This window comes from Nocardia violaceofusca NBRC 14427 (assembly GCF_963869435.1).
In the GTDB taxonomy this organism is placed as follows: Bacteria; Actinomycetota; Actinomycetes; order Mycobacteriales; family Mycobacteriaceae; genus Nocardia; species Nocardia aobensis.
Map to the genome: position 1 here is coordinate 1 of NZ_CAWMPM010000047.1, position 57,671 is coordinate 57,671.

General features: G+C 69.0%; 49 protein-coding genes. 16 read left to right on the forward strand and 33 right to left on the reverse strand.

From position 1 onward, the window contains the following. Positions 1 to 299: 299 nt before the first annotated feature. Genes AC5592_RS32000 through AC5592_RS32030 form a run of 7 tightly spaced genes read right to left on the reverse strand, consistent with a single transcriptional unit; the run spans position 300 to position 10,576 of the window. Positions 300 to 1,358 (reverse strand): UbiA prenyltransferase family protein, encoded by a 1,059-nt coding sequence (locus tag AC5592_RS32000; RefSeq protein WP_157122358.1) that lies wholly within the window; start codon positions 1,356 to 1,358, stop codon positions 300 to 302. After that, positions 1,352 to 2,311 (reverse strand): ScbA/BarX family gamma-butyrolactone biosynthesis protein, encoded by a 960-nt coding sequence (locus tag AC5592_RS32005; RefSeq protein WP_063066334.1) that lies wholly within the window; start codon positions 2,309 to 2,311, stop codon positions 1,352 to 1,354. Before AC5592_RS32005 ends, AC5592_RS32000 begins: the two co-directional genes overlap by 7 nt. Continuing rightward, positions 2,308 to 3,210, reverse strand: coding sequence for a nucleoside-diphosphate kinase (locus tag AC5592_RS32010; protein ID WP_063066335.1), 903 nt, complete (start codon positions 3,208 to 3,210; stop codon positions 2,308 to 2,310). Before AC5592_RS32010 ends, AC5592_RS32005 begins: the two co-directional genes overlap by 4 nt. Further along, positions 3,207 to 4,301, reverse strand: coding sequence for an SDR family oxidoreductase (locus AC5592_RS32015; protein ID WP_063066336.1), 1,095 nt, complete (start codon positions 4,299 to 4,301; stop codon positions 3,207 to 3,209). The genes AC5592_RS32010 and AC5592_RS32015 overlap by 4 nt, the downstream gene beginning before the upstream one ends. Beyond that, a complete protein-coding gene (locus AC5592_RS32020) occupies positions 4,298 to 4,549 on the reverse strand; it encodes an acyl carrier protein (protein ID WP_063066337.1) in 252 nt (83 codons plus the stop codon). The genes AC5592_RS32015 and AC5592_RS32020 overlap by 4 nt, the downstream gene beginning before the upstream one ends. After that, positions 4,549 to 7,905 (reverse strand): AMP-binding protein, encoded by a 3,357-nt coding sequence (locus AC5592_RS32025; RefSeq protein WP_063066338.1) that lies wholly within the window; start codon positions 7,903 to 7,905, stop codon positions 4,549 to 4,551. The genes AC5592_RS32020 and AC5592_RS32025 overlap by 1 nt, the downstream gene beginning before the upstream one ends. Beyond that, positions 7,895 to 10,576 (reverse strand): phosphoenolpyruvate synthase, encoded by a 2,682-nt coding sequence (locus AC5592_RS32030; RefSeq protein WP_232329649.1) that lies wholly within the window; start codon positions 10,574 to 10,576, stop codon positions 7,895 to 7,897. The genes AC5592_RS32025 and AC5592_RS32030 overlap by 11 nt, the downstream gene beginning before the upstream one ends. A 270-nt stretch (positions 10,577 to 10,846) precedes the next feature. On the opposite strand from AC5592_RS32030, the gene AC5592_RS32035 reads away from it, so the two are divergent. The 3 genes from AC5592_RS32035 (at position 10,847) to AC5592_RS32045 (ending at position 13,517) form a co-directional block, all read left to right on the forward strand. Further along, positions 10,847 to 11,551, forward strand: a complete 705-nt coding sequence (locus AC5592_RS32035; protein ID WP_063066339.1) for an ESX secretion-associated protein EspG — start codon at positions 10,847 to 10,849, stop codon at positions 11,549 to 11,551. Positions 11,552 to 11,769: 218 nt separating this feature from the next. Further along, positions 11,770 to 12,144, forward strand: coding sequence for a soluble NSF attachment family protein (locus AC5592_RS32040; protein WP_036508059.1), 375 nt, complete (start codon positions 11,770 to 11,772; stop codon positions 12,142 to 12,144). Next, the gene (locus AC5592_RS32045) at positions 12,141 to 13,517 is read left to right on the forward strand and encodes a superantigen-like protein SSL4 (RefSeq protein WP_063066340.1); all 1,377 of its coding nucleotides are present in this window, start codon (positions 12,141 to 12,143) and stop codon (positions 13,515 to 13,517) included. The genes AC5592_RS32040 and AC5592_RS32045 overlap by 4 nt, the downstream gene beginning before the upstream one ends. Positions 13,518 to 13,577: 60 nt before the next feature. On the opposite strand, the gene proB is transcribed toward AC5592_RS32045, so the two are convergent. The 12 genes from proB to AC5592_RS32105 form a co-directional block, all read right to left on the reverse strand. Then, complete coding sequence (gene proB / locus AC5592_RS32050; RefSeq protein ID WP_036499487.1) at positions 13,578 to 14,696, reverse strand: glutamate 5-kinase; 1,119 nt, start codon at positions 14,694 to 14,696, stop codon at positions 13,578 to 13,580. Positions 14,697 to 14,803: 107 nt separating this feature from the next. Further along, entirely contained in the window at positions 14,804 to 16,264 is a 1,461-nt protein-coding gene (gene obgE, locus AC5592_RS32055) for a GTPase ObgE (RefSeq protein ID WP_036499485.1), read from the reverse strand. 126 nt (positions 16,265 to 16,390) lie between these two features. After that, positions 16,391 to 16,657, reverse strand: a complete 267-nt coding sequence (gene rpmA / locus AC5592_RS32060; protein WP_025352062.1) for a 50S ribosomal protein L27 — start codon at positions 16,655 to 16,657, stop codon at positions 16,391 to 16,393. Between the two features lie 48 nt (positions 16,658 to 16,705). Continuing rightward, positions 16,706 to 17,017, reverse strand: a complete 312-nt coding sequence (gene rplU / locus AC5592_RS32065) for a 50S ribosomal protein L21 (protein ID WP_036499461.1) — start codon at positions 17,015 to 17,017, stop codon at positions 16,706 to 16,708. 339 nt (positions 17,018 to 17,356) lie between these two features. After that, the gene (locus tag AC5592_RS32070) at positions 17,357 to 20,785 is read right to left on the reverse strand and encodes a translation initiation factor IF-2 N-terminal domain-containing protein (RefSeq protein ID WP_084507511.1); all 3,429 of its coding nucleotides are present in this window, start codon (positions 20,783 to 20,785) and stop codon (positions 17,357 to 17,359) included. A gap of 127 nt (positions 20,786 to 20,912) precedes the next feature. Next, complete coding sequence (locus AC5592_RS32075; protein ID WP_157122360.1) at positions 20,913 to 21,110, reverse strand: hypothetical protein; 198 nt, start codon at positions 21,108 to 21,110, stop codon at positions 20,913 to 20,915. 253 nt (positions 21,111 to 21,363) lie between these two features. Beyond that, complete coding sequence (ndk, locus tag AC5592_RS32080; RefSeq protein ID WP_036499457.1) at positions 21,364 to 21,765, reverse strand: nucleoside-diphosphate kinase; 402 nt, start codon at positions 21,763 to 21,765, stop codon at positions 21,364 to 21,366. A 45-nt stretch (positions 21,766 to 21,810) separates the two neighbouring features. Then, entirely contained in the window at positions 21,811 to 22,152 is a 342-nt protein-coding gene (locus AC5592_RS32085) for a DUF4233 domain-containing protein (protein WP_084507516.1), read from the reverse strand. A gap of 165 nt (positions 22,153 to 22,317) precedes the next feature. After that, positions 22,318 to 23,742, reverse strand: a complete 1,425-nt coding sequence (gene folC, locus AC5592_RS32090; protein ID WP_036499520.1) for a bifunctional tetrahydrofolate synthase/dihydrofolate synthase — start codon at positions 23,740 to 23,742, stop codon at positions 22,318 to 22,320. A 50-nt stretch (positions 23,743 to 23,792) separates the two neighbouring features. Next, positions 23,793 to 26,495 carry a valine--tRNA ligase gene (locus AC5592_RS32095; protein ID WP_063066342.1) on the reverse strand — a complete coding sequence of 901 codons (2,703 nt, stop codon included), beginning with the start codon at positions 26,493 to 26,495 and terminating at the stop codon, positions 23,793 to 23,795. Positions 26,496 to 26,836: 341 nt separating this feature from the next. Beyond that, the gene (locus AC5592_RS32100; RefSeq protein ID WP_063066343.1) at positions 26,837 to 27,808 is read right to left on the reverse strand and encodes a diacylglycerol kinase family protein; all 972 of its coding nucleotides are present in this window, start codon (positions 27,806 to 27,808) and stop codon (positions 26,837 to 26,839) included. Then, entirely contained in the window at positions 27,805 to 29,382 is a 1,578-nt protein-coding gene (locus tag AC5592_RS32105; protein WP_036499516.1) for an FAD-binding oxidoreductase, read from the reverse strand. The genes AC5592_RS32100 and AC5592_RS32105 overlap by 4 nt, the downstream gene beginning before the upstream one ends. Before the next feature lie 158 nt (positions 29,383 to 29,540). On the opposite strand from AC5592_RS32105, the gene AC5592_RS32110 reads away from it, so the two are divergent. Next, on the forward strand, positions 29,541 to 30,146 hold the full coding sequence (locus tag AC5592_RS32110) for a TetR/AcrR family transcriptional regulator (protein WP_063066344.1): 606 nt from the start codon (positions 29,541 to 29,543) through the stop codon (positions 30,144 to 30,146). Positions 30,147 to 30,191: 45 nt separating this feature from the next. Then, positions 30,192 to 31,772, forward strand: coding sequence for a glycerol-3-phosphate dehydrogenase/oxidase (locus AC5592_RS32115; protein ID WP_051024431.1), 1,581 nt, complete (start codon positions 30,192 to 30,194; stop codon positions 31,770 to 31,772). Between the two features lie 6 nt (positions 31,773 to 31,778). Here the strand turns inward: AC5592_RS32115 and AC5592_RS32120 are convergent, their stop codons facing one another. Together AC5592_RS32120 and AC5592_RS32125 are read right to left on the reverse strand one after the other, a co-directional pair. After that, complete coding sequence (locus AC5592_RS32120; protein ID WP_063066345.1) at positions 31,779 to 32,621, reverse strand: patatin-like phospholipase family protein; 843 nt, start codon at positions 32,619 to 32,621, stop codon at positions 31,779 to 31,781. A gap of 98 nt (positions 32,622 to 32,719) precedes the next feature. Continuing rightward, positions 32,720 to 33,514 (reverse strand): VOC family protein, encoded by a 795-nt coding sequence (locus AC5592_RS32125; RefSeq protein ID WP_063066346.1) that lies wholly within the window; start codon positions 33,512 to 33,514, stop codon positions 32,720 to 32,722. 154 nt (positions 33,515 to 33,668) lie between these two features. Between AC5592_RS32125 and AC5592_RS32130 the strand changes: the two genes are divergently transcribed. Both AC5592_RS32130 and AC5592_RS32135 read left to right on the forward strand, forming a co-directional pair. Then, positions 33,669 to 35,912: a molybdopterin-dependent oxidoreductase gene (locus AC5592_RS32130; protein ID WP_063066347.1), complete on the forward strand. Its 2,244-nt coding sequence runs from the start codon at positions 33,669 to 33,671 to the stop codon at positions 35,910 to 35,912. Continuing rightward, positions 35,909 to 36,406 carry a winged helix-turn-helix transcriptional regulator gene (locus AC5592_RS32135; protein WP_036499445.1) on the forward strand — a complete coding sequence of 166 codons (498 nt, stop codon included), beginning with the start codon at positions 35,909 to 35,911 and terminating at the stop codon, positions 36,404 to 36,406. The genes AC5592_RS32130 and AC5592_RS32135 overlap by 4 nt, the downstream gene beginning before the upstream one ends. Positions 36,407 to 36,426: 20 nt before the next feature. Here the strand turns inward: AC5592_RS32135 and AC5592_RS32140 are convergent, their stop codons facing one another. After that, positions 36,427 to 36,864 (reverse strand): MarR family winged helix-turn-helix transcriptional regulator, encoded by a 438-nt coding sequence (locus tag AC5592_RS32140; protein WP_036499443.1) that lies wholly within the window; start codon positions 36,862 to 36,864, stop codon positions 36,427 to 36,429. A 99-nt stretch (positions 36,865 to 36,963) separates the two neighbouring features. On the opposite strand from AC5592_RS32140, the gene AC5592_RS32145 reads away from it, so the two are divergent. Then, positions 36,964 to 38,436, forward strand: a complete 1,473-nt coding sequence (locus AC5592_RS32145) for an MFS transporter (protein ID WP_232329650.1) — start codon at positions 36,964 to 36,966, stop codon at positions 38,434 to 38,436. A 22-nt stretch (positions 38,437 to 38,458) separates the two neighbouring features. Here AC5592_RS32145 and AC5592_RS32150 read toward each other — a convergent pair whose 3' ends face one another. Next, the gene (locus AC5592_RS32150; protein WP_269750229.1) at positions 38,459 to 38,590 is read right to left on the reverse strand and encodes a hypothetical protein; all 132 of its coding nucleotides are present in this window, start codon (positions 38,588 to 38,590) and stop codon (positions 38,459 to 38,461) included. Between the two features lie 147 nt (positions 38,591 to 38,737). Here AC5592_RS32150 and AC5592_RS32155 point away from each other — a divergent pair, with 147 nt between their 5' ends. After that, entirely contained in the window at positions 38,738 to 39,022 is a 285-nt protein-coding gene (locus tag AC5592_RS32155; RefSeq protein WP_051024429.1) for a winged helix DNA-binding protein, read from the forward strand. Between the two features lie 3 nt (positions 39,023 to 39,025). Here AC5592_RS32155 and AC5592_RS32160 read toward each other — a convergent pair whose 3' ends face one another. After that, positions 39,026 to 39,565 (reverse strand): hypothetical protein, encoded by a 540-nt coding sequence (locus AC5592_RS32160; RefSeq protein ID WP_157122362.1) that lies wholly within the window; start codon positions 39,563 to 39,565, stop codon positions 39,026 to 39,028. Between the two features lie 102 nt (positions 39,566 to 39,667). Between AC5592_RS32160 and AC5592_RS32165 the strand changes: the two genes are divergently transcribed. The 4 genes from AC5592_RS32165 to AC5592_RS32180 all read left to right on the forward strand — a co-directional run bounded on the left by AC5592_RS32165 (position 39,668) and on the right by AC5592_RS32180 (position 43,936). Then, complete coding sequence (locus tag AC5592_RS32165; RefSeq protein ID WP_063066349.1) at positions 39,668 to 41,971, forward strand: FdhF/YdeP family oxidoreductase; 2,304 nt, start codon at positions 39,668 to 39,670, stop codon at positions 41,969 to 41,971. Between the two features lie 45 nt (positions 41,972 to 42,016). Next, positions 42,017 to 42,853 carry a formate dehydrogenase accessory sulfurtransferase FdhD gene (gene fdhD / locus AC5592_RS32170; protein WP_063066350.1) on the forward strand — a complete coding sequence of 279 codons (837 nt, stop codon included), beginning with the start codon at positions 42,017 to 42,019 and terminating at the stop codon, positions 42,851 to 42,853. 77 nt (positions 42,854 to 42,930) lie between these two features. Then, positions 42,931 to 43,305 carry a nuclear transport factor 2 family protein gene (locus AC5592_RS32175; protein ID WP_030512726.1) on the forward strand — a complete coding sequence of 125 codons (375 nt, stop codon included), beginning with the start codon at positions 42,931 to 42,933 and terminating at the stop codon, positions 43,303 to 43,305. Positions 43,306 to 43,402: 97 nt separating this feature from the next. Further along, positions 43,403 to 43,936 carry a hypothetical protein gene (locus AC5592_RS32180; protein WP_051024428.1) on the forward strand — a complete coding sequence of 178 codons (534 nt, stop codon included), beginning with the start codon at positions 43,403 to 43,405 and terminating at the stop codon, positions 43,934 to 43,936. Between the two features lie 204 nt (positions 43,937 to 44,140). Here AC5592_RS32180 and AC5592_RS32185 read toward each other — a convergent pair whose 3' ends face one another. Then, positions 44,141 to 44,599: a MarR family winged helix-turn-helix transcriptional regulator gene (locus tag AC5592_RS32185; RefSeq protein ID WP_063066351.1), complete on the reverse strand. Its 459-nt coding sequence runs from the start codon at positions 44,597 to 44,599 to the stop codon at positions 44,141 to 44,143. A gap of 109 nt (positions 44,600 to 44,708) precedes the next feature. Continuing rightward, positions 44,709 to 45,308 carry a TIGR03086 family metal-binding protein gene (locus tag AC5592_RS32190; protein ID WP_063066352.1) on the reverse strand — a complete coding sequence of 200 codons (600 nt, stop codon included), beginning with the start codon at positions 45,306 to 45,308 and terminating at the stop codon, positions 44,709 to 44,711. 161 nt (positions 45,309 to 45,469) lie between these two features. On the opposite strand from AC5592_RS32190, the gene AC5592_RS32195 reads away from it, so the two are divergent. Continuing rightward, positions 45,470 to 46,045, forward strand: coding sequence for a carboxymuconolactone decarboxylase family protein (locus tag AC5592_RS32195; RefSeq protein WP_036499426.1), 576 nt, complete (start codon positions 45,470 to 45,472; stop codon positions 46,043 to 46,045). A gap of 88 nt (positions 46,046 to 46,133) precedes the next feature. Here the strand turns inward: AC5592_RS32195 and clpX are convergent, their stop codons facing one another. The 5 genes from clpX to AC5592_RS32220 all read right to left on the reverse strand — a co-directional run bounded on the left by clpX (position 46,134) and on the right by AC5592_RS32220 (position 51,530). Further along, positions 46,134 to 47,414, reverse strand: a complete 1,281-nt coding sequence (gene clpX, locus AC5592_RS32200; protein ID WP_036499502.1) for an ATP-dependent Clp protease ATP-binding subunit ClpX — start codon at positions 47,412 to 47,414, stop codon at positions 46,134 to 46,136. Between the two features lie 387 nt (positions 47,415 to 47,801). Next, positions 47,802 to 48,470 (reverse strand): ATP-dependent Clp protease proteolytic subunit, encoded by a 669-nt coding sequence (locus AC5592_RS32205; protein ID WP_036499423.1) that lies wholly within the window; start codon positions 48,468 to 48,470, stop codon positions 47,802 to 47,804. Positions 48,471 to 48,510: 40 nt separating this feature from the next. After that, complete coding sequence (locus tag AC5592_RS32210) at positions 48,511 to 49,098, reverse strand: ATP-dependent Clp protease proteolytic subunit (RefSeq protein ID WP_036499422.1); 588 nt, start codon at positions 49,096 to 49,098, stop codon at positions 48,511 to 48,513. A 264-nt stretch (positions 49,099 to 49,362) separates the two neighbouring features. Beyond that, positions 49,363 to 50,742 (reverse strand): trigger factor, encoded by a 1,380-nt coding sequence (tig, locus tag AC5592_RS32215; protein ID WP_036499500.1) that lies wholly within the window; start codon positions 50,740 to 50,742, stop codon positions 49,363 to 49,365. Positions 50,743 to 50,948: 206 nt separating this feature from the next. Beyond that, positions 50,949 to 51,530: an FKBP-type peptidyl-prolyl cis-trans isomerase gene (locus tag AC5592_RS32220; protein WP_036499499.1), complete on the reverse strand. Its 582-nt coding sequence runs from the start codon at positions 51,528 to 51,530 to the stop codon at positions 50,949 to 50,951. Positions 51,531 to 51,840: 310 nt separating this feature from the next. Between AC5592_RS32220 and AC5592_RS32225 the strand changes: the two genes are divergently transcribed. Continuing rightward, on the forward strand, positions 51,841 to 54,237 hold the full coding sequence (locus tag AC5592_RS32225) for a phosphoketolase family protein (protein ID WP_084507522.1): 2,397 nt from the start codon (positions 51,841 to 51,843) through the stop codon (positions 54,235 to 54,237). 100 nt (positions 54,238 to 54,337) lie between these two features. Then, positions 54,338 to 54,928 (forward strand): condensation domain-containing protein, encoded by a 591-nt coding sequence (locus AC5592_RS32230; RefSeq protein WP_063066353.1) that lies wholly within the window; start codon positions 54,338 to 54,340, stop codon positions 54,926 to 54,928. 3 nt (positions 54,929 to 54,931) lie between these two features. Here AC5592_RS32230 and AC5592_RS32235 read toward each other — a convergent pair whose 3' ends face one another. Both AC5592_RS32235 and AC5592_RS32240 read right to left on the reverse strand, forming a co-directional pair. After that, entirely contained in the window at positions 54,932 to 55,423 is a 492-nt protein-coding gene (locus AC5592_RS32235; protein WP_036499494.1) for an NUDIX hydrolase, read from the reverse strand. 63 nt (positions 55,424 to 55,486) lie between these two features. Then, positions 55,487 to 57,640 (reverse strand): ArnT family glycosyltransferase, encoded by a 2,154-nt coding sequence (locus AC5592_RS32240; RefSeq protein WP_063066354.1) that lies wholly within the window; start codon positions 57,638 to 57,640, stop codon positions 55,487 to 55,489. Positions 57,641 to 57,671 lie beyond the last annotated feature (31 nt).

Consider the following 57,671-nt stretch of genomic DNA (forward strand, 5'->3'; position numbering starts at 1 on the left):
GGCCGCGCAGCCCGCCCGGGCCGGTCCGCGCTGCGCGGCCGTACGGCTGCGAGGCGGCGGACATCGGATACCTCCGGAAGGGTCGTGGTTGCACCCGACGCCACGAACGGGACACCGGACCGCGAGCCCGACGCGGCAAGGGCAAACCGCGCCGGATCCGGTGTGCCGCACGATGCGAAGGGGGCAATCCTGCGGCGCCGGGTGCTACTTCCAAGCGTGCGCGCTCGCGGCGGCCCGGTCACTGCCCTTTCAGTGGCCTTCCGATGCCCCTGGGCGTGAGGCCCTGCCCGCCATGGGAACTATCGCCAGGTCACGGCGGTGGCGATGAGAATCAGATACAACACCAGTACGAATACCACAGCCGGAACGACGGGATACGCGCGGGTGGCCGAATCCGACTCGCCCGCGGCGGGCGACGCCGCTCCGTTTCGCGCGGACTCGGACGGGGGAACTGGTGGTCGCATCCGCTCCGGCGAGCGAGTCAGGAACGATCCGGCCACGAGGACCGGAAGTAGCAACAGTCCCACCGGAATCCACGCCAGTGTCGCCCACGGCAGCGGATGGTCCCACGGCCGGCTCAGCGCCACCTCCGCACCCACCGCGAGGGCCGCGCAGCCCACAATCGCGCCGACACTCCCCCGCACCCCCAGGACATTCGAGTAGTACCACTGCCCAGGGCGTGCGTCCGCCGCCGTCTTGCGCGCGAATTCGAAATGGAGGAAGGCGCCCGCGAAGATCAGCGCGACCCAGGCTGTCCGCCACCCGGATTCGACCTGACCGGTGTCGATCGCCGAACGCACGAGGTACGCGATGATCCACAACTGCACCGGGTAGGTCACGGCCAGATTCAGCAGCAGATCGCCGCGGATCCGCGCCGATACGCCCTCCAGCCCCCACAGCGCCAGGCCGTACCCCATCGCCGCGACGACGAGCACCGCCGACCACCACGACAGCAGCGACGACACCGCTGTCAGCAACACCGCGAGCGCCCCGATCGCACCCCACAATTCGCCGACGCTCACCGCTCCCGTGACCAGCGGCCGATCCGGGTTGTGTACCCGGTCGTAGTCGAGGTCCTTGATCTCGTCCACCATGCGCAGATACAGCAGCAGCACCGCGACGACGACGATCCGCACCGCCGTGGCCCCTCCCGGACGCCACGCGAGGTCCGGATGCGACACCACCGCCGCGGTGCCCTCCACCGCCAGGACGAACATGACGGCGTAGAGCAGATGATGTGTTTCGTACCGCGCGACGGTGAAGCGTGCGATTCGCGCGACGGCCGATCCGCCCAGGCGACGTCGCCCCGGAGTCGAAGCCTGCTCGGACCGGCCGGTGGGCGCGCGACCGCTCAGCATTCCGCCTCGTCGGTGTCGTAGCGCAGGCCGATGCGGGCGGCCACCGCTCCGCACTGGTGAATTTCGCAATCGACCTGTCCCGGAACGGCATCCGAGGGGCGGGTCACACATTCGGCGCGGTGGTCCAGCTCCACGAACTGCTCGAAGGAACTGGAGACCCCGATCAGCCGGCTCGGCTCGGACACCGACATCGCGGTGACCGTCTGCCGTGCCGCCTCGAGCAGCACACTGCCGGGCACGTGATCCACGGTGTGGTCGAACAGGATCGGGTGGCCGGTGTCGATCGCCAGCTCGGCGACCGCGGCCGCGCCGACTCGCCGCAACGGGCCGATCACCACATTGCGCCCGTTGGCCCGGCCCACCTCGACCGCCGCGGCCGGCTGCCCGGGCGGCAGCGCCGCGCCGATGTCGCCGAGGCCCAGCCCCGTGCGCAACCCGCCGCGCAGCGCCTCCCACCGCGACGGCGACACCCAGGTGAAGGATCCGTCCACGATCATCAGCGGCTCACCCCCGCATTCGATGTCGAGCACCATATCCACCCCCTGCAGCACCTCGCCGCGCCGATGCCGGCGCGAAATCTGCACCGACATCACCAGATCCGCGGGCGCGGACCCGATCACCCACCTGTCGCTCTCCGCGACCGCACCGTTGAAGGTGCGCACCACGAACCCGAAATCCTGTGGTACGCCGAAGTATTCGTGCGTGAGAGCGATCGCCGCCTGCCGGGCGGCCTCCATCACCAGCATGGGGTCGTAGGTGTCGTCCCACGGAGCCAGGTGGTCGCCGTAGAAGGCGTGCATGCGGGGTAGCTGGGCGCCGACCACGAACTCGTCGGACCGCGCGGCGTGCAGCGAGGTGACGAAGACCTCCGACACCGCACAGCGGTGGGCGAGATGGCGGGAGATGGTGTGCACGTGGCTCGCGGTCGGGATGGTCGCGGTGTCGATCGTCATGGTCGTGCCTCCAACCAGTCGTGTGCGGATACCGGGGGCAGGGTCTGGCGCCGCCCGCCGTTGCGCATGGGCAGTACATGGGAACCGAGGACGACGGCCGACCAGGGATCGATCGCGCGGCCGGTGGCCCAGGCGCGACGCAGCATCAGCGCACAGTCCTCGTCGCGATCCGGATCGAAGTCCGCCGGAACGTCACCGACGTCGGCGACCAGTCGCGCGGCGGCGGCCGAACGCCCGAAATCCCTTGCGGGCGTGCGGGAATACAGCTCCGCGGCGCAGGCGGCGGCTTCGACACCGCGGTCCCGCCCGGACTCGATCTCCCGCAGCACCCGCGCACGGGTGTCGCTGTCGAAGTAGATCGCGAACTCGCGCAGCACGTCGGCCGGATCGTCGGGCGAATGCACCAGATTCAGCAGGTAGCTGTATCTGCCCAGCAGATAACGCAATTCACCGGGCTGCCGCTTGACCGGATCGGTGGGGCCCTTGGCCGCCGTGAGCCGCACCGGGGTCGGCAGCGCGGTGGGTTCGCCGGAGACGACGAGGACCAGCGCGTCGGAGATCTCGGTCAGCAGATCGGCGAGCCGCCGCCGCTCCGGTGAGGCGATATTCCACGCGAAGTACCACAGCGCGCGCACCAGATGCCGGTCCACCGCGCAGGTGCGCGCCGCGACGATACGGAAATCGTTGTCCCGCAACCACTGCAGTGTCGGTTCGACGGCCCGGGCCACGATCGCATCCGGTTTCAGCAGCAGCAGCGAATATCGGCGAGAGAAGTCGGCCGCGTCGAGGCCGGCCGCACCGAGCTCGTCGACCGTCTCCTGAACGTAGGTGTCCTCGGCATAGGCGGCCGCCTTGGCCGGCAGCGGAGTCGACGCCGCCAGCAGTTGCGCCAGATTCATCGGCTGCCTCCCACGGTCGCGTCCGGGCCGAAGCGCGCCAGGATCTCGGTCACCGACGGCAGCGGATCGCCGAGGTAGCCGCTCTCCAGGCAGTGGTCGAGGAGCAGTCGCAGATACGGCTTGCCGCTCGGCGGGCAATCCCGCCCGAGCAGGGCATGTGTCGCGGTGGTGTCGAACAGCGGTCGGCGGGCGAAGTAGCTCGTGTAGAGCGCGCCGATGCGCAGGAAGTATTCACGCTCCAGCGGGTCCAGATCCTCCACCGCGAACGAGGCCTCGGGCACGAAGGTCGCGACCTGGAAGGAGGGATATTCGGCGAGGACGTCCGAGATGTCACGCAGCGAGAGGGGATCGGCGCCGACGGCGTGAAAGGTCTGTCCCGCAGCGGAATCGAAGTCGGTCGCGGCCTTGGCGATCACGTCGGCGACGAAGTCGACCGGTGCCGGCGCGATCGTGGCGTCGTAGCGGCCGGGCAGTGAGCGCAGCTTGCCCTCGACGATCAGCTTCACCACGGTGTAGAGGTTCTTGTAATCGCGGATCACGCCGGTGCCGGTGGCACCGGTGACGACACCGGGGCGAACGACCGCCCAGCGCAGCCCCGGCGTGCAGCGCACCTGGCGTTCGGCCCGGAACTTACTGTCCTCGTAGCCGTTTCCGAAGGCCTGCCCGACATCGAGTTCCGCCTCGGCGACCACACCCGCCCGCATCCCGCACACGTAGGCGGTACTCACGTACACCAGCGGCACGTTCCAGCACAGCGCCAGTTCGATCGCGTGCGCGGTGCCACGCACGTTCAGTTCCTCGTAGTCGCCGGCGGTGGCGTCGAAGGCCGTGGTCGCGGCCGAGTGCACGATCATGCCGACGCGGGAGCCCAGTTCGGCGGCGTCGTGCCCGGAGAGGCCGAAACCCAGCCGCCGGACGTCGCCGCGCACCGTCTCGATGCCGTCCATCTCGGAACCGTCGTTGCGGATGATCCGCGCAGTGCTGTGTACCAACCCGACCACGGGCCGGCCCGCCGCGCCGAGGCGCGCCACCACCTCCGCACCGATCAGGCCGCCCGCGCCGGTCACCAGGACGGCGTCGTGTCCGGTCACAATCGCACCTCCTCGATCAGGGTCACCACATCCCCGATACGGCGCACACCGGCCAGCTGTTCGGGCCGGTAACGCGGTAGTCCGAAGGCCTGTTCGAGCACGAGGGTCAACTCCATCAAACGAAGCGAGTCGAATCCCAGATCCTCGATCAGCCGCAACCGGTCGCCCGGGTCGGCGGGCGGAGCCGGCGCCATCGCGACGACGAGCCGGCGCACCCGTTCCGCCACTGGGCCGTCCACATTCGTCATCACTGTCCTCCGTCGCGCTGGTGGGGTTGCCGCCCGCCCGAGCCGAGCAGGTCGCGGGCCTCGTCGAGCGGCAGTTCGGTATCGAGATAGGCGGCCGGGCGCAGCCAGTCGTAGCTGATGTCGAGCGTGCGCCGCCATTGCTCCCGCGAATCGAACGACGCCGGAAACTGTGTGCCCCCGGCGATCTCACGCACGGCGGCCGCGAGTTCGTCCAGCACGGCCAGCTCGTCCAGGCCGCTCGCGCCCGATCCGAGGACCGCGGAGAAACGCGGGGCCGACGCGCGGTCGACCAGCTCGCGTAGCGGTCCGGCATCCGGCACCATCGCGGCCAGCGTCCGTCCGGGTGCGACATCCGGGGGTAGCGGGTGAATACCGTAGGTGGACAGCGCCATTCGCACGCACATCGCGATCACGCGATGCGCCGCGATATCGGCGACGGCACCCTGCCCCGCTTTCACCGCCCCCATCAGGTCCTCGCGGGCGTTCTCCAGCACCACGTTCGACCAGACCACCTCCATCGCGCAGGCGACGAATCGCTGGGCCGGAAGTGGTGACAGGGTCGCGATCTCGCGGTCCGCGCCGCCACCGGCGAGCCCGAGCGCGGGCATCCGCGTGGACGGAATCGGCGTGACCGGGCGTACCGGCTTGCACATGGCGAGCGCGGGACGCAATGTCTCGCCTCCGCGCAGGGACAATCCGATGAAGCCCAGGCGGACGAATTCGGCGAGTTCCGTGCCGATCGGCGCCCGGCGCAGTATGTCGGCGACCGACTTGCGCGTGACCACGCCCCGCCACGCCGCGGCGCCGCGGTCGGAGAGTGCGAAGACGTCCCGATCGTCGCGCAGCACATGGATCCGGTCGCCGATGGGCCACGTGGTCACGCCGTCGACCCGGGCCAGCAGAATCCGATCGGGATCGTCGGTGACGTCGTCGATGCCGAATCGCCGGGCCAGGGTGAGCGTCTCGTCGAGCGTCGCGCCGGGCGGGAGTGCACGGTAGGCGTCGACCCGCTCCGCGATACCGGGATCGGCCGCCACGAGCCGATCCAGCTGTCGCGGAACCCATTTCGTCTCGATATAGGTCTCCCCACGCGTCGCGGCCCACGATTTGACCGCCTGGAGCAGGCCGTCGCGAGCCCACCCGTCGGCTTCCGCGTCCGCGCCCATGGCGCGCAGCGCGACCGCGAACCACAGCGCGTGGCGGCTCCGCCGTGCCCACCAGCCGGACACGGTCTCGGCGAAGCCGTCGGCGGCCACCAGCGCCAGCAACCCGTCCAGATCCACGGCCGCGCTCGACCGCAGCACCGTCGCATTGCGGAACCGCTGGCAGCGGTTCAGCACATCCTCGTCGAGATCACCGCCCGCGCCGGTCACTCGCTCGAGTTGCGCGCGCAGTTGCGCCTCGGATCGGGTGCGGATCTCGATGCGGCGGCCGTCGGCGAACACCACGGTCGGTAGCGTCGGCATCTGCTCGTCACCGGGCGCCACGATCAGGAAGTCGATATCGGAACCCTCGTTACCGAATCCCTCCGCCAGCGACCCCTCGAACAGGGCGGCGGAATTCGGTGGGATCGAGACCGTTTCCAGTGCCGCGGCCAGCAACCGCTCGGCACGATCGAGCGACAGCGCCGGCGCGGTGGAGACACTCGTCGCCGTGGTGTCGGCGCCGGGATGTTCGGTGGCGCCCGCCAATCGGCCTTCGGTGTAGAGCTGCCACATGTGCCGGCGGCGCGGTTTGCCGCTCGAGGTGCGGCGGATGAAGCCGCGCGGTCCGGTGACGACGCCGGCGGTCCCCGCCGGGCCCAGTTCGCCGCGCACCACGGTCCGGGCCCGGGTGATCCACTCCCCCGGAGCGGTTTCGGCGAAGAGCACGATGCCGGGTGCGGCGCCGCCGGTCAGCGAGACCGCCGCGAGCTTTCCCTTGGTGATGCCGGTTTCGCGCGCCACCCGGGATTCGATGTCCTCCATGAACACCGACCGCCCCCGCACCTTCAGGCTCGTGCCCATCCGGCCCAGCACGAAAACCTCGTCGTGGTAACGGAATCCGGCGTCGCCGGTGTAGAGCCGGCCGTCGGTGATGCGGGTCGCGCCGCCGGCGCCGTCGGTATACCCGAGTGCGACCGAATCGCCGATCACCACCATTTCGCCGAGCACCCCGTCGGGCAGTTCGCGGCCGTCCTCGTCCACCACCACGACGGTGGATTCGGGAGTGGAGTAGCCGAGGCCGGTGATCCAGCCCGGGCCGCTCACCCACCGGTCGTCGGCGAGTACGACCTCCGCGACGATCCGCACCGGCTCACCGGGGCGCAGGGTCGCGGTATCGACCCGCAGGGCCGTGAGCGGCCGGTCGCGCGCCGAGGAGGTGACCATCAGCGTGGCCTCGGCCAGACCGTAGGCGAGGGTGTAGGCCCGAGCGGAGAAACCGCGCGCGCCGGTGAGTTCGGCGAAGGACCGCAGATCCTCGACTTCGACCGGTTCGGAGCCGACCGCCAGGGTCCGCCATCCCGACAGGTCCAGATCGGCGATGTCGTCCGGCGAAACCCGATGTGCCACATAACCGAGCGCGAACGACGGCGACGGCGAGTGCTGGGCGTGCGCCATCGCCCGCAGCCAGCGCGCCGGATCGCGCACGAACTGATCCGGCCGCATCAGATAGAGGTCACCCTGATTGGCGACGGTGGTGAGGAATGCGCCGACCAGGCCCATATCGTGGTAGAGCGGCAGCCACGAGACCATCGCCTCGCCGGGTCGCCAGTCGATCAGCCGGCTGATCATCCGGATGTTGTTGGCCAGGTTGTGCCACGACACCCGCACGCCGCGCGGGGTTCCGGTGGACCCGGAGGTGAATTGCAGCAGTGCCGTCTCGGCCGCGGTTGCGAGCGTCCGGTCGGCGGGTGATCCGGTGTCGCCGACGACGACCGGTTCGTCGGCACGTCCGGCCGCGGTCATCGCCTCACGGACCAGTGTTTCGAGCTCCACGGAGGTCACGACCACGCGAGGTGCGGCCTGGTCGAGGATCGCCGCGACATGCGAGATGTACTGGGCCATATCGGCGAACATGGGCGGGGCGATGGGCGTGAACACCCCACCGCACGCCCACACCGCGTAAAAGGCGGCGACACAGGGGAATCCGGTCGGCATGACGACGCAGACCCCGGCCTCGTCACCGCCCCCGAGACCTCGTTCGCGGAGCCGGCCCGCGACCGACCAGGTCAGTTCGGCGAGTTCCGCGTAGCTGCGGAACTGCCAGCCGTCGGCTTCGTCGGCGAGGTGGATGCCGGTGGTGGCGGCGGGATTCACCAGCCAGCCGCGCACCAGTGCCTGGTCGTCGTCGGTGTTCCGCAGTTCACTGGGCATCGGCTGCCTCCCCTTCTTCGAGCACGGTGACGGTTCCGCTGCTGCCGTCGACCCGCAACGGCATACCGGTCCGGACGGATCTGGTGACACCCGGAATCTGCACCACCGTCGGCACACCGAGTTCGCGCGCGACGATGGCGACATGGGTGAGCGGGCTGCCCCGCTCGACGACGAGAGCCGTCGCCGACGGCAGCACCGCCACCCATCCCGGATCGGTTCGATAGGTGACGAGCACACCGCCCGCCACGTCGCGCGGCTCGTCGACCACCACCGCCGGGCCCGTGCCGACCCCACCACCCGACGGCGTACCGGTGAAGACCGAACCCGCTGTCGCGGCCGGGGTGTCGGTGATCGGCACCCATCCGGCCGCCGCCAGTTCGGCCGGGCCGAAACCGCCACCGTGGGTGACGAAGCGGGCCGGTGCGACCAGGCGCGCGTCGGCGGCGCGCTGCTGTTTGCGGGCGGCGACCACCGCCCGCAGACCGGCCGTCTCGCCGCCCTCGTAGCAGCTGCGCAGTTGCGGCAGCGTCAGGTAGAACACATCGGAGAATTCGTCGATGATATTGCGCCGCACCAGGTCTCGTCCCATGATTCGGATGGTTCGTTTGACCATGCCGAAGGCGCGGGTGCGGCAGAAGCGCAGACTTTCCCGATGCCCCGCACAGCGAGACACCTTGCGTCGCAACCGTTCGTAGATCGCGCGGCGCCAACCGCGCAGATGCGCATCCAGATACCGTTGCGCGTCGTCGGCGGCGCGATCCTGTTGTTCCGGCAGTGCGGCCAGCAGCATGACGAACAGGCCCGACGGATCCTCCCGCAGATCCGGCGTCTCGAGCTTCAGTTCGTCGAGGCTGCGGTAGCCGTAGCGGTCGATGTACTCGTCGACGCGCGCCCGGAACTCGTCCTGGCCCGCGGTAACGAGCGCGTCGTAAATGCCCTCCGGGGCAGTGCTTTCCAGTAGCTTGCGCAGATCGTCGTGCTGCCGCACGATCGCGGCGAGCGCCGACATGGCACGGGCCGGCTCGGCGGATTCGACGTCGGCCCCGGGCCCGGCGACGGCGTAGAGGAACCACTCCGGCGCCTTCGGCAGGAAAATCCGGGTGAGGACGTACAGCAGGCCGGTGAGGGTCAGCAGCATCGCGTCCAGCACCATCATCGGACCCCAGCGGTGCACCAGTTCCCGATCGAGTTCGCGATAGCGGGCGTAGGCCTGCGCCCCGGTGTCGGCGCTGTCGTCGTGGGATTCGAAATCGTCGTAGACGCGGTAGAAATCGTCGAGGAACCGCCGCATCATCGCGTCGATCCCGGCGATGCGGCGCAGATAGATCACGGTGGTGCGGGCCCGGGACACCACCCGCCGCAGCGGATTGCCGAAGGTGAACGGGCGCAACGTCTTCGCGATGTCGTCCGGCAGTGGTTCGGCCACGCCGAGTGCTGCCTCGAGTACCCGGCGGTTGAGCGGATAGCCCGGCGCGATGCCGACCATCCGATACCAGTGCAGCAGGTTGTAGTAAACGCGGCCGTGAAAGTAGCCGAGCAGCACCGGAGTCCAGCTGTCGGTCTGCGCGACCTGCGGCTGCGGCACCCCCAGGGATTCGGCGTATCCGCGGTACACCCGCCCGTAGATATCGGCCGCGGTGGTGAAGGTGAGCGGTGAGGTGATGCCGCTGAAACTCTCGATGATGTTGGAGTTGTCCCAGATTCGCAGATCACCGTCGGGCACCGCTTCACCGGCGCCGCGCAACGGGTCCCCCACCACCGTGGTCACCGGCCGCGCCTGCAGCACCCAGAGCCGGTCCTCCGCGTCGAAGGCCCACTCGACGTCCTGCGGGGCGTTCGTCGCCGTCTCGATCCGGCGGCCGACCTCGATCAGCCGGGTCACCTGCTCCGGAGTCAGCGCCGGGCGTGCCCGCAGCGCGGGATCGACGTCCACCGCGATACACCCCTGGTCGCCGTCGGGACGGTAGCGAGTCGCCTTCTCGCCCAACACCGTATCGATCGCCGTGCCCGAAAATTTGTCCACCACATGGGTATCGGCGTCCACGGCGCCGGAGACCAGCCCTTCGCCCAGACCGTAGACGGCGCTGATCAGCATCCGGTCCGTGGCGCCGGTGCTCGGATCGCAGGTGAACAGCACACCGCTGGTCTCCGCCGCGATCAGGCGTTGCACCACGACCGCCGGCATCTCCGGGAGTGCCAGTCCGTGCGCGAAACAGTAGTTGATCACCCGCGGCGACAACGCCGACGCCCAGCAGGCCGTCACCACCGACGCGATCGCCTCGGCCCCCGAGACGTTCAGGAACGAATCGAACTGCCCGGCAAACGAATACGCGGTGCCGTCCTCCACCGCCGCCGAGGACCGGACCGCCACCGGGGCACGGCCCAGGCGCTGCCACACCTCGTCCATCGCCGCGACGAGGGCATCCGGGGGCGTGGCGGTCATGATGCTCGCGCGTAACCGGGCACCGCGGACCAGCGCCTCGTCGAGATCGGGCGTGCGAACGAATTCCGCTGCCGCCGCGACGATCTCGGCGGGCATGTGCTGGAACATCTCCGGCTCGACGACCAGCCAATCCGGCACCGGCAACGACGCATCACGCAACCGACGCAGCCCGGCCGCTTTCCCGCCGGCATCCGCCGCTTCGGCAAGGCCCGCTTCGGATTCGTGCACCAGGTCTCCTGTCATCGCGGACCGTGCGCCTGCCCAGCGGTCGCTCGCAGAGTTCGTAACGGTATATCTGAAATGTTTCCGTTTCGGAATACCGGTGATCGGATATCCCACCGGCCGCGGTGCGCAGGCGGTCACCGGGGCGTTGTCTCGATATACCGGCCGCGCTCGCCGGTGTTAACCGAAATCCGAACAAGATCGGCTGGCCGCCCGCCGGGAGCGCGGCTACGCTACGTTGAGGCTCGTGACGATCGGTGGAGGGTGTAATTCGGCGTGAGTTGGTCATTCACACCGGACGAGTTCGCGCACATCTGGCGCGAAACCGACCTCGATCGCCATCCCTTCCCCCTTCGCATCCTCGAAACCCCGCGCACCGAGGACGAGGCGGCCACCTTGCGCAAAACCCTCGAGGCACGGCTGCCGCTCGGCGCGGACCCGGACCTTTCCGCCTGTCTGCGTATCCTGGCCGCACCGCACACCCGTGTGGTCGCGATCGGCGGCGCACACAGTCCGGGGACCGAGATCCGGGCGGTGGCCGCGGCGATCTACGACCACGCCGTGCTCGCGATCCAGGAACCGGGACGCACACCCGGATTCGGCGGATCCATCCGAATGTCGATCGGGCATACCGGCAAACTGGGCGCCCGCATCGCCGCGCTGCTGCCCGACTGCCCGGCCGGAGGTGAACCCGCCCGCTCGGCACCGACCGAGGCGATACGCGACGACGACTGCCCGCGGCCGGTCTCACCGCCGGCGCCGCGCATCCGCCGTCTGCTGCTGAAACCGCATAGCGCCGAAGGGCATATCCGCATCGAGGCCGGCCTGGACCGGCCCACACCGCCCGCGCCGCTGTACTACACGTGGATCGACGTCGCCGAGGACGGGCGCTATCTCATCAAGGCGGGCGACGAAGTCCATATCGTGCCCGCGAGCCGGCAGCAGATCGGCACTCACCTGCAAAAACGCATTCCGCGATGACTGCGACGGGCGCGGATTCGGGCAACTCGGGCTGACCGGACATCGCCGGAACCAGTAAGCTGGGTCGACCTGCAGCCTCACCGGGAAGCCGCCCTCCGGGCGTTCCCCGTCGGCTGTGTGATTGCAGCCCGATGGGGAGCCCGTACGTGGTAGTGCTCCGCTGCCGCCTCCGGCCCTCCCCATTAGGCTGATCGGACCGACCGATCTCAGGGGTGCGCATGACGATCGAGACCAGCCAGGCCGATATCACCCGTTTCTTACAGGCCGCGCGCGGGGGAACCGTCACCTTCGATCCGGCGGCCGCGCGTGGGTGCGCGGAGATCTATCAGCAGCAGGCCGACCGGCTTCGGGAACTACAGCAGCGCCTCGATTCGGTGGCGCAGCTCAGCGGATTCGGGGGCTTCTTCTCCGCTCAGCAGTTGCAGGCCGGATTCGGCCGCAAGGCGCGCGATGCGGCCGAACTACTCGACCAGTACATCGCCGCCGCCTACCGCATGAAAGAGGCCTTCCTGACCAGCGCCGGGCTCTACGAGGAGGCCGATTCCGCGCATGCGGCCGCGCTGCGGGCGATCTCGTCCGGACTGTCACGATGAGCGCCGAATTCCGTTACGGGCCGGCCGCATCGCACACCGACCCCCAATACGTCAGCGCCATGGAACATTTCGAGTCCATGACACACGAACAGATCCACACCGGAACGGAGAAGATCGAGGCCGGTGAGATTCTGCAGGCCTCCCTGATCTGGCTGGAGGCGGCCGCCACGCTGACCGGTTCGATGCCGGCCACCCGCTCACAGGTCGAACGAATCATGGACCATGCCGGTTGGCAGGGCCCGGCCGCCGAGGCCGCCGCCGCGAGCGCGCACAGTTTCGCCGCCTCCGTCGACGAATTGGCCGCCGTCTTCGGCGAGGTCGGCGCGCGGCTCGGTGCGGTCGCCGGCGCCGCGGAGGCGGTCAAACTGGCGGTACCGCCACCGGGCGATTCCGGGCCGGTGGGCGCCATCGCCCGAGTGTTGGAGGCCGCGCACGTGATCGATGCGCGCATCGCCGAGGAGGTCATGCGTCAGGAGGCGATTCTGGCGATGAACATGATCTACAAACCGGCCTACTCCGCGGCGGGCACCGCGGTCCCGGCGCTGCCCGAACCCCCGGCACAAGCCGACCCGGCCGGACCGCGGCCCAGCGCTCCCGCGCGCCCGAACGGCGACCGTCCGCAAGCGCTCCAAAGCCCTACCGCCCCACCGTCGTCCGAGTCCGAGCCCTCGACACCGGACCAAGCTCCGAACTCGGCCACTGTGCCCGGTGCACCCGCGTCGCCGCAGCCCGAACCCGCACCCGCACCCGCACCCGCACCCGCACCCGCACCCGCACCCGCACCCGCACCCGCACCCGCACCCGCACCCGAGAGCACGGCACCGGCGCCTCCCCACACGCAACCCGCACCCACTCCCGGCGACCCGGCCCCGAGTTCGTCGGCCCCGGCACCCGCCTTGCCGACGCACGATCCGGGCCCCACGCCGACCCCGGCGCCGCCGGCCTCTTCCGCCCCCACCTCGCCGGACCCGACACAGCCACCCGCACCGTCCAGCCCGAGCAGTCCGGTGCCACCGCCGGGTCCCCCGACGACCGGCCCGGATGACGCGCCACCCGTCACCCCCGCCCCCGCCGCACCGGCTGCGCCACCATCCGACACCCCCGCCCCGCAGTCGCCCAACCCGTCGGCATCCGCTCCACCGCCCCAATCCCCCACGCCCGCACCACCTCCCGCCCCGCAGTCGCCCGACCCGTCGGCATCCGCTCCGCCGCTCCAACCCCCCGCGCCCACACCACCTCCGGCCCCCGTGCCACCCGATCCGTCGGCGCCTCCGCTCACCGACCAGGAAGGTCAGCCGGGTATCACCGGCCCGATCCCGAACACCGATACGCCGACGACTCCCGACCAGCCCGGGGTGTCCCCGCCGGGTTGAGCCGAGGTCGGAAGCGCGAGAGATTTCGCCAGGTGCGCGGCCGGGGTGGTGCCGAGAGCCCTACACCTTGACCAGATCGTCGGCGTGAATGACAGGGCGTTGCATACCTTCCGGCAGTTCGGAGGTGGAATGGCCGGCCATGGCCTGTAGTTCGGTGCTGTCGTATTCCACGACGCCCCGAGCCACCGTGCGACCGTCGGGGGCGAGCAGGTCGACCACATCGCCGCCGTAGAAGCGACCCCTGACGCCGGTGATACCGGCGGCGAGGAGTGAGCGGCGCGAATGCGCGACGGCTCTGACGGCGCCTGCGTCGAGGTGGATGGCGCCGCGGCTGTCGGCGGCGTGGCGGACCCAGAACTTGCGCGCCGACAACCGGACCGGACGCGCGGCGAAGGCCGTGCCGACCGAGGCGTCGCGCAGTGCCAGCGCCGCATCGGAGGCTGCGGCCAGCAGGACGGGCACGCCGGCGTCGGCGGCGAGGCGGGCGGCCGAGAGCTTCGACGCCATACCGCCGGTGCCGAGAGCACCGCCGCTGCCGGCGATCACACCGTCGAGGTCGGCGCTGCTGCGCACCTCGGGAATGAATGTGGCGGCGCCCCTGCGGGGGTCGCCGTCGTAGAGACCGTCCACGTCCGACAGCAGGATCAGCGCGTCCGCACCGACCAAGTGCGCCACCAGCGCGGCCAGCCGGTCGTTGTCGCCGAAGCGAATCTCCTCGGTGGCGATGGTGTCGTTCTCGTTGACCACCGCGACCGCGTGCAGGGCGCGCAATCGGTCGAGGGTGCGCTGCGCGTTGCGGTGATGTTCGCGCCGGGCGAAGTCACCCGCGGTCAGCAGCACCTGCCCCACCACGCGATCGAATCGGGCGAACGAGGTTCCCCAGGCGTGGGCCAAGGCCAGTTGGCCGACGCTCGCCGCCGCCTGTTTCGTCGCGAGATCCCTTGGGCGGGCGGCCAATCCGAGCGGGGCGATGCCGGCGCCGATCGCACCGGACGACACCACCACCACATCCGAGCCCGCGCGCATCCGCGCCTCGATCGCCTCGGCGAGCTTGTCCAGGCGCGCGGTGTCGAGTCCGCCCTCGAGGCTGGTCAGCGCCGACGAGCCGATCTTCACCACCACGCTGCGCGCGGTCCGGATCGACTGCCGAGTAGTTACCGCTCCCTTGTCAGAATCCACGTGTGTCACAACAACACTCACTCACTTGACACGCCACCACCGTGGCGCACGACGACAAACCGGACCGATACGCCCGCGCACACCGGAAATACCGGCGTGGCGGGCGATCACGGTTGGTCCTCGTCCTCCGAGACCAGGCCGCGGCGTACCCGGGAGGCATGTTTGCGCTCGGCGGCGGAGATGCGGTCGGTCTGGTCCAAGCGGGGGTCGGTCCCGCGCCCGGTCATCACCATATCGACACCGGCCGAAATCTGCGGCTCCCATTCGAAGCTCACATCGCCGATGGTGACCTCGGCGCCGGGCACCGCACCCTGGCGGACCAGCTCGTCCTCGACGCCGAGGCGCGCGAGCCGGTCGGCCAGGTAGCCGACGGCCTCGTCGTTGTCGAACTGCGTTTGGCGCACCCACCTTTCGGGGCGCTCGCCGCGAACGATGAATCCGCCCTCGACCTCCGGATCGGGTGCGACGGTGAAGCCGGTCTCACCGGCCACGACAGGCCGGATCACCGGACGCTTCGGCGCCGCCTTCGGATGCGCCTCGCGATATTCGCGGACCATATCGGCCAGCGCGAAGGTCAACGGGCGCAGACCTTCCCGGCTCACCGCGGAAATCGTGAACACCGGCCAGCCGCGTTCGGTGAACTCGGGCGTCACCATCTCGGCCAATTCGGCGGCGTCGGGGATATCGGCCTTGTTGAGGATGACCACGCGGGGCCGGTCGGCCAGATCGCCCAATCCGGCGTCGGCCTGCAGGGCCGGGCGGTAGGCGGCCAGTTCGGCCTCGAGCGCGTCGACATCGGAGATCGGGTCCCGGCCGGGTTCCAGTGTCGCGCAATCGACTACGTGGGCCAGCACCGCGCACCGCTCGAGATGCCGCAGGAAGTCCAGCCCGAGGCCGCGTCCGTCGCTGGCACCGGGGATCAGACCCGGCACATCGGCGACGGTGAAGGTGGTGTCACCGCTGGAGACCACGCCGAGATTCGGCACCAGCGTGGTGAACGGGTAGTCGGCGATCTTGGGCTTGGCCGCGGAGAGCACCGAGACGAGTGAGGACTTTCCTGCCGACGGGAAACCGACCAGGCCGACATCGGCCACGGATTTGAGTTCGAGAACGAGATCGCGCTCCTCGCCCTCCTCGCCCAGCAGGGCGAAGCCGGGGGCCTTGCGGGCGCGCGACACCAGCGCCGCGTTACCGAGACCGCCGCGTCCACCGCGGGCCGCCACGAACCGGGTGCCCGCGCCGACCAGATCGGCGACGACCTCACCGTCGTCATCGATGACGACCGTGCCGTCGGGCACCTTCAGCAGCAGTTCCCCGCCCTGTTTGCCGTCGCGGTTGCCCCCCTCGCCGGGTTTGCCGTTACCGGCCTTGGCGTGCGGGTGGAAATGGAAGTCCAGCAGCGTGTGCACATTCGGGTCGACTTCGAGGATCACATCCCCGCCGTTGCCGCCGTTGCCACCGTCGGGTCCGCCGAGCGGCTTGTACTTCTCCCGATGCACCGAGGCACAGCCGTGACCGCCCTTACCGGCGCGGACGTGCAGTACCACACGATCGATGAATTTGGACATGCCAGCTGGACCTCTGTGTTTCGGTGGACGGTGGTGGTGAGCCTCCCGGAACGGCGAACGGGCCAGGGTTTATCTGCTAAACCCTGGCCCGCTTCGAAGAGTGTGTGGAGAAGGCTCCGGCGCGGCTCAGGCCTGCGCCGGCTCCGGTACCACGATGTTGACGGTCTTGCGGCCACGCTTGGTGCCGAACTGGACCGCGCCCGCCTCGAGGGCGAACAGTGTGTCGTCACCGCCACGACCGACGTTGACGCCGGGGTGGAAGTGGGTTCCGCGCTGGCGAACCAGGATCTCGCCGGCCTTGACGGCCTGGCCGCCGAAGCGCTTCACGCCGAGCCGCTGAGCATTGGAATCGCGACCGTTGCGAGAGCTGGACGCACCCTTCTTATGTGCCATGGCTGAAAACTCCTCGATTCGAAACCGGGTGGTTTCGCTAGGTCGAAATTACTTGATGCCGGTGACCTTCAGGACCGTCAGCTTCTGACGGTGGCCCTGACGCTTGTGGTAGCCGGTCTTGTTCTTGAACTTGTGGATCCGGATCTTCGGGCCCTTGGTCTGCTCGACCACTTCGGCGGACACCGAAACCTTGGCCAGCTTGTCGGCATCGGTAGTCAGCTCGGCGCCGTCAACCACCAGCACCGGCGACAGCGATACGGCCGCGCCCGGTTCACCCTCGATCTTCTCGACCTTCACCAGGTCACCGACCGCGACCTTGTACTGCTTTCCGCCGGTCTTGACGATCGCGTACGTTGCCATCGGTCGGCTGCCCTCTTTCCTCAACTAGTGCTCGGCACTCTGCTCGCACGGCCGCGTGCCGGTGGACACCGGCAACCGCCGTACGACTGGTCTGATAGTCACCGCCGCCTCGGCACTTCTTCCGTACCGGAGGGCTCGTTTCGAGCCGGATCTCATGACAGCGCAGCGTTTTCTCAACACAACACGGTGCTGTCACCGGGCAGCGACTGTCCAAGATTACAGGACTGCCACCCCCCGCACCAAACCGGGGCGCCACCGCTGTGAACGCGGTCCGCAGCGGCGCCCCGCCCGCCGTGCGGGCGGGGCCTGTGCTGCGAGTTCTCCGGTCCGGCGACCGGATCAGTTCGGCGATTCCGGCGCGCCCGCGGCTCGTCCGGCGGCCCGGCGACGGGTCCGCTGCCGCGGGGTCACCTCGGCCGGAGCCAGCTCGTCGAGCGAGAACTTCGGCGCGCTGTCCTGATCGGCGTCGGTCAGCACGAAGACCGCGCCCCGGCTGTCGGTCGACGGAGCCGACGCGGTGCGCGCCACCCGGCGACGGCCACGACGGGCACCCGTTTCCGGAGCCTGCTCGGCGGGCTTCTCCTCGGCCGGTGCCGGAGTAACCGCGGGCTCGGCCGGCGCCGACTGTGCTCCGACCCGGCCTGACACCACGGGCCGCTCGGGCTCCGCGACCGGCTCGGCAACAGCAGGTTCGGCCGCCACCGGCTCGGTGCCGTCACGTTCGGCGGCCACAGGTTCGGCCGCTTCCGCTGCGACGGACTCGACTTCGGCGGATTCGGCGACCTCGGCCGCCGCGGCCCGTCCGCGTCCCCGGCGCGAACCCCGTGAATCCTTGGCCTGCGGCCGCGATTCGACCTTCGCCTCGACCGGCGCACCGGCCTCGGCCACCTCCTCGTCGGTGTGATGCGCGGCCATCGCGAGCGCCACCGGATGAGCGCGCTTGGCGGCCGCATCCTCCTCGGGATGCGCATCCGCGGTGTCCGTCGCGGCGATGCTCGTCTGCTTGGTGTCCTTGTCGCGGTCCTTGTCCTTGCGACGGCGACGGCCTTCGCGGCGGCCGGACCCCTCTTCGGCGGGGGCGGTCTCGACCGGATAGTTGTGCACGATGATGCCGCGGCCGTGGCAGTGCTCACAGGTGGTGGAGAACGCCTCGACCAGTCCGGTGCCCAGCTTCTTGCGGGTCATCTGGACCAGGCCGAGCGAGGTGACCTCCGACACCTGATGGCGGGTGCGATCGCGCCCGAGCGCCTCGGTCAGCCGGCGCAGCACCAGATCCCGGTTGGATTCCAGCACCATATCGATGAAGTCGACGACGATCATGCCGCCGATATCGCGCAACCGCATCTGGCGCACGATCTCCTCGGCGGCCTCCAGATTGTTTCGGGTGACCGTCTCTTCCAGGTTGCTGCCGCCGGATCCGGTGAACTTGCCGGTGTTGACGTCGATCACGGTCATCGCCTCGGTGCGGTCGATGACCAGGGTGCCGCCGGAGGGCAGCCACACCTTGCGATCGAGAGCCTTCGCCAGCTGCTCGTCGATGCGCAGGCTGCCGAAGACGTCGACGCCGTTGTTCTCGTAGCGCTCGACCCGGGCCAGCATGTCCGGTGCGACGGTGCGGACGTAGTTCTCGACCGTCGTCCACGCCCGGTCGCCCTCGATGACCAGCTTGGAGAAGTCCTCGTTGAACAGGTCCCGGACGACCTTCACCAGCAGGTCCGGCTCTTCGTACAGGGTCTTCGGCGCGCCCGACCCGTTCTCGGCCTGCTTCTCGATGGTCTTCCAGGTGGCCTGCAGCCGCTCGACGTCGCGGGCCAGCTCGGTCTCGCTCACACCCTCGGACGCGGTGCGGATGATCACTCCGGCGTCCTGCGGGACGATATCGCGCAGGATCTCCTTGAGCCGCTTGCGTTCGGTATCGGGCAGTTTGCGGCTGATACCGGTCGAGGTCCCGCCCGGGACATAGACCAGGAAGCGACCGGCCAGGCTGATCTGCGTGGTCAGCCGGGCGCCCTTGTGCCCGACCGGATCCTTGCTGACCTGCACCAGGACGGTGTCGCCGGGTTTGAGGGCCTGCTCGATCTTGCGTTCCTTGCCGCCGAGCCCGGCGGCCTCCCAGTTCACCTCACCGGCGTAGAGCACGCCGTTGCGGCCGCGGCCGATGTCGACGAACGCCGCCTCCATGCTGGGCAACACGTTCTGCACCTTGCCCAGGTAGACGTTGCCGACCATGGACGCGGTGCCGGTGTTGGTGACGAAGTGCTCGACCAGGATGTTGTCCTCGAGCACGGCCACCTGCGTGGTCGCACCGACATGCGAATGTTCGCCGGCCGGGAACGACTTCTCGCGGACCACCATGACCCGGTCGACCGCCTCGCGGCGGGCCAGGAATTCCGATTCGGTGAGGATCGGCGGGCGGCGGCGACCGGCCTCGCGACCGTCGCGACGACGCTGCCGCTTGGCCTCCAGCCGGGTCGACCCGCTGATGCCCTGCACCTCGTCTACCGTGCGGCGCTTGTTACGCGGTTCCCGCTCGTGCACGACGGTGTTCGGCGGATCGTCGTCGGCGGGCTCGGATTCGTTGTCCTCACCGGCCTTGCGGCGACGGCGACGGCGGCGACGGCGGGTGGAACCCTCCGGCGTCGAACCCGAGTCGTCGTCGCTCTCCTCGCCGGTCTGCTCGGCAGCGTTGTCCTCGGCGGATTCGTCGGCGTCGGCGTGCGCCTCGACGTCCTCGTCGTCGGAGTCGTCGTCGGACTCGTGATCGGCGTGCTGCTCACCCCGGCCCCGGCCGCGACCGCGGCGGCCCCGGCGGCGGCGACGCGAACGACCACCGTCCTCCTGCTCGTCGCGCGACTGCTCGTCGTCCCAGTCGCCGGATTCGGTCTCGGTCTCTGCTGCCGCGACGGTCTCGGACTCCGCGGGTGCTTTCTCCGGCGCGGGTTCGGCGACCTTTTCGGTGGCCTTCTCCGCGGCCTTTTCAGCCTTCTCCGCGGCCTTTTCAGCCTTCTCAGCGGCCTTTTCGGCGGCCTCGGCCTCGCGCTCGGCACGCCGGCGGCGGCGCATCTCCTCGGCGGCCGCGGCATCCGGCGGCAGGAACAGCGGCGCGGCCGCGATACTCGCCGGCTCGAAGACGACCGGCTCCTCGCGCTGCGCGGCGGACTGCTGGAACGGGCTGGTGAACAGCGACGTGTGCGGCGCCGATTCGGGCTCGCCGGATGCCGCCGGCGACTCTGTCGCTACCGGCGATTCCGATATCACTGCCGGGTTCGCAGTGCCGGCGGTCTCGACGACGTCCGCGGCCTGCGCGGTACCGGTGACCTCGGTTTCGGCGACCGCGGTGGATGCGCCGGACTCGCTCGGCTCGGGTTCGCCGGCCGTCTCCGGCGCGGTGGCGGTCTGCGCGGTATCGGCCGCGGCGGTGGATGTGGTCGCCGGAGACGCACTCTCGGCGGGCGCCGGAGCAGGCGTCTCGGCCTGTTCCGTCGCGGGCTCGGCCACCGGTTGCTCGGTGCCGGCCTGTGGCGGAACGAGCGCGTCGCGCACGGATTCGGCGACGGTCCGGTCCAGGCTGGATTGGGCGCTGCGAGCTTCGGCGCCCAGTTCGGTCAGATGGGCAAGGATGCGTTTGCTGGTGGTACCCAGAAGTTTCGCCAGCGCGTGCACCCGGATACGTTCGGGCAACTGCGCTGCCTCCCCTACCCCGGCCACCTCGGTAGAGGTGGAATCACCATTGCTCTGCGACGTTCCTTGCGGCTCTTGATCGGCCACGAAATCTCCTCGGGCCCCCGGGCGCGTCCCACTCGTACGAGAGTGACGCGGCCGACGCGGGGGCGCTGTCCGTTCGCCTCACGCCTGTGGCGCAAGGTCTGATGGTCTCGCCCCGCGTGCCCGGTTATCACCTGTTGTACGTCGTTCGGGCTAACTGGTCACGCGGCGCCTGGCTGTTGGCTTTCACACCTGAGCTCGAGCGCTCATCCAGCGTGCCGCCGAACAGCCGAGTCTTGGAACCGTCCGGGGCAGCGATGATCGGCGTCGAGCCGCGGTGCCATTCGGTTGCGTTCGCCACCTGCCCCGATAGGCGGGCGTCGATCACATCCGCTTCCAGTATCCCACACAGCGACCCACTGGTACGTCATCGGAGCGTGCCCGCACCGTTTCCGTGGCCCGACCGGGGAGACTTTCCTACACCTGAGTAGGTCTTTTCCGGCGGATGCGGATCACCCGTTGGAGTGTCGCCGCGACCCACGAGCAAATGATCACGGTGGCGTTCGGGTACCGCTGCGTACGCGACGAAGGCGCAAGCAGCGGTACCCGGACGGCGAGCCCGGGAGGCCGAAGGGCAGAGCTCAGAACCAGAGCGCGATCTCGCGCTTCGCGGATTCGGGGGAATCGGAGCCGTGCACGAGGTTGAACTGGGTTTCCAGGGCGTAGTCGCCGCGGATGCTGCCGGGGACGGCCTTCTCGACGGGGTCGGTGCCACCGGCGAGTTGGCGGAAGGCGGCGATGGCGCGCGGACCCTCGAGAACGGCCGCGACGACCGGGCCGGAGGTGATGAATTCGATCAGCGAGCCGTAGAACGGCTTGTCGGCGTGTTCGGCGTAGTGGGCGGCGGCAAGTTCCTCGGAAACCTGCTCGAGCTTGAGGGCCGCGATCTTCAGGCCTTTGCGTTCGATGCGGGTGATGATCTCACCAACCAGGCCTCGGGCCACGCCGTCCGGCTTGATGAGTACCAACGTCTGCTCAGTCACGGCGACACTCTAACCGTCGCTGCCACCGGATTCCGAACCGAGCCGTCAGGATGAGCCCTGCATTCGCTGGCTCGGCAGCAGACCCTGGTCCATGCGGCGTTTGACGTCGGAGCGCAGCACCAGAATGAATGCCCACACCGCCGCGAACACGACGCCGATGATGCCGATCGACAGATGGATGAATCCACCGGCCAGCACCAGCACCTGCAGGCCGAGATTGAACGGCACGGCCCAGGAACGGCGCTGTATGCCGGAGCCGACGAACATCAGGACGGCCAGGCCGACCAGATAGGTCACCGACCACCAGCTGAGTCCGCCGCCGACGGCCCCGACCACCGGCAGCGCCAGCAGCACGGTGATGGCCTCGAGTACCAGCGCGCCGGCCATCACGCCGCGAAAACCCTTCCACGGGTCGGTCGCGGGCGCGGGTACACCCGGCTTCGGTGCGCCGGCCTCGCCGCGCACATCGTCCTCGCTACCCACGTTGCCTCCTCCGCGCCGGCCCGCCGATGCCCTCGGCACCCAGCTTCCCACCGCCTCCGGCCCGCTGCTTCACGCGGGGTCCTTCCCGAACAGCGAGCGCGCCGCGCCCGCGGTGACCACCGAGCCGGTGACCACGATGCCCGCGCCGGATACCGGTTCGCCGGCGCCTCCCGCTTCCTCGGCGATGGCGATGGCGGTTTCGACCGCATCGGCGAGGCTGTTCGCGGTGACGACTCGCTCGTCGCCGAACCGCTGGACGGCCAGGTCGGCGAGTTCGTCGACGCCGAGCGCCCGCGGTGAGCCGTTGGTGGTGACGACGACCTCGTCCAGCACCGGCTCCAGCGCGGCGAGGATGCCGGCCGCGTCCTTGTCGGAGAGCACCGCGACCACCCCCACCAACTTGCGAAAGTCGAATTCCTCGGTGAGTGTCGCGGCCAGCGCCCGCGCGCCGGCAGGGTTATGCGCGGCGTCGATGAAAATGGTGGGCGCGCTGCGCATCCGTTCCATCCGGCCCGGGCTGGCCGCCGCGGCGAATCCCGCTCGCACCGCGTCGATATCGAGCTGCTTCTGCGCGCCGGCGCCGAAGAACGCCTCGACCGCGGCCAGCGCGAGCGCCGCGTTGTGCGCCTGGTGTTCACCGTGCAGCGGCAGGAAGATCTCGTCGTAGACCCCACCGAGCCCCTGGATCTCCAGGACCTGACCGCCGATCGCGACGCGTCGCGACAGCACCCGGAACTCGGAACCGGCACGGGCGACCGCGGCGTCGGCGTCCACCGCGCGCCGCAGCAGCACCTCCATCGCCTCGGGTTCCTGTTCGGCGATGATGGCGACCGTGTCGCGCGGAATCAGCAGGTCCTGCGGCGACTTCTTGATGATCCCGGCCTTCTCTCCGGCGATCGACGCCAGATCCGGGCCCAGATAGTCGGTGTGGTCCAAGCCGATCGGCGTGATCACCGCGACCTGCCCGTCGATGACGTTGGTCGCGTCCCAGGTGCCGCCCATCCCGGTCTCGACGACCGCGACATCGACCGGCGCCTCGGCGAACGCGGCGTACGCCATCGCCACCAGGACCTCGAATTTGCTCATCCGGGGTCCCGGTCCGTCGCCGAGGGTGCCGTCGGTCGAGCGCGCGTCGATCATCTCGACGTAGGGCAGCAGTTCCCGATAGATCTCGACGTAGCGGGCCGGGGTGATCGGCGCGTTGTCGATGGCGATGCGTTCGGTCGCCAGTTGCAGATGCGGGCTGGTGAACCGGCCGGTGCGCCGGTGCAGCGCGGTGAGCAGCGCGTCGACCATGCGGGTAACCGAGGTCTTGCCGTTGGTACCGGCGATGTGGATGGCGGGATAGCTCTGCTGCGGGGAACCGAGCAGATCCATCAGGGTCGCGATCCGGGTCAGCGACGGCTCGATCTTGGTCTCGCCCCAGCGCTGGTCGAGTTCGGCCTCGACCAGCGCCATTTCGGCGAGGTCGACCGGGGAGGGACCGGTGCGCAGCCGGTCCGCACCGCCGGCAAGCGGTTCGTGGTCGAAACCTTCGCCGCCGCTCACTTCTTCGCCACCGACTCCGTGATCTGGGCCAGCCGCGCCCCGATCCGGGTCACCTCGGATTCGGCGACCTCGCGGCGGGTGCGAATCTTGGCGACCACCTCGTCGGGCGCCTTGGCCAGGAAGGCCTCGTTGCCGAGTTTGGCGGTGGTGGCGGCGAGGTCCTTCTGCGCGGCCGCGAGATCCTTCTCCAGCCGGCGGCGTTCGGCGTCGAGGTCGACCGTGCCGGAAGTGTCCAGTTCGACGGTGACGGTGGCACCGGACAGGCGCACCTCGACCGCGGCGGTCGCGGAGAAATCGGCGTCCGGTGCGGTGAGCCGGGCCAGGCTGGCGATTTCGGCGTGCAGCCCGGTGAGGTCGGCGGTATCGATGCCGATCAGTTTCGCGGCGACCTTCTGCTTGTCGGTCAGCCCCTGATCGCTGCGGAACCGGCGGATCTCGGTGACGAGCTTCTGCAGATCCGCGATGCGCTGTGCCGCAACGGTATCGGTGGCGACCCCCGAGGGCTGCGGCCACGCGGCGATCACCAGGGAGTCGTCCGCACCGGCCTCGGTGAGGGCCTGCCACAGCGTTTCGGTGACGAACGGGATGGCCGGGTGCAGCAGGCGCAGCACCGAATCCAGCACTTTGCCGAGGACGATGCGCGTGCTCGCGGCCCGCTCCTCCGACTCGGCGAACTGCACCTTCGCCAATTCGAGGTACCAGTCGCACAGTTCGTCCCAGGCGAAGTGGTACAGCGCCTCACAGGCCTTGCCGAATTCGTAGCGGTCGAAGGCGCCGTCCACCTCGGCGCGCACCTCGTCGAGCCGGTCGAGGATCCAACGGTCGGTGTCGGTGAGGGTGGCGCGTTGGGGCAGGTCACCCGGCGCGGCACCGTTCATGAGCGCGAACTTGCTGGCGTTGAACAGCTTCGTGATGAAGTTGCGCGAAGCCTGCACGTGCGGCGGCCCCACCGACAGGTCGCTGCCCGGCTGCGCACCCCGGGCGAGGGTGAAACGCGTTGCGTCGGCACCGTATTCGTCGATCCACAGCAGCGGGTCGACGCCGATGCCCTTGGACTTGGAGTATTTGCGGCCGAATTCGTCACGGATGAGGCCGTGCAGGAAGACGTCGTCGAACGGAACCTGCTGCCGGCCGGAGTCCTTTCCGGTGGCGATGACCGGGTCGTCGGAGACGAACATGCCGAACATCATCATCCGGGCCACCCAGAAGAACAGGATGTCGTAGCCGGTCACGAGCACGCTGGTGGGATAGAACTTCGACAGTTCCGGGGTGGCGTCCGGCCAGCCCATGGTGGAGAAGGGCCACAGGCCGGAGGAGAACCAGGTGTCGAGGACGTCGGGGTCCTGCACCCAGCCCTCGGGCGCCTGTTCGTCGGGGCCGACGCACGCGATCTCGCCCTCGGGGCCGTACCAGATCGGGATGCGGTGGCCCCACCACAGCTGCCGCGAGATGCACCAGTCGTGCATGTTGTCGACCCATTCGAACCAGCGCGGTTCCTGGCTGGCCGGGTAGATCGTCACCGCGCCGTTGCGCACGGCGTCACCGGCGGCCTTGGCCAGTGATTCGACCTTCACCCACCACTGCATCGACAGCCGCGGTTCGATCGGTTCGCCGGAGCGTTCGGAGTGGCCGACGCTGTGCACGTACGGGCGCTTCTCGGCGACGATGCGCCCCTCGCCGGCCAGCCGCTCGCGGATCTTGACGCGCGCCTCGAACCGGTCCATTCCGTCGAATTCGGTTCCGGTGTCGGCGATCTTGCCGGTCTTGTCCATGATGGTCGGCATCGGCAGGTTGTGCCGCAGGCCGATCTCGAAGTCGTTGGGGTCGTGCGCGGGGGTGATCTTCACTGCGCCGGAACCGAATTCGGGGTCGACGTAGTCGTCGGCGACGATCGGGATCTGGTGGCCGGTGATCGGGTGGTAGACGGTGGTGCCGATCAGCGCCTTGTACCGCTCGTCCTCGGGGTGCACCGCCACCGCGGTATCGCCGAGCATGGTCTCCACGCGGGTGGTGGCCACGATGACGTGCGGTTCGTCGTCGTTCAGCGAGCCGTAGCGCAGCGAGACGAGCTCACCCTCGACGTCCTCGTATTTCACCTCGACGTCGGAGATGGCGGTCTCGAGCGAGGGCGACCAGTTCACCAGGCGCTCGGCGCGGTAGATCAGCCCGGCGTCGTAGAGGCGTTTGAAGATGGTCTGCACCGCGCGGGACAGGCCCTCGTCCATGGTGAAGCGGTCGCGGCTCCAGTCGACGCCGTCGCCGAGGCGGCGCATCTGGCCCTGGATGGCTCCGCCGGATTCACGCTTCCAGTCCCAGACCTTGTCGACGAACAGTTCGCGGCCGAAGTCTTCCTTGGTCTTGCCGTCGACGGCGAGCTGCTTCTCGACCACGGTCTGGGTGGCGATGCCGGCGTGGTCCATACCGGGCAGCCACAGCACCTCGTAGCCCTGCATCCGCTTGCGGCGGGTGAGCAGGTCCATCAGGGTGTGGTCGAAGGCGTGGCCCATGTGCAGGTTGCCGGTGACGTTCGGCGGCGGCAGCACGATCGAATAGGGCGGCTTGTCGCTGGCCGGGTCGGCGGTGAAGTAACCGGCCGCTACCCAGCGCTCGTACAGGTCGGCCTCTACATCGCTGGGGTTCCAGCTCTTGGGGAGGGCGTCGGCACGATTTCGCGAGTTATCAGGGGCTGCGCTGGTCACCGTGCGATTCTACGGAGTTGAGCAGGAGGACTCGACACGGCCCCGCCACACCCCTGAGACCCCGCCACTCGAGCGCCGGACGTGCGGGCCGGGTCGCGCCGCGCAGCGAAAGAGGCGGGCCGACCGGAGAAAGATGTAGGGCGGGGTTTTCGGCGGATGAGGGACACCGAAAACCCCGCCCACGTCTTCGAGACTACCGCCCGGATCGGCGCAATACACCAATCCATATGCAATTCTCAGCTTTTGCCCGAATCCGTTGTGCAGGTGCGGGTTTGCCACTCAGCATGCTCGCAGATTCGCCACGAGGATGCGGAGGCCGCGCCGAGCGGGTGGACGGCGGATCACGGCACGAGGATCGCCAGTGCTCCGGGTTCGGCGCGGAAGGTCGCCGGGAGCAGTCCCGCCGGGTCGCCGTCGGCGGTCGCCGGTACCGCGGCGGTGAGGGTGATGGTGCGGGCCCGGTAGTGCCCGACCGCGGGATGGTCGATGCGCTTGCCGGCGGCCAGGGCCGGGAGCAGGCGGACCATCTCCAGTCGCGACATCGCGCCGACCACGGTCAGGTCGAGCAGGCCGTCGTCGACGATCGCGTCGGGGCAGATGAGCATGCCGCCGCCGTAGGTCCGGGTATTGCCGACCGCCACCATGACGGCCTCGGTCTCGACGACGCGATCACCGGCTTCGTCCGGCTCGCCGGACAATTCGATGCGGTAGGGCACGCCGAGCTGACCGAGCAGTTCCGGAACCGCGGCGAAGGAGTACCGCAGCGAGCCCTTCGGACGACGCATACGGTTGGCGCGCAAGGTCACTCGCGCGTCGAAGCCGGTTCCGGCGACGGTGGCGAATCGCATGGGCCGATGGGCGACGGCGGGTTCGATTCCGGCCGCCCAGCCCTGCGCGTGCTCGGGATCGGGCGTGGATTCGATCGCGCCGAGGTCGATGGTGCGCACGCGACCGCCGAGCACGATGTCGGCTGCGGCCCGCGGATCGTCGTCGGGCACGCCCAGCTCCCGGGCCAGGTCGTTACCGGTCCCGCCGGGCAGCAGCCCCAGCGGCACCCCGGTCGAGGCGATGGCCTGCAGCGTGACGCAGACCAGTCCGTCACCGCCCGCGCAGACGACGGCGTCGGGGCGCTCCGGCCCGCGCACCGAATCCCGGACCAGGCGAACGGTTTCGGCCGCGTCGGCACCGCGGATCTCGCGCACCCGCACGCCACGCTCGGCGAAGCGGGCGGTGGCCGCGGCGGCGGCCGCCAGTCCCCGGCCGTGGCCGGAGTGCGGGTTGGTCACCAGCGCGACCGATCGGATGGCGGTCACGGAATCAGCTTGCCCGGGTTGAGGATTCCCGCCGGGTCGACGGCATCCTTGACCGCTCGCAGGATGCGCGCGCCCAGGTCGCCGATCTCGGCGGTCATCCACGGCCGGTGGTCGGTGCCGACGGCATGGTGATGGGTGATGGTCCCTCCGTGTCCGGCGATGGCGTCGCCGACGGCGCGTTTGGCCTGCGCCCATTGTGCCGACGGATCGTCGGCCTGCTTGGCGACGACGGTGAAGTACAGCGAGGCGCCGGTCGGGTAGGTATGCGAGATATGGCACATCACCAGCGCGGGAGTGCCCTGCGCGCCGAGCGATTCGGTGAGCGCGGTGGTGACCGCCGCCTTGAGCCGCTCGACATTCGACCAGTCGGTCGCCGTCTCGAGGGTTTCGCACAGGACGCCGATATCCAGCAGCGCATCACGCAGATAAGGGGCGCCGAAACGGCCGTGCTCCCATTCGCGCGCCGGTTGTTCACCGAGTGAGGTGCCGCCCGCGGCGGCGAGCAGGGCCGAAGCCTCGGCGCTGCGCGCGGCCACGTGGGCTCGGGTGCCCTCGAACGTGGTGACGGCCAGGCAGCCGCTGACCGGCGCGCCGCCGATATCGCCGGAACGGGCCAGGTTGAGCCCGGTCTCGGCTTCGTCGGACAATCGCAGCACGGTCGGCGCCGCGCCGTTCTGCACCACGGTGCGCAGCGCGGCGGCGCCGGTGGCGAAGTCCGGGAACGACCACGCCTGATACGCGGTGGTCTCCGGAATCGGGTGCACCCGCAGCGTCACCTCGGTGATGACGCCGAGCGTGCCCTCGGATCCGGCGAACAGCTCGCGCAGATCCGGTCCGGCGGCCGAGGCGGGGGCGCGGCCGAGATCGACTGTGCCCGTGGGGGTTGCGATCTTCAGGCGCATGATCATGTCGTCGAAGCGGCCGTAGCCGGCCGAGGCCTGACCCGAGGATCGGGTGGCCGCGAAGCCGCCGATGCTGGCGTATTCGAAACTCTGCGGGAAATGCCCCAGCGAAAGTCCGTGGGCGGCAAGTAGTTTCTCCGCCTGCGGCCCGGTCAGTCCGGCGCCCAGGGTCGCGGTGCCGCTCACCGGGTCGACGTCGGACAGCCCGTCGAGTCGCCGCAGATCCAGGGCGATCACGGTGTCGAAGCGGCCGCGGGCGGGATCCACTCCGCCCACCACGCTGGTGCCGCCACCGAAGGGCACGACGGCGATCGACTGTTCGGCGCAGTAGGTGAGCACGGACAGGACCTGGTCGTGATCGGCCGGGAAGACGACGGCATCGGGTGCGTCCTGCGGCGCTTCGGCGCGGCGGCGCAGCAGGTCGGGCGTACTCTTGCCGCCCGCGTGCAGCAGCCGGTCGCGGTGGTCGGCCGACACCTGATCCGCGCCGACCACCGCCGACAGCCCCGCGCGATGCGCGGCCGTCAAGCCGGATTCCCGCAGTGGCACGTCGCCCTCATCACGACGGGCCACCGGTTCCCCGGACACTCCGAAGACCTGCGCCACCAGGGTCCGGATCCGGTCCGAGAGCGGCGCATGAGCCGAGGCGATGCCCCAGGCGTCCCACACCATACTCGGGCGATCGGACGACTCGCCCGGTGTCGAGTTTTCCGATTCTGTCGCGGATGTGTCCTGTCGCGTATCGACCATGCGTTACAGTCTGACATAGACTGTCAAGCAGTAACGAACGCGAATCGCAGTGACGAACACAGACCGATGGTGAGTTGTTGATGGATCCGAACGAACCCCCCGGCCCCGACGACGAGCTGTCGGCTATCGACTTGGCGATCCTGGCGGCGGGACGCGCCTGTGTCGAGGAATTCGGCGTGCGCCGGACCACGCTGAGCGAAGTCGCCCGGCGCGCCGGCGTCAGTCGCCCCACGGTGTACAGGCGCTGGCCCGATACCCGGTCGCTGATCGCCGAGTTGCTGGTCCGGGAGCTGAGCGAGATCGTGGCAGCCAGCATTCCCATCGATGGTCCGGCGCGTGCGCGCCTGGTGGAGGGCATCGTCTCGGGTGCGGCCGAGATCAGGTCGAACCCGTTGTTCGCCAAGATCTTCCGCATCGACACCGATCTGATGCTGACCTATGTGTTCGGCCGGCTCGGCCGCAATCAGCGGCAATTGATCCAGGTGTTCTCCAGCGCCGTCCGCGAGGGACAGCGCGACGGTTCCATCCGCGCCGGCGATCCCGATCATCTGGCAACCATGCTGCTGCTGATCGGTCAGTCCACCGTGCAGTCGGCTGGCACGGTCAGCCATCTGCTCGACGACGCCGGACTCGATGTCGAGCTCGCCCGCGTCGTCGACCGGTACCTGCGCCCCGATACCGATTAGCCGCCCCGATACCGATCAGTCCGAGAACAGAGAGCGAGACAGCGCATGCTCGACGAGAGCACACCGGCCGCGGGCCACGGGTTCGGCGGCACCGCGGGAGATTCGGCACTCAACGCCGCCCGCCGCGGCCGCGAACTGCGGGCGCTCGGCGATGCGGACCGCATCGACGTCCTGGTCGTCGGCGGCGGTGTCACCGGGGCGGGCGTGGCATTGGACGCGGCGGCGCGCGGATTGCGGACCGTTCTGGTGGAGGCGCACGATCTGGCGTTCGGAACCAGCCGATGGAGTTCGAAACTCGTCCACGGCGGATTGCGGTATCTGGCCTCCGGCGGGGTCGGTATCGCCCACGAGAGCGCGGTCGAACGCGACATCCTGCTCACCACCACCGCACCCCATCTGACTCGCTCGATTCCCCAGCTCGTCCCGGCGTTCGCCGGCGGTTCCGTGCCACAGCGACTGCTGGTCCGCGCGGGCTTCCTGGCCGGAGATGTGCTGCGGCGCAGCGCCGGAACCTCTCCGGAGGTGTTGCCGCGATCGCGCCGGGTCGCCGCGGCCGAAGCGCTGCGGCTGGCGCCGACACTGCGCCGCGCCGGACTGCGCGGCGGGATGACGGCCTGGGACGGTCAGCTCGTCGACGACGCCCGGTTGGTGGTGACGATCGCGCGCACCGCCGCGGCGCACGGCGCGACCGTGCTCACCCGCGTCCGCGCCGAGCGGGTGAGCGGCGACTCGGCGGTGCTGCACGATGTGCTGACCGGTGAAACCCTGTCCGTACGAGCACGTTCGGTGATCAACGCGGCCGGGGTGTGGGCCGACCGGGTCGATCCGAGTATCGAGTTGCGGCCCAGCCGCGGCACCCACCTGGTCTTCGACGCCGCGGCCTTCGGCGGTCTCACCGCCTCGCTGACCGTGCCGATTCCGGGCAGCACCAGCCGCTTCGTCTTCGCCTTCCCGGCCGCACACGGCCGCGTGTATCTGGGGCTGACCGACGAGGACGCACCCGGCCCGGTTCCGGACGAACCGAAGCCCACCGACTCCGAGATCGATTTCCTGCTCGACACCGTGAACACCGTGCTCCGGGAACCGTTGCGGCGCAGCGATATCCGCGGCTCCTTCGCGGGCCTGCGGCCACTGCTGCGCACCGCCGACGACGCCACCGCCGACATCTCCCGCGAACACGCGGTCCTGCACTCCCCCGGCGGCCCGATCACCGTCGTCGGCGGCAAGCTGACCACCTACCGGCAGATGGCCGAGGACGCGGTCGACGCCGCCGTGGCCGCCGCCGGCCTGACCGCAGCACCCTGCCGGACCAAGCGAATCCCGTTGGTGGGAGCGGTATCCGGGCGCGCGCGGGACCGGATCGCGGCGCCACCGGTGCTGGTCGAGCGTTACGGAGATCAGGCCACACAGGTACTCGCCGCGGCGCAGCGCGATCCGCGCCTCGCCGAACCGGTCGCACCAGGTATCGACGTGCTGCGTGCCGAATTCGCCTTTGCGACAACCCACGAGGGCGCGTTGGACGAAGCCGACCTGCTGGACCGCCGGACCCGGATCGGCCTGGTCGACAGCGACCGAGCCGCCGCCCTTCCGTCCGCGCGGGAAGTGCTCGCGGCCAGCCGAGCCTGACGCCGCCTAGCTCCAGAGCTCGGCGATCCGCTCCGCCGCCGACGTGCCCTGCACCCGACCGGCATGCGCCGACGGCACACGAGAGGCGGTGTCGAGCGGATTCGCCCCGAAGGCGGCGATCGCGGCCTCGTCGGGGGCGATCGATTCCACTCGCGCACCCCGTTCGATCAGGCCCGCGATCTCACCTTCCAGCGCCGGATCGGGCAGCGGCGCGATGATCAGCACCCGACCGAATCCGGCCGCCAGATCGGCATTGACACTGGTCCGCACGCCGCCGTCGGTATAACGCACGCCGTCGACGGTGTGCGGCGGCCAGACCAGTGGCACCGCCGAACTCGCGGTCACCGCGTCGACCAGCGCGACCCCGGAGTCGCGATCGAACACGCGCGGTTCACCCGTGCCGGCGTCGACGGCGGTGATCAGCAGCCGCTGCCGAGGCCATTCGTGCACCGGCAACCGCGATTCGATCACCGCGCGCCGGGCAGACTCCGGCACCGTCTCGGTCGCCAGGGCGAGGTTGCCGAGTCGCCGCCGCGCCACCGCCATATCCCCGCCGCTCTCGGTGATGATCCGGTTGATCGTGTCCCACACGCCCTCGAGCGGATTGCCCTCCGGCACGATCTCGGCGCTCTGCACCGTGGGGTCGATCTGGCGGCGGAACAGCTCCTCCGTGGCCAGCCCGCTGGTCAGCTGTGCCGCCACGTTGGCGCCCGCCGACGTGCCGAGGTACAGATCGGCGGCGGTGAGATCGATGCCCGCATCGGCCAATCCGGCGATCACGCCGTTCGCCCAGGCGATTCCCGCCACCCCACCGCCGCCGATCACCAGCGCCCGTTCGTCCGACATCATCGCTCCCACATTCGTTCCGCGTTCCCGACCGCTCGGGACAACCTCGACGGTAGCGATGACCATTCCCCCGGCGCGATTACCGGCCGGGTAATGACATATCAGGACGCGTTACCGCCGACGCTGAACGCGATTCCGCTCGGATCGCGGAGCGCGGCCAACCGCCCGTACGGCGTATTCTCGGGCTCGGATTCGACCGAACCCCCCAGACTCACCACCTGCTTCACCGTGGCATCGACGTCCTCGGCGCCGATGTAGATCCGCCACCCGCCGGTCGATCCCGGGGGCAGGTACGCCGCCGAATCCATCACCCCACCCAGCATCGGCGTGGCGGAATGGATTGTCGTGTACCGGAACTCGGGCGAATCACCGACGGTGAAGGGATCGCGCCAGCCGAACACCTCGCGGTAGAACTTCAGCGCGTCGGCATAGGCCGGCGTGTGCAGTTCGAACCACGACGGGTACCCGACGTGCCCGCTCCAGTTCCCGCCGCCGGCGACGCCGAAGGAACCGAAACCGTGGTGGACGCCGGGCTGCCACGCACCGACTCCCGCACCGGACGGATCGGCGAGGACGGCCATACTGCCCAGCTCGCCGACGGCCATCGGCTCCACCACGACCCGGCCGCCGTGGTCGGCGGCGGAGGCGGCGGTGGCGTGGACGTCGACACTGGTCAAGTACACGGTCCACTGATCGGGTGCGCCGTCCGAGCCGTCGTTGCGCATCCCGCCGGCGACGGCATTGCCGTCCTTGCGGAAGGTGATGTACCCGCCGTACTGCTCATCGCTGTCGGCGGTCCAGCCGAACAACTCGCCGTAGAAATCGACGGCTCGATCGGTGTCGGCGGTGAACAGTTCGATCCAGCACGGGTCTCCGGGTTCGAAGGTGTAGGACATGCTCGCTCCTCTGGATGGGGATTGCGTTCTCTCACCGGTACGACGGCGCCGAACGGACAAACTCATCGGCCCCTGTCCAAGCCTGGCACGGCGCGGCGACCATCGGCCCGATTTGTGGGTAGCGCTTGTGAACTAACTCTTCTACGCTGCCTCTATGACCGAATGGCATCCGACGGCATGCATCCTGTGCGAGTGCAACTGCGGCATCCAGGTGCTGCTGGGCGCCGACGGCCGCAGCTTCGACAAGATTCGCGGCGACAAGCTGCATCCCTCCTCGGCGGGCTACACCTGCAACAAGGCCCTGCAGCTGGATCGGTACCAGAACGGGCGCACCGGTCGCCTCACCGCGCCGCTGCGCCGCAACCCCGACGGCTCGTTCACCGAAATCGATTGGGATACCGCCATTTCGGAGATCTCCGCGCGCATGCGCGAGATCGGCGCCGAATACGGCGGCGAGTCGATCTTCTACTATGGGGGCGGCGGCCAGGGCAATCACCTCGGCGGCGCCTACGCTCCGGCCACCATGGCCACCTACGGCATGCGTTATCGATCCAGCGCGCTGGCCCAGGAGAAGACCGGCGATTTCTGGGTCGGCGCGCGGATGACCGGCCATCCGGTCCGCTCGGACGTCGAACATGCCGAGGTGGCGTTGTTCATCGGCAAGAACCCGTATCAATCCCACGGCTTCCCGCGCGCCCGGTCGGTGTTGAAGGAGATCGCGCGCGATCCCCGGCGCTCGATCATCGTGCTCGATCCGGTCCGCACCGAAACCGCCGAACTGGCGGACTTCCATCTGCAACTGCGACCCGGGACCGATATCTATCTGCTGGCGGCGATGGCGGCGATCCTGGTCCGCGACGACCTGGTCGACCACGACTGGCTCGCCGCGCACACCGAAGGTTTCGACGAGGTGGCGGCGGTGCTGCGCACGGTGCCGATCGACGAGTACTGCGCCCTGGCCGATGTCGAGATCGACCTGGTCACCGCGGCGACCCACCGCCTGGCCGCGGCGGAATCGGTAGCGGCGCTCGAGGACCTCGGCGTGCAGATGAACCGCCACTCGACCCTGGTCAGCTACGTCGAGAAACTGCTCTGGCTGCTCACCGGAAACCTCGGCAAATCCGGTACGCAGTACGCCTTCTCCGGAATGGCGGCGATCGGGCACGATCGTGGCCATCCCGCCGACTCCGGTCCGCGCAGCCCGGTCGTGGGCGCGCGCATCATCAGCGGGCTGGTGCCGTGCAATGTGATCACCGAGGAGATCCTGACCGACCATCCCGCCCGGTATCGGGCGATGCTCATCGAGAGCGCCAATCCTGTTCATTCACTGGCGGATTCGGCCCGGATGCGCGCCGCGCTGGCGGCGCTGGAGCTGGTGGTCGTCATCGACGTGGCGATGACCGAAACCGCCCGCGCGGCCGACTACGTGCTGCCCGCGCCGACCCAGTTCGAGAAGTACGAGGCGACCTTCTTCAACTTCGAATTCCCCCGCAACGTCTTCCATCTGCGGCATCCGGTGCTCCCCGCTCCGGCGGGTGTACTCGCCGAACCCGAGATCCATGCCCGGCTGGTCGAGGCGGCCGGCGTCCTGACCGAGGACGATTACCGGCCGCTGCGCACGGCCCTCGATCAGGGCCGCGAGGCCTTCGCGATGGCATTTCTCGCCGTCCTCGCCGATCCGGCGAAAGCGAAGCTGGCTCCGATCCTGCTCTACCGCACCCTCGGCCCGACGCTGCCCGACGGCGCCGCTGCCGCCGCGGTGCTGTGGGGCGCCGCGTACACCTGCGCCCGGAAGAACCCGTCCGGCGTCGAGCGAGCCGGCTACGGCACCGGTCTCACCGCGGGAGAGCGGCTGTTCGAGGCGATCCTCACCGGCGAGCACGGCGTGGTGATCACCGACGACGAGGTCGGCGAGACCTGGAACCGGCTGCGCGGCGGCATCGTCCGCCTCGCCGTCCCGGAACTGCTGTCGGCGCTGGCCACACTCCCCGCACCGGCCGAGGACCGGGACTGGCCGTTCGTCCTGGCCGCCGGGGAACGGCGCGCCTTCACCGCCAACACCATCATGCGCGATCCGGCCTGGCGCAAACGCGATCCCGGCGGAGCCCTGCGCATCAGCACCACCGATGCTCTCCGATTGGGCCTGACCTCCGGCGACCAGGTGCGGCTCACGACTCGCAACGGCAGTGCGCAGGTGACCGTCGAGCCGACCGATCGCATGCGTAGCGGACATCTGTCACTGCCCAACGGCCTGGGCCTGTCCGTCGTCGAGGCGGAGGAGGTCCTCACCAGCGGGGCGGCGCCCAACGAGCTGACCGCCTTCGACGAACGCGACGAATGGGTCGGCACCCCGTGGCACAAGTACGTCCCGGCCCGGATCGATACGGTGGGGACATGAAGCGCACCACCTTCGCCACCTGGCCCTGTTCGGTCGCCCGCACGGTCGATCTGATCGGCGACTGGTGGACGCCGCTGGTGCTGCGCGAAGCCTTCTACGGCACAACGCGTTTCGACGATTTCGAACGCACGCTGGGCCTGAGCCGCAACGTCCTCACCCAACGCCTGACCCGGCTGGTGGAGGAGCAGATGCTGGAGAAGGTTCCCTACCAGGATCGCCCGGTCCGCTACGAGTACCGGCTGACCGACAAGGGACGTGATTTCTTCCCGGTGCTCACGGCCATGATGCGCTGGGGTGACCGCTGGCTAGCCCCGGAGGCCGGACCGCCGGTGGTCGTCCACCACGACACCTGCGGTCACGACACCCACGCCGAAGTGGTGTGCGCCCAGTGCGGAGAACCCCTGCGGCACGGCGACGTCTCGGCGCGGCTGGGCCCGGGCTTCCCACCGCAGCACCGCGACAGCGCTGTGCGCAGCGGACGATTCGCCTCCTGAGAGGCAGCGCCGCGGCGGCGCTAGTCCGCGTTCTCCAGTTTCGGGACCAGGCGTTCCAGTAGTTCCCGCAGCACCTCTTCGTCCTCCGGCGCCAATTCGGCCAGCGCCTTGTACGCGCGCACCTGCGAGCCGCGGATCTGTGCGGCCAGCTCACGGCCGGCATCGGTGGACACGAGATATTTGACGCGCCGGTCCGCCGGATTCACCGTGCGTCGGACCAGCCCTCGCGTTTCCATCCGGTCGGCGACACCGGTGAGATTCGACGGATCACACGCCATCCGGTCGGCCAGCACCCGCATGGGCAGTTCGGCGGGCGGTTCGTTGAGCGCCAGCAGCAGCTTCGCCTGGGTCAGCGTGAGCCCGTGTCCCTCGGCCGCGGTCAGGAAATCCTGCAGGTAGGCCGAGACGAATCGCGCGATCAGCAATGCCAGCGGGCTCTGCGCTGTGTCCGGTGACATAGCTCCGATGCTACCGAAACGATTGACAACGGCTATCGTCGACTCCTTAAATACTTGAGGTCTTCAAACATATAGGTCTTCAAACTTCTGGAGGTGGATGTGGAGCGCAGAGGTTCGCTGCTGACCGGCGTTTTGGCCTTCGCGGCGATGATCGTCACGGTCATGCAGACCCAGGCCGTGCCGATTCTGGGCCTGATCGCGACGAAGCTGCAGGTCTCGACCACATCGGTGAGCTGGGTGACCACTGCGACGCTGCTGTCGGCCGCGGTGTTCACACCGCTGCTGGGCCGCATCGGCGACCTCTACGGCAAGAAGCCGACGCTGCTGGGCGTGCTCGCGGTGGCCACGGCCGGTTCCGTCGTCTCGGCGCTGGCGAATTCACTGGGCGTGCTGCTGGTCGGCCGGGTGCTGCAGGGTGTGGCGACCGCGATCTTCCCGCTCGCCCTGGCCGTGCTGCGCGAGGAGATTCCGGCGCGCCGGCTGCATCACGCTATGGCGATCGTCAGCGGCACGCTCGGCTTCGGCGGCGGCCTCGGCCTGGTGTCGACCGGTCTGCTGACCAAGGGAGCCGACCCGGACTATCACATCGTGTTCTGGTTCACCGCGGTGCTGTCGGTGGTGGCGCTGGCCGCGGCCGCGGTGGCGGTGCCGGCCACGGGTAAGCGGCATCCGGGCAGCGTCGATCTCCCCGGCGCGCTCACCCTCGGCGGCTTCCTGGTCCTGCTGCTACTGCCCATTTCCCAAGGGCACGAATGGGGTTGGACCTCCGCGACCACGATCGCCTGCTTCGCCGGCGCGGTCGCGTTGGCGGTGGCCTGGGTGGTGACCGAGCGGCGGGTGCGCACTCCGCTGGTCGATCTGCGGATGTTCACCCACCGGCCGGTGCTGTTCACCAATCTGTCCGGCATGTTCATCGGATTCGCGATGTTCATGCAGTTCATGGGCGTGTCGTATCTGGCCCAGATGCCCTCGCGGGTAGCCGGTTACGGATTCGGCGCCTCGATTCTGCGCGCCTCGGTCGAGTACCTGCTGCCCGCGACGCTGTCGTCGATGCTGGCCGCGCCCGCGGGCGGAATTCTGGTCGGCCGGCTGGGCGGGCGTCGCGTGCTGGCCCTGTCGGGAGCGATCGGCGCGGCCGGATTCGCCTGGCTGGCAGTGGCACACGATGCGACCGGCTCGGTGATCGCGGCGAGCGTGGTGATCGGCGTCGCGATCAGCTTCGCCTACGCGGCGATGCCGGCGCTGATCGCGGCGAGCGTCCCCCATCACCAGAGCGGAATCGCCAACGGCATCAATTCGATCTCCCGCACCGTCGGCAGCTCGCTGGCCAGCGCCATCATCACCACTCTGCTGACCGCGAAACTACTACCTCATCTGCCGCTGCCGCAGGAGAGTCAGTTCACCATCGCGTTCTGGGTCGGCGCCGCGGCGTGTGCGGCGACCGTGCTGGCGGCACTGTTCGGCTTACGACCGGAAGGCGCCGGAACCGACGGCATCGAACTCGACGCGGCCGAAACGGGAAGTGGCACAGGATCGTTCGAGCGGTCCGAGCTCCCGAGCAGGGTCGGCTGAGCTCGACGGCGGCATGGCCGGCTCACCGCGCGAACAGCCATGCCGCCGTGCCCAGGTGCACCGCCGCCAACCCGACGCAGGTGATCGCCATCGGCGTATTCCGTTGGCGCACACCGACCATCGCATCGCCGATCTGAGCCAGTCCCGCGACCACCCAGCACCGGTAGCGCGGCCGCCTCGTTCCTCCCGGCCACCACCGGCGTGACGCACGTCAAGACCGCCGTTCCCGCGACGATCGCCTTCCGCCTCGGCACCCTGGGCGCGATCGTGACCGATCGTTTCGCCGCGGCGATCGAGGAGTTTGGGCGTCGCGCCCAGCCTGGTGGTGGCAGTGGCCGATCATCTCGAACGCCTGGGAGCGGTCCGTCGCGACCGGGATCCGGACGACCGCCGGCGCCAGATCCTCACCCTCACCGACCACGGGCGCGAGCTACTCGCCGCGACCGAGAAGCGGGCGCGTCGGCTCGACCGCGAATTCACCGGCTCCTTGACGGCTGCGCAGCGCACCGCCCTGCAGCCGGCATTGGCCGTCCTCGCCGCCGACGCCGGACTACCGGGCGAGGGAGATGTTCACTCGCCGGGGTGAGCTCTAACCGCCGGCGACCAGGCAGGCGTACCCGAGGTGGATACCGGTGCCGACCGGAAGATCGAGCGTCGCCGCGGGCATCTGCGCGGGCTGGCCGGCTTGCACCGCACTGAGCGTGTGCCGCCCCGGGACCGCCGGAACCCAGGTGATGAGCGCATACGCACCGCCGGGCGGCGCCACGCCGATCGGAGCGCCGTTGTCGTAGAAGGTGACCGGCGCGACCGGATCGGTGACGTTCGCCTGCAGGGTGTAACTGCATCCGCTGCCGTAATTGGTGGCGATACCGAAGTTCATGTCGGGGGTGGCGCCGAGTCTGGTCACCGCGGCATTCGCCGTCTGCGGGATCGCGAGCGCGAACACCGCCGCGGCCCCGAGGATGCCGCCCGCCACTACCGTGCCGGCCCGACGGCGCACCCGCTGCCGGGGCGGCCCGCCGATCGTCGTCTCGTGCATGATGCCGTCCTCGTCGTAGGCGCCGCAGCGCGAACCGAGACCGTCTGTCGTGCGCGAAATCCCCGACGGCGCCGCACGGTCTGTCGGCACGATACCCCGTAGGCTCGGCCGCGCGGCCCCGTTCGAGGTCTCGATGTCGCGCGATCGGCGGGCCGGAGACGGCGCCCGCGCGCACAGGAGGACGATGGGGCTATGCACCGCAAACCGCCGACTCGCGATATCGACGAAGCCCAGCTGGCGGTGACCCCGCCGAAGGAGCAGGCCGCCGGCGTCACGGCCGTCGCGGTCGCCCTCGACCGGGCCGTCGAGGAGATGGGCATCGTGCGCACGGCCCGCACCCTCGCCCGGGTCAATCAGCGCCACGGTTTCGACTGCCCCGGCTGCGCGTGGCCCGAACCCACCGGCCACCGCCGCCCGGCCGAATTCTGCGAGAACGGCGCCAAGGCCGTCGCCGAGGAGGCGACACTACGCACGGTCACGCCGGAATTCTTCGCCACCCACTCGGTGGACGACCTCGCCGGCAAGACCGGGTACTGGCTGGGACAGCAGGGACGTCTGCCCCATCCGATGGTGTTGCGGCCCGGCGACACCCACTACTCCCCCATCGCCTGGGAGCAGGCCTACCGGCTGATCGCGGACACGCTGCGCGCCCTGCTCTCTCCGGACGAGGCCGTGTTCTACACCTCCGGGCGCACCGCCAACGAGACGGCCTTTCTCTATCAGCTGCTGGTGCGCAGCTTCGGCACGAACAATCTGCCCGACTGTTCGAATATGTGCCACGAATCCTCCGGTGCGGCGCTCACCCGGTCGATCGGTATCGGCAAGGGGTCGGTGTCGATCGACGATTTCGCCGCGGCCGATCTGATCATCGTGGCCGGGCAGAACCCCGGCACCAACCATCCGCGCATGCTCTCGGCGCTGAGTACCGCGAAAGCGCACGGCGCCACGGTGATCGCGGTGAATCCGCTGCCGGAGACCGGACTGATCGGCTTCCGGGATCCGCAGACGGTGAAGGGTTTCACCACCGGCGTCACCATCGCCGACGACTTCCTGCAGATTCGCCTCGGCGGCGATATGGCCCTGTTCCAGGGCCTGGCGAAACTGCTGTTCGACGCGGAGGATCGCGCCCCCGGCACCGTGGTGGACCGGCTCTTCGTCGACGCGCACACCGCCGGATTCGCCGAGTACGAAAAGCATATGCGCGCAGTGGATCTCGACGAGGTCATCGAGGCGACGGGCCTGACCCGCGAACAGCTCGACCGTACCGCCGAGCTGCTGGCGCGCTCGAAGTCCACCATCATCTGCTGGGCCATGGGCCTGACGCAGCAGCGCCACGGCGTCGCCACCATCGAGGAGGCGACGAATCTGCTGCTGCTGCGCGGCATGATCGGCAAACCGGGCGCGGGGGTGTGCCCGGTGCGCGGACATTCCAATGTGCAGGGCGACCGGACCATGGGCATCTGGGAGAAGATGCCCGCGAGTTTCCTCGACGCGTTGGATTCCGAATTCGGCATCACCGCACCGCGCGAACACGGCTGGGACACGGTCGATTCCATCCGCGCCATGCGCGACGGACGCGCGAAGGTGTTCGTGGGCATGGGTGGCAACTTCGTCTCGGCGACCCCGGATACCGAGGTCACCGAGGCCGCTCTGCGCGCCTGTGAGCTGACCGTGCAGATTTCGACCAAACTCAACCGCAGCCATGTCGTGCACGGCCGTACCGCACTGATTCTGCCGACCCTCGGCCGCACCGACCTCGATCTGCAGAACGGGACGAAACAGCAGGTTTCGGTGGAGGATTCGATGTCGATGGTGCATCTGTCCACCGGACGGCTGCAGCCGGTGAGCGACGATCTGCGCAGTGAGGTCGCGATCGTCTGCGAGCTGGCACTCGCGCTGTTCGGCCCCGATCATCCCGTGCCGTGGGAGCGGTTCCGCCGCGACTACGACCACATCCGCGACGCCATCTCCCGGGTGGTGCCCGGCTGCGCCGACTACAACCGGAAGGTGCGCAGTCGCAACGGTTTCCAGCTGCCGCATCCGCCCCGCGACAACCGCGAATTCCGCACCGCCTCCGGGAAGGCCAACTTCGCGGTCAACGACCTGCACTGGCCGCGGATCCCGCAGGGGCGGCTGTTGTTGCAGACGCTGCGCAGCCACGACCAGTACAACACGACGATATACGGCCTCGACGACCGTTATCGGGGCATCCACAACGCACGGCGCGTGGTCCTGGTGCATCCGGACGACATCGCCGAATTCGGTTACACCGACGGCGATCTCGTGGATCTGATCTCCGAATTCAGCGACGGGGTCGAGCGCCGGGTCACCGGTTTCCGGATCGTCGGCTACGCGACGCCGCGCGGCAATGCCGCGGCCTACTACCCCGAAACCAACCCGCTGGTCCCGCTCGACCACGTCGCCGAGCGCTCCAACACCCCGGTTTCCAAGGCGGTCGTGATCCGGCTGGAACCGCACCGCCACACCACCGCCTGACCGCCCGGCCGCGCGGCGGCACCGACCAGAACTGCGAGGAAGCGTGTGAGCAGAGTAACCGCGCGCAGACCCACCCGGCGCATCACGCCCGCGGGTATCGTCTCCCGGCCCGATACGCTCGCCGTGGAGGAGCCGCTGGAACTGCGCGTCGACGGGACGGCACTGACCGTCACCATGCGCACCCCCGGCAACGACATCGACCTGCTGCACGGATTCCTGTTCAGCGAGAACATCATCGAGTCGGCGGACGACATCGTATCGGCGAGGTGCTGCGCGGGGACCGACGACGAAGGTCGCAACACCTACAACGTGCTCGATATCCAGCTGCGCCGGGCCGTTGCGGTCCAGCCCCGCGGGTTCGTGACCAACAGCTCGTGCGGGTTGTGCGGCACCACCGCGCTGGATCAGGTGCGCACACGCAGCCGCTTCCCGCTGCCGACCGAGTCACCGCGCGTCGATCCGGCGCTGCTGGCCGCCCTGCCGGATGAGTTGCGTTCGCGCCAAACGGTGTTCGACGCCACCGGCGGACTGCACGCGGCCGGGCTGTTCACCCCCGACGGCACCGTGCTGGCCGTGCGGGAGGACATCGGCCGGCACAACGCGGTGGACAAGGTGATCGGCTGGGCGCTGCGCGAGGGGCGCGTACCGGCTCACGACACCCTTCTGATCGTCAGTGGCCGGGCCTCGTTCGAACTCGTCCAGAAGGCGGTCATGGCGGGGATCCCGGTGCTCGGCGCGGTCTCGGCGCCCAGTTCGCTGGCCGTCGACCTGGCCGCCGACAACGGCCTCACCCTGGCCGGCTTCCTGCGTGGCGACACGATGAACATCTACAGCGGGGCCGACCGGCTCGAGACCGCACCCGCGGCAGCCACCGGCACCTGACCCGCGAACCGGCGCCCCGATCCGTGGAATGCTGCTACCCTGCCAACTAGAACACGTTTCAATTCTTGGGAGTTCACATGGCAGCGCAGCAGATCCGCGAAACGGCCGAACGCTACGTGCAGTTGGTGGCCACCGGTCCGACCTCGGAAATCCTGTCGCTCTACGCACCCGATGCCGTCGTCGAGGACCCGATCGGCAGCGACCCGCGCCACGGGCACGAGGCCATCGGCCAGCTCTACCAGGCGCTGGAGTCCATGGAACGCAAGACCGAGCTGCACGCCGCCCGGATCGTCGGCAACCACGCCGCCGTCTCGTTCACCCTCGTCGGCGAGGCCGGCGGCCACCGCATGACCCTCTCGGCCATCGACGCCATGGAATTCGACGAGCAGGGCCGGATCACGAGCATGCGGGCCTACTGGGGACCCGACGACCTGATCAGCGAACAGATCTGAGTCCCGCGACGGCATCGGCGTAGGCCTTCCACCTCTTGTCCCTGGCGTTTCGCCCGGCCTACCGTAAGGCGACAACCGGCGGACGGGAGGGCACGCGATGCGGATTTCGGTACACGGCACAGGTGAGGGGGTCCAGGTGCGCATGCGCCTGGACGCCAACCGCCGCCGCCGGCTGATCACCAGAATCTCGTTGTGGCTGTTGGCGATCAACGGCCTCGTGGTCGGACTCTGGGCGCTACTGCTGCCGGAACCGTGGTTTCGCAGTTTCCCCGGCTTCGGGCTGAACTGGGTGGGCATGGACGGCCCCTACAACCACCACCTGGCCACCGACGTCGGGGCATTCTTCCTCGGCCTCGGCGCGGTCAGCCTGGCGGCGCTGTACTACCGCGACAGCGTGGTGGCCCGAGTCGCCGGGATCGGCTGGCTGGTCTTCGGAATTCCCCACCTCATCTACCACGCCGCGCACAAGCCGGAACAGATGAGCGGCGGCAATTTCGCCCTCAGCCTGATCGCCGCCGTGCTGCTGCCGGCACTCGCCGCCGCCGTCGTCGTGGCCGCACCCCGGGAGCGCGTGCAACTGCGCGATCCGGCGCCGATGAATATCCGGTTCCCACGCCGTCGTAGTAGGTGAGGCAACCGCCCAGCCGCCGCCGGGAGAGCGCCTCCGAACAGCAGTAACGGGTTCGCTCCCGCCGGCGATGAGCAAGCATCGGAGAAAAGGTTCAACGGCGAACCACGGAAGATCAACGGCGATCTTCGGCAACGGGCGCGACGGGGCAACCGGTCGTCACCGCCTCCGACCAACTCCACGCGCTACCGCCAGAACTCGATACTTCTATTGCGAATCCGCGCCGGCATCGACGATGTCGGCGCGGGGAACCACCGCAAGCGCCATCAGGGCGTTGAGGAATCCCGCCCGGTCCGCCGCATCCAGGCGGTCGAGCAGCGCTTCTTCCTTGGTTTGGATATCGGTCTGTGCCGCCTGCACCAGCGCCTGCCCCGCCTCGGTCACGGCCAGCAGGCGGGCCCGCCGGTCGGCCGGATCCGGATAGCGCTCGATCAGGCCGCGTTCCTGCAGATCGTCGAGGACGGCGATGATGCGGGTCTTGTCGGCGCCGATCTCCTCCGCGAGCACGCCCTGCCCGCGCGCCGGCCCCCGGCCCAGCGCCAGCAGCACCGAATACGCCCACATGGTCAGCCCGTGCGATTCGAGTACCGGCCGCTCGGCCGCCATCAGGGCACGTCCGAGTGGGACGATCATCGCCGCCAGATCGGGTCGCTGCGCATCCGCCATGCCGAACAAGATACGTGCTCGCCGGTCCGCTTCCGCCGCGGTCCGGCCGACTTCGCCGGCGCCGCCGGAAGCTCGGGCGCCGGGTTGCGCAATTCCATTGGGCGAACGCCTATTTCGCCCCTACCGGCCACGACGGCGATCGGCCCAGCAGGCCGAGGATCCGAGCGAGCGGATCGGAGGGGTCGACATCCGGCACCGCGGGCGCGAACGCCGAACCCGGCTGCAAGCGAAAGTCTCCGTCGGGCACCGCCTCGGCGATCCGCACGGCGGGCTCGGCCAGTTCCGGATCCAGCTCGTAGGGCAGACCGATCGCCCGGGCCACATCCCACCCGTGCACGACGTAGTCGATGAGATGGAAACCGATGGCCTGACCGCCCGCGGCGGTGAACCCGGGGCCGAATTCCGGAAGTGCGAAATCCCTTTCCAGCACACCGGTTTCGGAGAAGGCCGCCGTTACATCGGCCGCCGCCTCGCGATACACCGCCACCGGATCCGCCGGTGGATCCAGCTGCCAGACGGCCGGATCGCCACCGTGGCCACGCGCGGCGGCCGCGAAGCCGCGGTGCTGCGCGGCCATATGGGTGAGCAGCTGGGTCAGATCCCATTCGCCACAGGGTGTGGGCCGGTGCAGATCGTTACGGGCCACCTTCGACACGATCGTCACGCTGTAGTCGACCGCCTTGCGATCGAGTTCGGAAATATTAGTCATGAACTGATCATAGGCTGACGCATATCATATGTCTACGCTTATTACTTTTTGGTTCACCGCGACTACGCTCGGAGGGATGAGACCGGCATCACATTTCGGCCCCGTCACATCGAGGGACGGCGTCTCGTCCAAGGGGTGAACCGTCTTCCGAAGGGAGAATCATGAGTGCCACCCGCATTCCCCCGGTGCCGCCGCAGCAGGCGGGCCCACTGACCCGGTTTATGTACCGCGTCAGCAAGCGCAGGTTCGGCGAGGTGCCCGAGCCGATGGCTGTGCTCGCCAATCATCCGAAAATGCTCACGGCGTACGCGGCCCACGAGTCTTTGGTCGGCCGCGCCACCTCCGTCGTTCCCGACGATGTTCTCGAGATCGCGGTCTACCGGGTGGCCTGGACGATCGGCTGTTCCTGGTGCGTCGATTTCGGCACGATGCTGATGCGGCTGAGCCACCTCGATATCGACAAGCTGAAGCAGATCGCCGAGTACCAGACCTCGCCGGCCTACAGCGCGGACGAGCGCGCCGCGATCGGCTACGCCGACGCCATGACCGCCACTCCCACCACGGTCACCGATGAGCAGATCGAGGACCTGCGGGCCCGCTTCGGTGACGCGGGCGTCGTGGAGTTGAGTTATCAGATCGCGCTGGAGAATTCCCGCGCCCGTACGTATTCGGCGCTCGGCATCACCGCGCAAGGCTTCAGCACCGATTCCTGCCGGGTGCCCTGGGCACAGGACTAGCAAGAAGCCATTCCGGATCACGGGCACGACAAGGGGCGGGAGGTTCAGACCTCCCGCCCCTTTCGCAGCTCTCGGAAACGCTCTCCGCTCAGGCCGACTTCTCGCGGCGCTCGGCCGCCTGGCGCTTGCGCGGCACGATGGTCGGCAGCACGTTGTCGTTGACCGTCTCGGCGTTGATGACCACCTTGGCGACATCGTCGCGGCTCGGGATGTCGTACATCACCGGCAGCAGCACTTCTTCCATGATGGCGCGCAGACCGCGGGCACCGGTGCCGCGCAGGATGGCTTGATCCGCCACCGCCTCCAAGGCGTCCTTGGTGAACTCCAGGTCCACACCGTCCATCTCGAACAGGCGCACGTACTGCTTCACCAGTGCGTTCTTCGGCTCGGACAGGATGCGGACCAGCGATTCCTTGTCGAGGTTGGTCACCGAGGCGACCATCGGCAGGCGGCCGATGAATTCGGGGATCAGGCCGAATTTGATCAGATCCTCGGGCATGACCTCGGCGAAGTGGTCGGCGGTGTCGATCTCGGCCTTGGACCGGACCTCGGCGCCGAAACCGATGCCGCGCTTGCCGACCCGGTCCTGCACGATCTTCTCCAGCCCGGCGAAGGCGCCGGCCACGATGAACAACACGTTCGTCGTGTCGATCTGGATGAACTCCTGATGCGGATGCTTGCGCCCGCCCTGCGGCGGCACGCTCGCCTGGGTGCCCTCGAGAATCTTCAGCAGCGCCTGCTGCACGCCCTCACCGGAGACGTCGCGAGTGATCGACGGGTTCTCGCTCTTGCGGGCGATCTTGTCGACCTCGTCGATGTAGATGATGCCGGTCTCGGCGCGCTTGACGTCGTAATCGGCGGCCTGGATCAGCTTGAGCAGGATGTTCTCGACATCCTCACCGACATAGCCGGCCTCGGTCAGCGCGGTGGCGTCCGCGATGGCGAAGGGGACGTTGAGCATCTTGGCCAGCGTCTGCGCGAGGTAGGTCTTACCGCAGCCGGTGGGGCCGAGCATGAGAATGTTCGACTTCATCAGCTCGACCGGCTCGCCGCGGCTGTCGCGGCCCTTGTCACCGGCCTGGATGCGCTTGTAATGGTTGTAGACGGCCACGGCCAGCGTGCGCTTGGCCGAATCCTGGCCGATCACGTACTGCTCGAGGAATTCCCGGATCTCCGCCGGCTTGGGCAGCTCGTCGAGTTTGACCTCACTCGACTCGGCCAGCTCCTCTTCGATGATCTCGTTGCAGAGGTCGATGCACTCGTCGCAGATGTACACCCCTGGTCCCGCAATGAGCTTCTTGACCTGCTTCTGACTCTTTCCGCAGAACGAGCATTTCAGCAGATCGCCGCCATCACCGATGCGCGCCATCTCGTGGGTCCCTACTTCCTTGTCCGCGTGCAACCGTCTGTCCCGGATGCCGACAAGCCGCCTTCGAACAACGCTACCCGCCGTGCATCCGATCAGTGTCGCGCGTCGATCGGATTCTCGCACTTCGGCGTATGTCGTCCGGGTCGGTCGTTCATGCCGACACCCCATGAGCCAAGGTCCCTAGACCGACCGTACCCGGTCGACGCGACGGAGGTCGACAACTCGAGGATGTTTCTCGCGGAGAGAGTGTCGGAAAGCTCACCCGACGCGCCCTCACCACGGCCATCCCGGCTGCCGATCCGGGCGGTGCCGACCTCGCTCCGCCGCCCGGACCAGCGCCCGCGGGGCCCGCTCGGCGAGCCCCGCGGCCGGATCACTTCTTCCGGATCACTTCTTCTGGGCGCTCAGCTTGCGGTAGTCGAACACCGTGTCGATGATTCCGTAATCCTTGGCCTCGTCGGCGGTCAGGATCTTGTCGCGATCGGTGTCCTTGCGGATGGTGTCGGCATCCTTACCGGTGTGGCGGGCCAGCGTGGTCTCCATCAACCGGCGCATGCGCTCGATTTCGGCGGCCTGGATCTCCAGATCGGAGACCTGGCCCTGGATGCCACCCTCCAGCGACGGCTGGTGGATCAGCACGCGGGCGTTCGGCAGGCAGGCCCGCTTGCCCGGGGTTCCCGCCGCCAGCAGCACAGCCGCCGCCGAGGCCGCCTGGCCCAGGCAGACCGTCGCGACATCGGCACGCACGTACTGCATGGTGTCGTAGATGGCCATCAGCGAGGTGAAGGAACCACCGGGCGAGTTGATGTACATGGTGATGTCGCGGTCGGGATCGAGCGACTCCAGTACCAGCAGCTGCGCCATGACGTCGTTGGCCGAGGCGTCGTCCACCTGCACGCCGAGGAAGATGATGCGCTCCTCGAACAGCTTGTTGTAGGGGTTGGACTCCTTGACGCCGAAGCTCGAGTGCTCGATGAACGACGGCAGAATGTAGCGGGCCTGCGGGCTCGCCGGTGCGCTACCGGACAGGCCGGCACGCGGGTCGATCAGGGTCATCTTCGTCTCCAAAGTCGATGGGGGATGAGCGGTTTCGCGCTCAGTTACCGGCGCCGTTCGCCTGGCGGGCATTGGTGATCACGTGGTCGATGAAGCCGTACTCCAGCGCCTGGGCCGCGGTGAACCAGCGGTCGCGGTCGGCGTCGGCGGTGACCTGCTCCACGGACTGTCCGGTGTGCTGTGCCTGCAGTTCGTTCAGCTCCCGCTTGGTGTGGGCGAGCTGCTCGGCGTAGATCGAGATGTCGGCCGCGCTACCGCCGATACCGGCGGAGGGCTGGTGCATCATGATCCGGGTGTGCGGCAGCGCATAGCGCTTGCCCTTGGTGCCCGCGGTGAGCAGGAACTGGCCCATCGAGGCCGCCAGGCCGAACGAGATGGTCGCGATATCGCATTCGGCGAACTGCATGGTGTCGTAGATGGCCATGCCCGCGGTGACCGACCCGCCGGGGGAGTTGATGTAGAGCGAGATGTCGCGGTTCGGGTCCTCGGCCGTGAGCAGCAGGATCTGCGCGCACAGCTTGTTGGCGATGTCGTCGTCGACCTGGGTGCCCAGGAAGATGATGCGGTCGCGGAGCAAACGCTCGTACACCGAATCACTGAGGTTGAGCCCAGCAGTCGCGGATGTCATGACCGGCCCCGACTTCAAAGGTGCCACAGCCTGATTGATTGTCACGGATACCTGCCCTCTCTCGCCGGCACGATGCCTGCCGGCACAGCCTCTGTCCAATATGCGGTCTTCCGGGGCCCTTCGTGGTTACGCAAGCTACCGCCTCCGTCCCCGACGTCCGACCGCGGCCTGATTCGGTTGACACAAACCCTAACGAAACAAGGCGGCACCGAACTCCCGGTACCGCCTTGCTTCGCTTACAGCTGACTCATATGTCGCCGATGGCTACTCGGCGGCGTTCTCGGCCGACTCCGCGGCGCCCTCGGAATCCGCCACCGCCTCGGCCGGCTCACCGAACATCTCGGCGGTGTCGACCGTGTTGCCGTCGGTGTCGGTGACCTTGGCCTTGATCACCACGCCGGCCAGCGCCTTACCGCGGCGCACGTCGGCGAAGATCGCGCCGAGCTGTCCGGCCTGCTGGATCTGCTGGATGAACTGTTCCGGCGCCATGCCGTAGCGCTGCGACTGGAACAGGATCCGCTCGGTCAGCTCCTGCTGGCCGACCTGGGTGTTCTCCGATTCGGCGATCGCGTCCAGCAGCAGCTGGGTCTTCACCGACTTCTCGGCGGCCTCCTTCGAGTCCTTGTCGAACTCCTCGCGGGTGCTGCCCTGAGCCTCGAGCGCCTCGGCGAACTTCGCCTCGTCGTGGTCGAAGCCGTGCACCGCGTCGTGCAGCACGGCGTCGACCTCGGCCTGTACCGCCGCCTCGGGCAGCGGCACCTCGGTCTTGTCCAGCAGCGCCTCGAGCACCTTGTCGCGAATCTCGCCGGCCTGCTCCACCTTCTTGCCCTGCTCGACCCGCTTGCGCAGATCTTCCTTCAACTCGTCGATGGTGTCGAATTCGCTTGCCATCTGGGCGAATTCGTCGTCGGCCTCGGGCAGCTCGCGTTCCTTGACCGAGTTCACCTTCACGGTGATGACGGCTTCCTTACCGGCGTGCTCGCCGGCCACCAGGGTGGAGGTGAAGTCCTTGGACTCCTCCGCCTTCAGGCCGATGAGGGTGTCGTCCAGGCCCTCGATCAGCTGGCCGGAGCCGACCTCGTGCGACAGACCGGAGGTCGTCGCCTCGGAGACCTCTTCGCCGTCCACGGTGGCCGACAGGTCGATGGAGACGAAGTCGCCCTCCTGCACGGCGCGCTCGACGCTCTTCAGGGTGCCGAAGCGCTGGCGCAGCGACTGCAGCTGCTGGTCGATGTCCTCGTCGCCGATGCTCAGCGGATCGACGGTGACCTCGATGCTCTCGTAGTCGGGCAGCGCGATCTCGGGACGGACGTCGACCTCGGCGGTGAACGCCAGCTCGTCGCCGTCCTCGATCTTGGTGATCTCGATCTCGGGCTGGCCGAGCACCTTCACCTCGGAGGCGGTGACGGCCTCGCTGTAGCGAGCCGGCAGCGCGTCGTTGACGACCTGCTCCAGGATGGCGCCGCGACCGAGGCGGGCCTCGAGCAGCTTGGCCGGGGCCTTGCCCGGACGGAAGCCGGGAATGCGAACCTGCTGGGCCAGCGCCCGGTACGCCTTGTCGAAGTCCGGCTTCAGCTCCTCGAAGGGCACCTCGACATTGATGCGGACCCGGGTCGGGCTCAGCTGCTCGACGGTGCTCTTCACGGACATGCTCCTTGTTCGTTGTTCACTGGTCTGTGTGGCCGCCGGACGGAGGTGTGATCCGCCGGCGACGATGTTCGGGTGCCGCCATACAACGGCGCTGTTTCCCCCCGAAATCGCATCCGATCAAGGGTAGTCGACAGCGGTATTCGGGCCGCAATCGGCTGGCCCGCCTCGGTCGGCGGCGGCTTTGCCGCCGAAGGCGTCGATCAACCGACCTTCACGGCATCGGTGACGAAGACGAGGGTTTCGTTGGGCTTCACACCCTGGCCGCCCTGGCCGTAGCCGAGGTCGGGCGGGATGATCAGCAGGCGGCGGCCGCCCTGTTTGATACCGATCAGGCCCTGGTCCCAGCCCTGGATGACCTCACCGGTACCGAGGGTGAGCGGGAAGGTCTGGCCGCGGTCGAAGGAGCTGTCCAGCTTCTTCTTGTCCGACCAGGTGACCAGCGTGTAGTTCATCTCCACCGGCTGGCCGGTCGCCGCCGCCGGACCGGTGCCCTCGACGAGATCCTTGGTGACCAGCTGCTTCGGCGGATCGCAATTGTCGGGAATGGTGATGGTCGGCGCCTGGCCGAAGCCGCCGGTGACACCGATGTCGTCGGCGGTGCATTCGCGGCCGTGGCTCGCCGTGGGAGCCGCGGCGGCCGAGGTGCCCGCGCTCGGCTGGGCGCCTGCGACGGTGCTCGAGGTCGTCGCCGAGCCGTTGTCGTCGTTGCCGCCGCAGGCGGTGAGGGCGACCGCCGCGACCGCGACGGCGGCCGTGCCGATGATCCTGGCCAAAGTCTGCATGCGCCGCACCCTAATCGGTGCGGCGGACGGACCGGCTGTGGGCCCCGTCACCGCCCGTTCGATCCGGCGGGCGCGGGAGGTTTTCCGGCATCGGGTGCGGATATCCGGGCTGCGGGTGCGGATCGGCCCGGGATCGCCGCGGCCCGGTAGCCTGGCGTCGAGTCTCCATCCGAAGCGGTTACCCGAACACCCCACTGCGAGGAGCACGATCGTGACCGACTTGGCGAGTTCGGAAGGACGGGTCCCGGCCACCGACCCGACCGGCGCGGATACGGCCGCCGACAATATCGGCGGCAGCGGCGGGGCCACGATCGCACCCGAACCGTATCGGCTGGCCGAGGTCCCCGGCCCGCTCTCACCGGACGAACTCGCCGATCTGGACGCGTGGTGGCGCGCGGCGAACTATCTGGCGGTGGGCCAGATCTATCTGACGGCCAATCCCCTGCTGCGCACCCCGCTGGCGGCCGAGCACATCAAACCGCGTCTGCTCGGGCACTTCGGAACCGTGCCGGGACTGAATCTGGTGTGGGCCCATGCCAACCGGGCGATCCGGACCCGCGATCTGGACGCGGTCTTCGTCGCCGGGCCGGGACACGGAGGGCCGGGGCCGAATGCGTGTGCCTGGCTGGAAGGCACGTATTCCGAGCTGTACGGCAATATTTCGCGCGACGGGGCCGGAATGGGCGCGCTGTTCGCGCAGTTCTCCTATCCCGGCGGCGTGCCCAGCCATTGCGCGCCCGAGACACCGGGTTCCTTCCACGAGGGCGGCGAGCTCGGCTATTCCCTGTTGCACGCCTACGGCGCCGCACTCGACCATCCCGACCTGACCGTGTTCTGCGTGATCGGCGACGGCGAGGCCGAGACCGGGCCGCTGGCGACCAGCTGGCATGCGAACAAATTCCTCAATCCGGCGCGCGACGGCGCGGTGCTGCCGATTCTGGCGCTCAACGAATACAAGATCGCGAATCCGACCCTGCTGGCCCGCATTCCGGAATCCGAACTGCTGTCGCTGCTGCACGGGTACGGCTACGACCCGATCATCGTCGCCGGGCACGACCCCGCGGCCGTACACCAGGCGATGGCCGCCGCGCTGGATCGCAGCCTGGACCGCATCGCCGAATTCCAGCGCGCCGCGCGCGAGAGCGGCGACGGGACGCGTCCCCGCTGGCCGATGATCGTGCTGCGCACGCCGAAGGGCTGGACGTGCCCGCCGGTGGTCGACGGCGACCAGGTCGAGGGCACCTTCCGCGCCCATCAGGTGCCGCTGCCCGCCGCGCGTTCCGACGACGGGCACCGCCGGGTGCTCGAGCAGTGGCTGCAGTCGTATCGTCCCGCGGAACTGTTCGACGAGGACGGCCGCCCGTATCCGCAGTTGCTGCGCCAGGTCCCGGCGGGGCCGCGGCGGATGAGCGCCAATCCGGTAGCCAACGGCGGCGCGACGATGCAGGATCTGCGACTGCCGGATTGGCGCCGCTACGGCGTGGAGGTCCCCGCGCCGGGCGCCACCTCGCACGAGGCCACCCAGGTGCTGGGCACGTGGCTGCGCGACGTCACCGCTGCCAACCGCGACAATTTCCTGATCCTCGCACCCGACGAATTGGCCAGTAACCGGCTCCAGGACGTCCTCACCGTCACCGGCCGCAACTGGCAGGCCGACATCGGGGAATTCGACGTGAAATTGGACCGCCGCGGCCGCGTGATCGAGGTGCTGTCGGAACATATGTGCCAGGGCCTGCTGGAGGGCTACCTGCTCACCGGGCGGCACGGTGTGTTCACCTGTTACGAGGCCTTCATCCACATCGTCGACGCGATGTTCAACCAGCACGCGAAGTGGCTGGACGCCAGCAGCGCGGTGCCGTGGCGCCGGCCCGTTCCGAGCCTGAACTATCTGCTGACCTCCCATGTGTGGCGGCAGGATCACAACGGATTCACCCATCAGGACCCGGGTTTCCTCGATGTGGTGATGAACAAGCAGCCTTCGATCGTGCGCGTCTATCTGCCGCCGGACGCCAACACGCTGCTGTCGACCTACGATCACTGCCTGCGGTCCCGGCATTACGTGAACGTGGTGGTGGCCGGCAAACAGCCGCAGGCGGATTGGCTGTCGGTCGACGAGGCGCGGCTGCACTGTGCCCGCGGGGCCGGTATCTGGGAATGGGCCGGCCACAACGACGAGACGGGCACGACTCCCGATGTGGTGCTGGCCTGCGCCGGCGACGTACCGACCCTGGAGACACTGGCGGCCGCCGCCATTCTGCGCGAACGGTTGCCGCAGTTGCGCATTCGCGTGGTGAATGTGGTCGATCTGATGCGGCTGCTGCCGGCGGACGAACATCCGCACGGCCTGCCCGATCGCGAATTCGACACCTTGTTCACCCGGGATCGGCCGGTCATCTTCGCCTTCCACGGCTATCCCTGGCTGATCCACCGGCTCACCTATCAGCGCACCAACCACTCCGGGCTGCACGTGCGCGGATACAAGGAGAAAGGCACCACGACCACCCCGTTCGACATGGTGATGCTCAACGACCTCGACCGCTATCACCTGGTGATGGATGTGATCGACCGCGTTCCCGGACTGGGCACCCAGGCGGCCGGGCTGCGCCAGGACATGGCCGATGCCCGTCTGGCCGCGCGTATCTGGACGCGCGAGCACGGCGCCGATATTCCGGAGGTGGCCGACTGGCGCTGGCCGTACGGCCGATAACCCTCGCCCGTACCCGTCGAACAGCGCGGACGCGTGTTCGGAGTTAGGCTCCGCGTGTGCCCGCCGGGACTGGGGTACGGACGAGGAACGGAAATGCCGGATGGAACTGCGCTCTACCGCCGCGGTGGTCCCCGCCGTGCCGCCTGTCGGTCCGACGCCCGCGGGGACGGCATCGTTCACCGTGCATTTCACGGGATATCTCTATGCCGTCGGATTGCGCGACGCCTTCGCCGATCTGATCGCGCGGCACGAACAGCTACGCACCGTCTACCCGATGCCCGGTTCGAGTGCGGCGCCCCGGGTTTTGTCCGCGACCGCCGCGGTGTTGCCACGACTGGTGCCGACGCCGGTGATCGCAGCCGAATTGCCGGACGCGATCACCGAATTCATGGACGCGGAAACGGCTGCGCCACTGTCGGTTCCGGTGCGGGCGAGAACGTTCCGGCCGCTCGGCGATCCCGAGGACATTCCGCACCATCTGCTGGTGGTGATTCTGCGGCGGGCCGCGGTCGACCGGGTATCGCCGGCCCGGCTGGCGCGCGATCTCATGACCGCCTACGCCGCGCGTCGTCGCAACCTCGTCCCGACGTGGGACGGGGCGCGCCCCGCCCATCGGCTGACCGTGCACGAACTCCGGGGCGTACGGCTCGTCGAATCCGGTGGTGACGGGACCGCCGACGCCTACCGCTGAACCTCAGCCGTCCGCGAGCACCTCGGTGAGCCGGTCCAGAAAGGGACGCTGACCAGTAACGATCTTCTCGCGCGCGAGCTCCGGTTCGAGCCACTCGACCCGATCGATCTCCGGAAACGTCTGCGTGCGGCCGGATCTCGGCGGCCACTGCATCTCGAAGGTGCCGGGGACCACCTGCTCGGGATCCAGATCGCCTGCCACGGCCCATACGGTGACCCGCTTGCGGGAGCGACCGCTGCCGTAGTGCGACTCCCCCAGCGCGATCCAGTCACCGTCGGGTACGGGCAGGCCCAGTTCCTCGGTGAACTCACGCGCCGCGGCCGTCCGGGCATCCTCGGAATCCGGTGCGTACTCGCCCTTGGGGACCGACCAGGCACCGGCATCCTTGCGCGCCCAGTACGGACCGCCCATATGTCCGAGCAACACCTGCAGCCGCGGGGCATGCCGGAACAGCAGAACTCCCGCACTGTATTTCGACGCCGTGGCTCCAGTCATGGTCGCAGTCTGCCGCACCGAACCGAGGCGGTGGCGGCGCGGGGCCGCCACCCGCCCCGCGGGTTACCGGGTGGCCGTCAGGTCGTAGACCTTCGTTCCGCCGACATCGGTCGCCACATACGTACTCTCGACCCACTGGGCGATCCGGCTCGCCTCCGAGGTTTCACCCGATCCGGGACCGCGCCGCTCGGAGCCGATGAAGTAGTGGATGCGCCCCTGTGCGACATCGGCGCGGAACTGATCGAGGGTCGGCGACGGATCACCGCCACCGAATCCGCCGATCGACATGACCGCGTAACCCGAATCGAGCTGCAGGTCCGCGGCACCCATCGAGCTGATCGCCGCGGCCGCCCACGTGTAGCCGGCGCCGGTGTTCTTCAGCAGATCGATCAACTGCTGATTCGTCCGCTCACCCATGCCGGGCCCGGTAGCCGTCGGCTCGCCGGACCGCGGCGCCCGGCCCGGTTGTCCGGGAGGCTGGGCGGTGCCGGCCGAATCCGAACCGTCGTTCGCCGGTCCTGCGCTGAGTCCGGCCGGCGCGCATCCGTTCTCCGCCCCAGCGGGCGGGGCGCCGGGTACCTCCTGGCCCGAGACACCCGGACGAGTTCCGTTCACGCCCGGTGCGGGTGCGGAGGGTCCGCTGCCGGTACCACCCGGCCCGGCGGGGCCGCACGCGCCATCTGGGCCACCCGGCCCGAAGCCGAAGCCGAAGCCGCCGCTGGTCTTCGGTCCGGCGAGGACGATGCCGCCGTTGTGGGCGGAGGCGATGGTCTGGATCGAGTAGGCCACCGGCCCGGCGAGAGCGGTGACCACGGCGAGGGTCGCGGCCCAGCCCGCCATCCGGCGCGGCTGAGGAACGATGAGCGCGACGGCGGCCACCGCTCCGGTCACCGCGATCACCCATCGCAGCCACGGAACGAAATCAGGAGTCCGGTTCAGCAGAACCACCGCGGTGACCGTGGTCGAGGCCGAGGCGCCCGCGAGGGCCAGCCGGACCCACAAACGGTCGCGTTCGCGCCACAGCAACACAGCGCCGATGCCGGCCACACCGGCGACGGCCGGAGCCAGTGCCACGGTGTAGTACTGATGGAAGATTCCCTTCATGAAGCTGAACACCAGCGCGGTCACCAGCGCCCAGCCGCCCCACAGCAGGAGCGAGGCGCGCCGCGGATCGGTGCGAGAAGCCTTGCCGCGCAGCGCGAGTCCCGCGACGAACAGAATCAGCGCGGCCGGTATCAGCCATGCGATCTGACCGCCGACGGTCTCACTGAACATCCGGGTGATCCCGGCCTCGGACCCGAAGGACGGTCCGCGGCCGTGGCCACCGCCGGGCGGCGGCCCGGGCAGACCGCCGCCGAAACCGCCGGAATCCATGCCCAGTCGCTGCAGACCGTTGTAGCCGAGGGTGAGTTCGATGATCGAGTTGTTCTTGGACCCACCGAAATACGGCCGCGCGTCGGCGGGCCACAGCTGGGCGATCAGCACCCACCAACCCGCGCCGACCACCAGACCCGCACCGGCGGCCAGCAGTTGCAGCAGCCGTTTACCCAGTTTCGGCGGTCCGGCGAACAGGTAGGTCAGCGCCAGCGCGGGAACCACCAGCAGCACCTGCAGCTGTTTGGCCAAAAAACCCATGCCGACGAAACCTCCGCACAGCACGAGCCAGCGCCACCGGCCGTCCTCGAGGGCACGCGTCATCGCCCAGACGGCCGCGACCATCAGAAAGACGAGCAGCACGTCGGGGTTGTTGTAACGGAACATCAGCGTCGCGACGGGCGTCACCGCCAGCGCGAGCCCGCCGAGCAGCCCGGCCCCGGGGCCGAAGGTCCGGCGCAGTGTCGCCCACAGCAGGGCGACCGCGGCGACCGCGATCAGCACCTGCGGGATCAGCATGCTCCAGCTGTTCATCCCGAAGAGGCGAGCCGAGATCTCCATCGGCCACAGCGACGCCGGCGTCTTGTCGACGGTGATCGAATTGCCCCAGTCCGAGGAACCGAAGAAGAACGCCTTCCACGATTTCGCACCCGACTGCACCGCGGCGGCATAGAAGGAGTTGGCCCAGCCGTTCGCGCTCAGATTCCACAGATAGGCGATCGCGGTGCCGCCCAGCAGCGCGACGAGTCCCAGGTGCTCCCACGGCAGCCTCCGCGTGCGGCCCCGGCCGGGCGTCGTCACGCCGTCCGCCGGCCGGCCCGGCGCGATAGCAGTTTCGGTCATGGCTGCCATGATGGTCGTCCGCGCCGCCGAC

What these genes read in the sequence shown, in the direction of transcription:
- AC5592_RS32185 (WP_063066351.1), bottom strand. Translation starts at nt 44,599, where the DNA reads ATGGCGGATGCGCAGCGACCCGATCTGGCGGCGATGATCGTCCCACTC.
- AC5592_RS32220 (WP_036499499.1), bottom strand. Translation starts at nt 51,530, where the DNA reads ATGCAGACTTTGGCCAGGATCATCGGCACGGCCGCCGTCGCGGTCGCG.
- AC5592_RS32085 (WP_084507516.1), bottom strand. Translation starts at nt 22,152, where the DNA reads ATGGCCGGCGCGCTGGTACTCGAGGCCATCACCGTGCTGCTGGCGCTG.
- AC5592_RS32175 (WP_030512726.1), top strand. Translation starts at nt 42,931, where the DNA reads ATGGCAGCGCAGCAGATCCGCGAAACGGCCGAACGCTACGTGCAGTTG.
- AC5592_RS32010 (WP_063066335.1), bottom strand. Translation starts at nt 3,210, where the DNA reads ATGAATCTGGCGCAACTGCTGGCGGCGTCGACTCCGCTGCCGGCCAAG.
- AC5592_RS32235 (WP_036499494.1), bottom strand. Translation starts at nt 55,423, where the DNA reads ATGACTGGAGCCACGGCGTCGAAATACAGTGCGGGAGTTCTGCTGTTC.
- rplU (WP_036499461.1), bottom strand. Translation starts at nt 17,017, where the DNA reads ATGGCAACGTACGCGATCGTCAAGACCGGCGGAAAGCAGTACAAGGTC.
- AC5592_RS32115 (WP_051024431.1), top strand. Translation starts at nt 30,192, where the DNA reads ATGCTCGACGAGAGCACACCGGCCGCGGGCCACGGGTTCGGCGGCACC.
- AC5592_RS32125 (WP_063066346.1), bottom strand. Translation starts at nt 33,514, where the DNA reads ATGTCCTACACCTTCGAACCCGGAGACCCGTGCTGGATCGAACTGTTC.
- AC5592_RS32230 (WP_063066353.1), top strand. Translation starts at nt 54,338, where the DNA reads ATGGAACTGCGCTCTACCGCCGCGGTGGTCCCCGCCGTGCCGCCTGTC.
- AC5592_RS32020 (WP_063066337.1), bottom strand. Translation starts at nt 4,549, where the DNA reads ATGACGAATGTGGACGGCCCAGTGGCGGAACGGGTGCGCCGGCTCGTC.
- AC5592_RS32135 (WP_036499445.1), top strand. Translation starts at nt 35,909, where the DNA reads ATGAAGCGCACCACCTTCGCCACCTGGCCCTGTTCGGTCGCCCGCACG.
- AC5592_RS32165 (WP_063066349.1), top strand. Translation starts at nt 39,668, where the DNA reads ATGCACCGCAAACCGCCGACTCGCGATATCGACGAAGCCCAGCTGGCG.
- AC5592_RS32190 (WP_063066352.1), bottom strand. Translation starts at nt 45,308, where the DNA reads ATGACTAATATTTCCGAACTCGATCGCAAGGCGGTCGACTACAGCGTG.
- AC5592_RS32040 (WP_036508059.1), top strand. Translation starts at nt 11,770, where the DNA reads ATGACGATCGAGACCAGCCAGGCCGATATCACCCGTTTCTTACAGGCC.
- AC5592_RS32000 (WP_157122358.1), bottom strand. Translation starts at nt 1,358, where the DNA reads ATGCTGAGCGGTCGCGCGCCCACCGGCCGGTCCGAGCAGGCTTCGACT.
- AC5592_RS32180 (WP_051024428.1), top strand. Translation starts at nt 43,403, where the DNA reads ATGCGGATTTCGGTACACGGCACAGGTGAGGGGGTCCAGGTGCGCATG.
- AC5592_RS32240 (WP_063066354.1), bottom strand. Translation starts at nt 57,640, where the DNA reads ATGACCGAAACTGCTATCGCGCCGGGCCGGCCGGCGGACGGCGTGACG.
- AC5592_RS32110 (WP_063066344.1), top strand. Translation starts at nt 29,541, where the DNA reads ATGGATCCGAACGAACCCCCCGGCCCCGACGACGAGCTGTCGGCTATC.
- AC5592_RS32045 (WP_063066340.1), top strand. Translation starts at nt 12,141, where the DNA reads ATGAGCGCCGAATTCCGTTACGGGCCGGCCGCATCGCACACCGACCCC.
- AC5592_RS32105 (WP_036499516.1), bottom strand. Translation starts at nt 29,382, where the DNA reads ATGGTGTGGGACGCCTGGGGCATCGCCTCGGCTCATGCGCCGCTCTCG.
- AC5592_RS32140 (WP_036499443.1), bottom strand. Translation starts at nt 36,864, where the DNA reads ATGTCACCGGACACAGCGCAGAGCCCGCTGGCATTGCTGATCGCGCGA.
- AC5592_RS32195 (WP_036499426.1), top strand. Translation starts at nt 45,470, where the DNA reads ATGAGTGCCACCCGCATTCCCCCGGTGCCGCCGCAGCAGGCGGGCCCA.
- AC5592_RS32005 (WP_063066334.1), bottom strand. Translation starts at nt 2,311, where the DNA reads ATGACGATCGACACCGCGACCATCCCGACCGCGAGCCACGTGCACACC.
- AC5592_RS32205 (WP_036499423.1), bottom strand. Translation starts at nt 48,470, where the DNA reads ATGACCCTGATCGACCCGCGTGCCGGCCTGTCCGGTAGCGCACCGGCG.
- obgE (WP_036499485.1), bottom strand. Translation starts at nt 16,264, where the DNA reads ATGTCCAAATTCATCGATCGTGTGGTACTGCACGTCCGCGCCGGTAAG.
- AC5592_RS32120 (WP_063066345.1), bottom strand. Translation starts at nt 32,621, where the DNA reads ATGATGTCGGACGAACGGGCGCTGGTGATCGGCGGCGGTGGGGTGGCG.
- rpmA (WP_025352062.1), bottom strand. Translation starts at nt 16,657, where the DNA reads ATGGCACATAAGAAGGGTGCGTCCAGCTCTCGCAACGGTCGCGATTCC.
- AC5592_RS32210 (WP_036499422.1), bottom strand. Translation starts at nt 49,098, where the DNA reads ATGACATCCGCGACTGCTGGGCTCAACCTCAGTGATTCGGTGTACGAG.
- clpX (WP_036499502.1), bottom strand. Translation starts at nt 47,414, where the DNA reads ATGGCGCGCATCGGTGATGGCGGCGATCTGCTGAAATGCTCGTTCTGC.
- AC5592_RS32130 (WP_063066347.1), top strand. Translation starts at nt 33,669, where the DNA reads ATGACCGAATGGCATCCGACGGCATGCATCCTGTGCGAGTGCAACTGC.
- AC5592_RS32025 (WP_063066338.1), bottom strand. Translation starts at nt 7,905, where the DNA reads ATGCCCAGTGAACTGCGGAACACCGACGACGACCAGGCACTGGTGCGC.